We start from the raw sequence: 41,474 nt of genomic DNA, 5'->3' as shown, positions 1-41,474 counted from the left end.
GAAATAGTAATAAAACAGCAAAACACTGAGCTATAATTGCTCATTGATTACAGCTCAGTGTTTTGATAGTTAGACTTTATTGACTGGTTTTTGTAACCAATGAAAGAAAATAGCGCGCTGACTATTAGCTAATAACCACCATCCACTAGCTAATAAAAAGGCCCCGATCACATCGGAAGTAAAATGAGCTCGTAAATAAACTCGCGAATACATAATAATAATGATCCATAGAGCGCCGACGATTCCTAAGATTACCCTCTGCCACTTAACTTTACAATAGGGTAAAAGGAGGGCTAGGATCGTAAAAGTGAAAATAGCAGTTGAAAAGGTATGCCCACTTGGGAAACTATATCCACTAACATCAATTAACCGAAAGGAAGGACGGAGACGAGTAACACTATACTTGATGAGGATAACTAAACAGTAACCAATAAATTGTAACATGCCATACCAAACACTATCAGTTGCTCTTCCGCGACGCCATAACAGGAGCATTAAGCCGATTGTTATAATGCCGACTGTAACTGGGTCACCCATAAAGGTTAATTCGGTCAGGATAGTAGTCTTAAACTTAGACACTGGGGCAGTCAGATCAAAGCCACCTGCATCGATTAAACGAACAAATGGAGATTTAGTTAAAACATTAAAGAGTAATACTCCGAATAAAATCCAACAAAAAAGTCCGAATCCGATTTGTGCTTTTTTATGCATTATTTATAAGCCTCATTCATTTTCATTATCACAATTAATTATATCCCATTTATTCTTAAAAAGTTATTCCTTCTTCACGAAAACGTTTACATTCAAAATAAATGCGATACAATAAAAGTAAAAAAGAGGAAGGACGACATTAATGAACAACCAATTACGTGGATATGCAACTGTTAATCAAAAAGTTACGATTAATTATTAAAACAGTGCAATAGTTTTATCAGTTATTACGCCTGAAATTATTCGGGTATTTCAAGATCACGGTGAAAAAGGAGCATCATATGCTATTGAAGGCAACAAAACAACTAAAACTAACTTTACTGTCTTAGATCATGGTGACCATCTTGAATTAACTACGGCGGCGTTAATTGTAAAAATATACGACGATGAGAAAATAGATGTTTATGACAAAGATGGTCATCCATTAATTATTGATTATCAGGGCAAACGAACACCAATTGACCGTGGATTAGATGAGGCTCATGCAAAATTAGTTGCTGCAGAAGGTCACGATATTGCTGGTGGAAGTGACCAGGATAAGACATATTTTGAGGTAATTAAATCTTTAGCTACTGATGAACAGATATATGGTCTTGGTGATAAAACCGGGTACTTGAATAAACGAGGCTACGAATACGATAACTGGAACACTGATAATCCAGCACCCCAAGTAGAAAGTTTTACCCGGCTTTATAAGTCTATTCCTTTTATGTTAGGTTTAAAGAATGGTCATCCATACGGTCTCTTCTTTGATAATCCTTATCGTAGTCATCTTGATTTAGGAAAAGAAAATGTCAATTACTACTTTTATTCTGCAGTTGCCGGTAATCTTGATTATTACATTATCGGGGGCCCGCACTTGAGGGATATTGTTACAAATTATACTTACCTTACTGGGCGCGTTCCATTGCCACAAAAATGGGTACTAGGTTATCAGCAATCACGTTGGGGGTATAGTGTAAGTCCTGAAAAAGTTCAAGAGATTGCGACTAAATTGCGAGAAAATGATCTTCCCTGTGACGTGATCCACTTTGACATTGACTATATGGATGGTTACCGAGTATTTACTTGGAACAAAGAAAAGTTTACTGATCCTCAAGCATTTGTTTCAAAGTTAAGAGACCAAGGATTTAGAGTAATGCCGATTATTGACCCCGGTGTTAAGCAAGATAAAAAGTATAAAATTTATAAAGAAGGAATTAAGAAAGGATACTTTGTTAAGAATCCTGATGGGACCGTTTATGTTAATAAGGTTTGGCCTGGCGATGCTGTTTTCCCTGACTTTGGCCGAGAAGAGGTACAACAATGGTGGGCTGATAATTGTAAATACCTTGTTGATACCGGAACAGCTGGAATTTGGGACGATATGAACGAACCAGCATCGTTTGAAGGTGAAATCCCTGATAATATTGTCTTTAGTGACGGAAAGTACCCTTCTACCCATAAGAAATTGCATAATGTTTATGGACATAATATGGCAAAGGCTACTTACAATGGATTAAAGAAATACAGTCATAAACGACCTTATGTCATTACTCGGGCTGCTTATGCGGGAACGCAAAAGTATTCAACCGTCTGGACAGGTGATAACCAAAGTTTGTGGCCTCATCTACAAATGATGATTCCTCAATTATGTAATTTAGGGATGAGTGGCTTTACCTTTGTGGGAACTGATATTGGTGGATTTGGTGCAGATGCCACGGCCGAAATGCTAACACGGTGGATTGAGGCAGCCTTATTTAGTCCTCTCTATCGTAATCACGCTTCAATGGGAACCCGTGAACAAGAACCTTGGGTATTCGGTGAACCAACGCTCTCAATCTACCGGAAGTATTTAAAGTTAAGGTATCGTTTTATTCCATTCTTATACGATCTTTGTTACAAGGAGACAAAGAATGGGCTCGGAATAATGCGTCCGTTAGTATTAAACTACGATCAGGATCCTACTGTTCGGACAATGAACGATGAATATATGGTTGGCGATGAATTACTAGTTGCTCCAGTAGTTCAAGAAGGCCAAAATACGCGAGCAGTCTACTTGCCAGCAGGGGAGTGGATTGACTTTTGGAACGGTGTTGAATATGCAGGTAAGCGGTCAATTTTAGTAGAAGCGCCAATTGATAAGTTACCACTATTCGTTAAAAAGAATACGATTATTCCATGGGGCCCTGAAGTAAGTCATACTAGTGATGAACCTAATGAAACAATGACCTTCCGTTTATATGGACAACATGCCTCATATATTCATTACCAAGATAATGGCCTTGACTTTGCTTACCAAGGCGATGAATACAACCTTTATCAAATCAAGGCTTCTCAAAACGGAGCAACAATAGATATGCTTCATAATGGTTATGATAAAAATTATCGAAAGATCTTTGTAGAATTAAATGATCAAAAATTGACATTTGAATTTGATCCACAAACACAGACGTATGTCCAACAATAGTCTGAGATAGAAATACGACTGAGAAAGAAGTTTAGCGCTTATTCTTCGGTCGTATTTTAGTTTACATAATATCCAACATATTAAAAGATCCTAAATTTCAAGAATAAGTTAGCCACTGGACTCAAATAAATAATACTGACCAATTGATTATTGGTTGATGGAGCTGTGATATCTCTTGGTAGAAGGCCTTACGATAGATATCCATTGACGAATGTCCATTAAACATAGCTCGTGGATAGTGATTCATCCAATCATTAGTCGCTATGATCTGAGCACTACTATAGTTATTTATAGCTTCACCTTTGGTAATCTCCTTGCGGAGAAACCGGTTATTGATCTCATTGGATCCACGTTCCCAAGGGGAATACGGATCAGCATAGAAAACATGATCGTGAACTTGTGTTAACTCACTAAATTCTGAACCGTTGTCAGAGGTTATTGTCTTAAAGATGCGATAGTAAGCATCTGTGCCCATTTTCTGGCGTAAATTTATAAAGAACTGATTTACTGCATGCGCAGTTTTACCAGCAATTTTACTCGTGATATTAACTCGTGAAAGGCGATCAGTCATTACTAGTACAACACTGTCATTACCGTTTTTCTGTCCCTGAACTGTATCTAGTTCCCAATGGCCAATTTCGGACCGTTGGTCCGCAGTTTGAGGTCGTTGAGCAATATTAGGCCCTAAGCACCTTTTAGCTTGCGGATGAGTTCGATGATGCTTACGTTTAGGTTTTTCAAAGAGGTCTAAATTGGACGTACGAAGCACACCCTCATTAATCCATTGATATAAAGTTACAACCGACTTTGGGATCAGGGTGCCATCATTCATTAAATCTCGAGCCTTATAAATAACCGCTTGTGGGGAGTAATGGTGGTCGTCAAACTCACCAAGCATTAGCTGATCAGCTAATCGTAAAAATTGCTTTGAAGAATAATATAAGCGATGACGACCAGAATGGCGGTGATGTTCAAGATATGTGGCCTGACCAGCTTCATAACTATAGATGTAGTAAGAATATTCGTAAATCTTACCATTAGATTTTTGACGATGAAGTTGGCGGACCGTACCACGGTTGAGCTCGTTATTAATTGTTTGATGATTAACTCCTAATTGGCGACCAATTGCGCGATTGGAAAGTCCTTGCGACTTTAAAGTCGCAATCATCACACGTTCTTCTTTAGTAAGATGAGCATTCTTTTTATGAGTAGTCAATAAACTAGTAGACATGGTATCATTTAAGTGCGTCATTTGACGGACATCCTTTCATATAGGTTTGGTTCACTTAATATGATACCTGATGTCACGCCGAATGGCGTTTTTTATTTACCACCAACTGGGTGGCTAACTTCATTCTATAATCCACCACATATTAAAAGATTGCTGTTATCTTTTTACATTCATCCGTGATAAACTGGAAGGTGATTTATTTTTATAGGAGACGAAAAGATGAAAGAAACGCAAGAGAACATTTCATTAGCTATTGCAACGGTTGTTCTTGGAATAGTCGTTGGGTTTAGCTCATTGATCCTTAGCGCTATTCTAGATTTAACAGAGCATTATTTTTTAAATTTTAACGAGACAAATAAGATTCCGGTTAATATTAATATTTTTCCTATTCATCGATTTGTCTCGGTGCTAATAGGGGGGATAATCGCTACCATTATTTGGTACTTCCTTCAGCGCCATTATCATCCAGTTAGCATTAAAAATGCCCTAAATGGTAAAGAAATGCCGTTAAGAAAAACATTTATTCACGTAGTTACCCAGATCTTTTTCGTAGGGACTGGGAATTTCATCGGTCGTGAATTAGCCCCACGAGAAGCAGGGGCTGCTATCGCTCAGAAATGGTCCCGAGTGCTTGATTCTTATCGATGGTTGCACCTTAATGATGAAGATAAACGTTTATTGATCGCCGCTGCTGCTGGAGCCGGATTCGCGGGGGTCTATATTGCACCTATTACAGGAACTGTTTTCTGTTTAGAAATTTTATACCGGCGCATTAATGCCCGTTCAGTTTCCGTTAGCTTAATCATGTCAGTAATTGCGACGATGATTGGTTCGATTTTAAAAGGATTCGAACCATATTATATTGTCGGAAGTCGTGACTTCTCTTTGCTATCCGTTCCATTAGCAATTGTGTTAGGCTTAATCCTTGGAGTAACCGGAACCTGGTTTAAACAAGGAGTTAAAGCAGCTTCTAGTAAACAGGCAACGGGTAAAAACATTTTCTGGCAGTTACCGCTTTTATCATTCTCAGCAGGAGCAATTGCAGCTTTTTATCCGCAAATTATGGGTAATGGACGGGGACTTGCTCAATTAGCCATGAATACGACCACTATCAATTCTCAAGTCCTAGGAGCGCTCTTGTTTGGCCTCGTTGCTAAAGTAGTGGTTACCTTATTTACAATCAAATGTGGGGGCTATGGAGGAACACTGACACCATCGATTGCCGCTGGAGCAGTTATTGGAGTATTTCTCGGTATTCCTTATATGCACTTCTTCCCGGTTGTGACTTTAACTCAGTGTGCAGTTATCGGTGCCTCATTATTTTTAGCAGCGTCACAGCAGGCACCGTTAATGGCATTATTTATGTTATTTGAAGTTTGTCACCTTAACTTTACAGCTTTTCTTCCCCTGGGGATTGGAGTCGCAATTTCAATTGGAATTTCAAAATGGATGCAGGAAGCAAAAGCAAGTACAAAATAATCTTTAGTAAAAAATATTACCTAATAAAATGGCAAGGCTGAAAGAGAAATCCCTTCAACTTTCAACCTTGCTATTTTATTTATACAAATTCTTCATTTTCTTTACAGTTGCTACAAGATCCTTGCTATCAAAGACTAAGGAAATAACAGCTAGACCTGCAACTCCAGTGTCGTGAACAACTTTCATATTTTCTTCATCGATACCCCCAATTGCAACTACAGGACGCTCACTGATCATGTTTAAACGTTCAAGACGATTGATCCCAATAGCAGTATCGGCGTCAGGCTTTGATTTTGTAGGGAAAACAGGGCCACAACCGATATAATCAACAAAGTCCATTGTATTAGCGCGTTCAACTTGTTCTGGTGTATTACAGGAGTAGCCAATGAACATCTGATGACCTACAGCGACAGATACTTGTTCAATCTTAGTATCATTTTGCCCAACGTGAACTCCATCAGCGTTAATTTGCTGGGCCAATTCATAGTCGTCATCAACAATCAATGGAATCGCATAGTGCGTACATAAGGTCCGTAATTCTAGTCCTAAGTCTACTCGTTCATTAGGCCGTAACTTCGAGTTTCCTTTTTCTCGATATTGGAAGGCGGTGATACCACTCTTCATTGCTAGCTCCACTTTTTCGAGAAATTTAACAACGTCATTATGAACATCTTGTGTTCCACCAACTAAGTATACTTGTAACATTTTTGGATCAAATATCATTTTAGATCGTCTCCTTCAATTTTAACCCAGTGATTAAGTGGCCCATGCCCATGACCAACATTAATACCCTTACTAATCGTCTTTTCGACATATGTCTTCCCAATCATAATTGCCTGTTCCATGGAGTGACCCTTAGCAATTTCCGCAGTAATACATGCAGAAATTGTATCACCAGTCCCATGAGTATTTTTAGTATTAACACGAGGCGCAGTTAACCACATATCATTACCATCTTCAAATAAAATATAATCATCAGCCTTGTCTGAAGATTCTGCATGGCCACCTTTTATGAGAATATTTTTTGCTCCGCGCTCTTGTAATTCGCGGGCAGCCTTTTTAATATCATTTTTATCCCTTATTGCAATTCCCGTCAACTCACAAGCTTCTGGAATGTTTGGCGTAACCAGAGAGGCGAGGGGGATAAGTTCATCCCTTACAATTGAAATTGCATCATCACTAAGTAACTTTGCGCCTCCTTTTGCTACCATGACCGGATCGACAATAAGCGGTCCCAAATCATATTTCTTTAAATTTCGTAAAACAGTTCTTACACGGATAGGGTCAGCCAGCATCCCCGTTTTACAAGCCCTAATTTTCAAATCACCAGCAATTGAAGCGAATTGCTCATTAATTAATTTTTCAGGCATTGGCAGGGCATCTTGCACTCCTAATGTATTTTGGGCTGTGACCGCTACGACTACCATCGCTGAGTATACGCCGCGCATTTGCATCGTCTTTACATCTGCTGGAATACCAGCACCACCACCACTATCAGTTCCAGCAATTGTTAGAGCCTGGGGATAATCATTAATCAAGGTAATCTTCCTCACTTTCATCAAAGAATTCTAGTAATGCTTTCGTATCCATAATCGAAAGCTGGTCAAAAAATTGTACTTGCCACGAACCGAGTCCGACTGAATAACGGTTAGCTAATACTCCAGCAGCAGATACCAAAACCGTTGCAACAATACATGCATCCCAAGTATTAGTAGTAGTCCCTAAAAATGCAGCGATGATACTAGAAAGCATGTCGCCACTACCCACATTCATCGTTAACATCTCGGCAGAAAAGGGATTTTCATAGACAACTTGCCCATCAGTTATTATGTCAGTTTCACCAGTCAAGACTACAATTGAATGGTAACGTCGAGCACACGTTTCGGCAATTTGAACCTGATTAGGAACTTTACCAGCGTCGATTCCATGACTAGTATTGTCAGCTTCTACTAAAGCAGCAATTTCACTGGCGTTACCACGAATAACATCAAAATGAAAATCATTTAGCAATGAGTGGGCAAACTTTAAGCGGGATGGAACCGCACTTACCGCTACTGGATCTAAAACGAGGGGCTTTAGTGGCGTGGCAGCTCGCAGAACCGTTCTAATTTGTGTTGCCTGATGTTCATTAATCGTTCCGAGATTGATAGAAAGGGCATTTGCTAGCATCACCATTTCATCCGCTTCAGCAGGTTCAACAGACATGATTGGCGACGCTCCGACAGCACTAACGGCATCGGCAACTTTATCAATTGTTACTAAATTGGCCAGGTTAAGGACAATCGGATTTTTAGCACGAACCCGATCGATTAGTGACCAGTTAATTTGACGTTGTACCATAAAATTAGCTCCTTAAATAAAAAATACTCAAGGTAGGAAATACACCTACTTTGAGTATTAAAGTTCAGTGCATTTTCCTACGCAAGCGTTAACTTACAGGTTCTAGAGTCCATGCGTCTCTGCACATCTCAGCCCAGCACTATGGGCACCCCTAATGCAATAAATTGTCTATTAATAGTATGCCGCAAATTATTCTTTATGAATATCAATAAAGATAATTGGCAAAATGGGAATGATAATTGTAAAATGTAATAAATAAAAAGGTAGGAGAATTTAGAAATGGAAGAAGAAATACGTCAGACTACTGATAAAGCTGAAGTTATCATTATTAATGATGACACTAGTCAAAAGTTGACATTTAGCAATGGGGGAGTAGACGGCGAATTTGAAATTATCGTCACAGATAAAAAGCCGGTACCAGAGCTCTTCCAACCTGTTGGCACCTTACCAGATGGAAAGTATACGATTAAAGGAAACTATGCCGGTCAAGACTATCGGGAAATTAAGCTCAATGGTGCTTATGAAGTCTATGGAAATCCAGAAGATGGAAATGTAATGATTACGAAAAGAGATGGGGGAAACTAAGTGTTTATTAACGTCGAAAAGAAAGCACAGAAACTATTTAATACTTATCAACAAGCAATGAGCGAAGAGACTGTGGCAGGAGCATTAGCTAATCCGCTTTTTTCATGGCATGCTACTTACTATACCGCTAAACGCAAAAAGAACATGATTTTCTTAAATGATGCTACTACCATGGCAATTGTCTTATTTGATGTAAATGCTAAAAATAAACAGACGATTAAAGAGCGGTTTGAGAAGCAACTAGCAATAATTTGGCAAGAGCTAGGACTGTCTGCTGAGTCATTGACAGATTACTTAGCAACCGGTGGGGATTGGCAAATCAATAAAACGATTCACCCTCTACAAGTAAAAACTATAACCGATTTTTATCAGAATGTCATAAAGCCACAAAAAACTAGCACTAATGAAATAGACTTAGCAAAAGCATTGCTTAAAAAGGTACAGCAAAAAGGTAGAATTTATGTTGGTGAAGGCGAGACGGTTAAGGTAATCGAAATGGCTCAACCGTTTAGCATTAAACACGTAAATTTGGAAGAACTGTACTTAAAAGAAATTACTAATAAGTTAAAGAAATTAAGTCAGGTAGATGGAGAAAAACTTACTGCCGATGGAGTTGATAATGCAATCTAACAAATCCAAGACGCAAATAATCAACTCTTAGACCTCTTTCTTGCTGATGCTAAACATAATTATAGTACTAAAACTATTCGCCGCTATCGAGATAACTTGCAATTTTATCTTAATGAATGGGTCGCCTATCGTTTGAGCACTATTTTTAATCTTGATATTCAAACTAGTGTTGATGAACTGGAATTTCACGGAGTAGGCAAAACAGAACGAACGAATATTAAGGCCTCGTTGAAAAAACTAGCAAAGTACTTAAAAGATAAAGACATTATTAGTGATAATGAATACGATGACATTCTCGTATACACGCAAAAAGATCCGGTCGACTTTGACGAAGATGAGGAGGAAGATCAAACGATAGAAGATTTTCTTGCTTCATTATTTAGTGAATCAGATAAACTTCCAGTAGTATTCGATCCACAAACTGATAAAATGATTGACGAATATCTCAAATCATTTGTTGCTTTGTATGGCCTTATTTCTGCACAACAGGCTTACCAAATTATTCATGGCCAAAATCCATCAATTGATAAAGAACGATTCGATCAATACATCCAAAATAAATTCAATGAAATGACGATGGAATACTTTATTATTGACTTTAGAGAAGAATTTAGGGATGTTGATATTGCTCCTGAAATTTTTATCTTTAGTCCACTTCTTATTAAAGATGGAGATAGACTTCCTTCGTTTTATAAACATCAACAGGGCCTTCCATACTATATTCCAGAAAAAGAAGTCTTAATTGACAATAAATTTAATCCATTTGCCAATATCAGTAACTATCAACAAGATTTGGAAGAGTTGCTTGCTAACCAATATGGATTATCTGGGGACGATGTTAAAGGCGCTGCTTTCCTATCCCTTTATCAATTGAAAATGAGCGCTTATGGACTTGAATTATCAAGTGTAAATGAGGCTATCAATAAGGTTGTTGCATTTTTAAACGAGGAGCACGGCCTTAGTGTTAAACAGGATAAAACTAATGAACCATTGATTAAACTGTTAGTATTAATTGCGACAAATATCCGGCGCCCGTGGAACCGGGGATGGTCTAATTATGAATTGTTAATGACCAAAGATATTACTAAATTGGTTGCTGAAATGGAAATTAATTTGGAAGATCCTAAACTGTCAAATGAGATTATAAGTGGAATTCAAGCAGGAATAATTAACCGTGATGAGTTGCTTAACTTCCTTGAAAATAGTAATTTACCGCCAAAAGTAATCTCGAAGCTGTATAAACAAGCCGAAGAATTATAAAAAAGATGGAGACACGAGAAAAGCTTTTTCTCAACGTCGCCATCTTTTTGCTTATGAAGAGCTTAAATCAATTGAATGATAAGACTTCTTCAATTCAATGTTAAATTTAGTTAATATCAACAGTTAGGATATAAATAGCTATTAAAATTATGTTATTTGCATAAGGCCTACTTAAATTCCTCCCAAAAAGCCGGCTTTCTAACTTAAATTGACATTTCGGGACTTTAATTCTAATGAATTATTTTCCTAAGTCTATTAGGGAAATGACTAAATATTTTAGTTTACATAATATTTGGAATAATAACTATTCAAATTTAAAGTTTTGAACAACTTTATCGAGGTCTTCTTGTTCAATCCCTAGGTAGTGACGTGTATTTCGTTCAGAGGAGTGGTTAAACAACTGGGAAATAATTTCAACGTTAACACCTTTCTTATAGAGTTGTCGACCAAAAGTCTTTCTAAAAGAGTGCGTTCCAATCTTAGCAACGATTTTATTGTTTTCCGTTTTTCTAGCCATTCGTTGAAGCATCTCATAAAAGCCGTGTACAGAAAAATGGCCTTCTTGTTTTCCAGGGAAAAGGTAATCATTTTCATCTTTATAATCTAAATCATTAAGGTAATCAATAATCTCGGCAAGGCAATTATTCCAAAAGAGCGTTTTAGCTTTACCAGTTTTTTGTTCAATAACACGGGTTTTAGTTTTATTTAGAACATGACCAACTCTTAACGTTACAACGTCTGATGCTCGTAATCCATTATTGAGGGCAATTGCAATTAGTAATAGGTTACGATTAACCAATTCAGGACGAGAATGCAATTTAATTGTCTCACGTAACTGATCATATTCTTCAAGGGTCAAAAACTTAACATTTTCTACCCATATTTTCCGTTTACCCTTAATTTGACCATTCGTCTTATTTTTGGGAATATAAACGCGTTTCTTAGTTGACATAATATTTCTTCCTTTGTTAATTTGCGAGGTAATCAACTAAAGCAGGGACGATTTCCTCTCCTTCTTTCCGCCCAGTTTCATAAAGTGCTCGAATCTTCTTAATATTTCCTTCAATCCGCTTAATTTTAATTGGTTTAGAGGGAGCAATATTAAAGATCTTTCCTTCACGAGATAAACGATTGATTTCAGCAATCTGTTGGTTGTAGAGAAGGAGACGATTAATCCCCGCTTTAGCAAATTCGGGATAATCTTTATATACCATGTCGTATAACTTCTTTACAGCAGAACTGGACGGCTTCTTTCGGTAGTTAACATCCCTGGTTCGAACAACAACAATCTTGTCATAACCTTGTTGTTGTGCAATATCAAATGGAATTGAATCTGTGATCCCACCATCAAGGCAAGGACCTTGGGAAGTTTCCTGTGGATCTGAAAGAAATGGCATTGATGAGGAAGCTTTGAGGGCATTGGTTAGCTCCTCACCAACAGGATCCGTAAATAAAACTGTTTTTCCTGTTTTTACTGAAGTAGCGACGGCTGTGAAATGAGAGGCTGACCGACGATAGGCTGCTTCATTAAAATTCTGCCAAGAATATCCGTGATCCTCAAAAAGGTAATCAAGATTAATTATTTGCTTTTTAAATACGCGAGCCATCGAGATATATTGGCGATCGTGCCGATGATTAATATTAATATTGGCCGCGCGTCCGTATTGCTTAGAGACGAAATTAACTCCACAAAGCGAACCAGCAGAAACGCCAATTACACTTTGAAATTCAATATGGTGAGCGAGAAATGTATCGACAATTCCGGCAGTGTATTGGCCACGGAATGCGCCACCTTCTAAAACTAATGCTGCATTATATAACATAAAATGAAATAACTCCTTTTTGTCCACTAAAAATAGCAAAAATGACCTAATTTTTAGCGAGACACTTTTTCAATAAAATTATACAACAGTCTTACACGAAAATATAGGATTTTAAAAGCTTGTTATATCAACGTTTATTCTCGGTTAATGTAAGACTCTTTTATCAAAAGAGTCTTACTAATTTTAAAATAATACAAAAATAGGAGTAAAAACAGCTTTTGCCTCTCAGACGAACTGAAATTCATTTTGATAAGTAGTAGGTCGTTACACTTCGTCTCAGAAGAAAAACGCATATTGCTATCAAAAAAATGAGTAAATATTTAAATATGAACTTTTTATGAAGAAACTATTGATAATTTAAGATAATCATAATAAAACAATGCACAGTTAATTGTTAAACGTTTAGCAAAAAAGTAAAGAAACGGGGTTATTTCTATGCTAGAACGCAAGGAACATAAGAAAATGTATAAAAGCGGTAAAAATTGGGCAGTCGTTACACTCTCTACTGCTGCGTTGGTGTTTGGTGCAACAACTGTAAACGCATCCGCGGACACGAATACTAAAAATAATGATTCTTCTACTATACAAGTTACAACAGGCGATAATGATATTGCTGTTAAAAGTGTGACACTTGGTAGTGGTCAAGTTAGTGCAGCTAGTGATGCGACTATTAAAAATTCTGCTAATGCAAATAGTGCTTCTTCTGCCGCTAATACACAAAATTCTAACAGTCAAGTAGCAAGTTCTGCTGCAACAACATCATCTACAAGTTCCACAGCTTCATTAAATAACACAGATAGTAAAGTGGCTCAAGAAAATGCTAATACAGCCAAAAATGATGACACGCAAAAAACTGCACCCGCTAACGAATCTTCTGAAGCCAAAAGCGAACTAGCTGTAAACACTAATGATTCTTCAGTTGCCAAAAACGATGATCAACAATCCAGTAAAAAAATACTGCCGATAAGTTAAACAAGGATGCTGAAAACGTTGTAAAAAAGGCGGGAATTGATCCTAACAGTTTAACTGATGACCAGATTAAAGCATTAAATAAGATGAACTTCTCGAAAACTGCAAAGTCTGGTACACAAATGACTTATAATGACTTCCAAAAGATTGCCGATACGTTAATCAAACAAGATGGTCGGTATACAGTTCCATTCTTTAAGGCAAGTGAAATCAAAAATATGCCTGCCGCTACAACTAAAGATGCACAAACTAATACTATTGAGCCTTTAGATGTATGGGATTCATGGCCAGTTCAAGATGTTCGGACAGGACAAGTTGCTAATTGGAATGGCTATCAACTTGTCATCGCGATGATGGGGATTCCAAACCAAAATGATAATCACATCTATCTCTTATATAATAAGTATGGTGATAATGAATTAAGTCATTGGAAGAATGCAGGTCCAATTTTTGGCTATAATGCTACCGCGCTTTCACAAGAATGGTCAGGATCAGCTGTTTTGAACAGTGATAACTCTATCCAATTATTTTATACAAGGGTAGACACATCTGATAACAATACCAATCATCAAAAAATTGCTAGCGCTACTCTTTATTTAACTGATAATAATGGAAATGTGTCAATCGCTCAGGTAGCAAATGATCATATTGTATTCGAAGGTGATGGCTATTACTACCAAACTTATGATCAATGGAAAGCTACTAACAAGGGTGCTGATAATATTGCAATGCATGATGCTCATGTAATTGAAGATGATAATGGTGATCGGTATCTTGTTTTTGAAGCAAGTACTGGTTCAGAAAATTATCAAGGCGAGGACCAAATTTATAACTGGTTAAATTATGGCGGAGATGACGCATTTAATATCAAGAGCTTATTTAGAATTCTTTCCAATGATGATATTAAGAGTCGGGCAACTTGGGCTAATGCAGCTATCGGTATCCTCAAACTAAACAAGGACGAAAAGAATCCTAAAGTGGCAGAATTATACTCACCATTAATTTCTGCACCAATGGTAAGTGATGAAATTGAGCGACCAAATGTTGTTAAGTTAGGTAATAAGTATTACTTGTTTGCCGCTACCCGTTTAAATCGAGAAAGTAATGTCGATGCTTGGATGAATGCCAATTATACCGTTGGTGATAATGTTGCAATGGTCGGATATGTTGCTGATAGTCTAACTGGATCTTATAAGCCATTAAATGATTCTGGAGTGGTCTTGACTGCTTCTGTTCCCGCAAACTGACGAACAGCAACTTATTCATATTACGCTGTCCCTGTTGCCGGAAAAGATGACCAAGTATTAGTTACTTCATATATGACTAATAGAAATGGAGTAGCTGGAGAGGGCATGGACTCGACCTGGGCACCAAGCTTCTTGTTACAAATTAATCCTGATAATACAACTACTGTTTTAGCTAAAATGACTAACCAAGGAGATTGGATTTGGGATGATTCAAGCGAAAATCTTGATATGATTGGTGATTTAGACTCCGCTGCTTTACCTTGGGAACGTGATAAACCTGTTGATTGGGACTTAATTGGTTATGGATTAAAACCGTATGATCCTGAAACGCCAACTACACCAAAAACCCCTGAGACACCTAATACTCCGGAAGTTCCTTTAACTCCAGAAACGCCTAAGCAACCTGAAACTCAAACTAATAATCGTTTGCCACAAACTGGAAATAACGCCAATAAAGCCATGATTGGCCTAGGTATGGGAACATTGCTTAGTATGTTTGGTCTTGCAGGAATTAACAAACGTTGATTTAACTAAATACTTTAAAAAATAAAACCGCTAGGCCTTAAATTCAGCTTAACGGTTTTTTATTTTGAAAGTTTTTATTGTAAAAAAGCGAATTATCATTAATACTAATGCAATTGTTGTAAGACCTTACGACAGTAGTAACAATGAATTTGCCCATCTTTGTCGGCTATCTTGCGTGCATGCATCGCAGAAAAAGTATAGTGCTCATGACAAAATGGACAAACATATTGCTTCTTTCCAAATAGTGAGGTAATAAAGCCCAAAATTTTCTCCTCCATAAAAAATTTATACACCGCTTAACATTATAGCGAAGATTATCTTTATAGAAAAGCCTTTTATTCATTTGTCTTTTTATATGAAGTTTCACTAATTTCTTTAAGAGCATCACGTTGCTGTTTCTGGTCAACGTGGGTATATAGATCAGTAGCAGATGTTCCTTTTTGTCCCAACTGTTGGGCTACTAATACCTGATCTTTCGTTACCTCATACATTTCAGAAGCAAGGGTATGACGTAATTTATGGGGAGTAAGAGGATGTCCAAATGCAGTTGAATACTTTTTGACCATTTTTTCAATTGCATTAGCTGTCATCCGTCGAGTTTGCTTGTGATAAACGGTTAGGAAGAAAGCAGTATCTTTTTTTAAAGCGTGGTATCGCTGTGCACGAATCGCTTGATAAGCTTTGATATAAGTAATAGCCCAAGGTGCAATTGGCACTGAATCTCTCTGGCCACCTTTTCTTGTTACGTCCAGCAGTGATTGCTTCAAGTTTAAATCCCCAAGGTTTACGTTAGCTGCCTCGGATACCCGGACACCTGTTCCTAAAATAAGAGCAATAATTGCAATATCTCGTTCCTTATTGACTTTATAAGAGGGGAGAGCTCTTTTATCACATTTATTAGGGTATTCTTCTTCAATGAAAGTGATAAAATCAAATTTCATTTGTCCCCGGTACATGTGTGAAGCCAGCGTATGAGCCCGATAATTTAATGTTTTTGTATCATTAAGTGAGTCGATTTTCAGCATTACATTACGGTCAAAATAAGACTCGCCATTATTGTTATCTGCGGTGACTGTTAAAAATTTATACAATGACCTTAATGCATTAATAGAGCGATTAATTGAAGTGGGAGAATTTAACCGTCCTTGCGCATTGGTAGTATGCTGTAAATAATCGATATACAGCATTACATCGCTACGCCGTAAATTAGCCAGCGTATCAATTGGTAAGTCCTTATTAGAGTTAATAGAGATAAGTCCACTTGACCGTAACCAATCAAAGAATCGGCGGATTTCAGTTAAGTACTGATAGGTTGTTGTGACTGCATGGTTGGTCCCCAAATAATACTCATTAACATAATCAGGAAGGTTCTGAAGCTCCTCTTGAATTAGCTTTAAATATTTATCTGCTTCCATTTTTATATCCTCCTTGATACTAAAAAGAGCCGCTTGAAAGAAAACTTTCAACGACTCTCTAAACCTATCGGGAAAACAGGATTCGAACCTGCGACCCCCTGGTCCCAAACCAGGTGCTCTACCAAGCTGAGCTATTTCCCGTTAATAACGAACAAATATTATTTTACCAATTCTCAATTAAATAGTAAAGAAATATTTTAATTTGCAAGCATTAAGAATTAAATGACGTCGTTTGTAAAATTAAGTTAGAAAAAATAAAAAGCCATTTGTGATAGACTTTTGAATATCCCTAATCAAAAGAAAGGCAATCACAAATGACCTATAAACATCTTACCACACGTGAATTAACTCTCATAGCTGATTTTTGGTATCAAGGTACTAAAGCTTATCGGACTGCTAAATTACTTCAGCGTAGTCAAGAAACCATCTATCGTGTTTATCGTTTCCTCAACGACGGTAAAACCATCGACCAATATCTTCAGACTTATCAGCGACATAAGCGTCGTTGTGGTCGGAAGCAGACCCAACTGCCAACTATCGAAGTTAACTATATCCATGCGCAAATCAAGGCAGGTTGGACTCCTGATACTATTATTGGTCGTCATGAACACCCAATTAGCTGCAGTATGCGCACCCTTTATCGCATGTTTGCCCGCAATCAGTATGGCTTTTCCGTTAAACAGCTACCGATGAAAGGAAAACGCCATCCCAATGGCTATGTGGAACATCGTGGTAAAGCTGGCCAATTAGGACGCAGTATCTATCAACGATATCGTGATTTTCCGCATTACCAACATGAATTTGGGCACTTTGAAGCTGATACAGTTCAAGGTAAAGCTCACCGCGGAGCGGTAATGACGCTAGTAGAGCGACAATCCAAAGTAATGATTGTCCTTAATATTCATCATAAAACAGACGAAGCAGTGAATTGTCAGCTTGATCAATGGCTCGCTAAACTGCCACGTCACTTTGTTAAATCAATTACTTTTGATAACGGGAAAGAATTTGCTGGATGGCGAGAAATAGCCAATAAGTATGATCTTCACACCTATTTTGCGGAAGTCGGTGCTCCCAATCAACGAGGGTTAAACGAAAATAATAACGGCCTCTTGCGTCGTGATGGTCTTAGTAAAAAGCTAGATTTTCGCGATTTACCAGACGAACTAGTCACTCAGCTAATGCATCGTTGCAACAATATCCCACGAAAATCTCTTAATTATCGTACACCATTAGAAGTATTCTTGAGTCATGTCACAGAAGAACAACTTTCACCTTTTTTCTAATTTAAATTGACATTTCAGGTGATATAAAAATAATTTGACATTCAAAATATTTTTGAATATAATTTGATCATCGAATATTTTGATACTCGAAATATTTTTTGAAGGCAGGTGAATCTTTTTGGCAATAATGAATACGCAGGAGATTATGGAATTAATTCCTAATCGATATCCGATTTGCTACATCGATTATGTAGACGAATTAGTTCCTGAAGAAAAGATTACCGCAACAAAAAATGTCACAATTAACGAATCATTTTTTCGCGGTCATTTTCCTAATAATCCTGTTATGCCTGGAGTTTTAATTATCGAAACATTGGCCCAAGCTGCTTCAATTTTGATATTAAAATCACCGCATTTTTATAAGAAAACAGCTTATCTTGGCGCAATTCATAAAGCGAGGTTTCGACAAATGGTCCGTCCTGGTGATGTATTAAAACTAAATGTTGTTATGAAAAAAGTTCGATCATCAATGGGAATTGTGGAAACACAAGCGCTTGTGAACGACAAAATAGCTTGTAATGCAGAACTTGTCTTTATCGTTGCTGAACGAGAAGAAAAGATTTAGCATGGTGAATCATTATCATTTATAATATATTTTGATAATCAAATTATTCGGGGCTATAGAATAAAATTGAAGGGAAGAAATATATTATGAGTAAAGATAATGATTACGAAAAAATCAATAAAGGATTAATCAAAGTCTATTCCGGAATTCTATGGATTGAAGAAAATGAGTTACGGAAAAGTACATTCAATGATTTAACAATTAAAGAGATGCATGCAATTGATGCAATTACGATGTATAACCATCAAACAATTTCTCAAGTAGCAGAAAAGCTTCATCTAACTCCAGGAACAATGACTTCAATGGCTGACCGTTTAATTCGAAAAGAATATGTTGAAAGAATTCGTGATAAAGATGATCGCCGCATTGTTCGGTTACGTTTAACCAAAAGAGGACGGGTACTATATCGTGCGCACCGGGCCTTTCATAACATGATGGTTGAACGTTTTCTCAAAGGAATGAATGATGAAGAAATGAAGGTTGTTAAAAAAGCCTTGCAAAACTTAGAAGATTTTGTGGATGAGCATGCTTAGAGATAAGGATTGACAAACATTGCAAAATTTAAGAATTACTAGTACTGCGAGTTATCATCCACCACTTAATATTACTAACCAACAATTATCAACTATTGTGGATACTTCAGATGAGTGGATTAAAACGCGGACTGGAATTCATCAACGTTATATCAGCAACACTGAAAATACTTCAGACTTGGCTTTTAATGTTGGTAACCAGTTATTGACTAATGCCAATTTGAAAGCAACTGAACTTGATTTAATTATTATTGCAACGATGTCTCCTGATGCCTATACGCCGTCAACTGCTGCCATTGTTCAAGGAAGATTAGGAGCGAAAAATGCAATTGCGTTTGATATTTCAGCAGCTTGTACTGGTTTTATCTATGCCATTAATACAGCTGAATTAATGTTGAAAAGCTCTAATTGGCAAAATGCAATGGTAATTGGTGCAGAAGTATTATCAAAACTGATTGACTGGAAAGATCGACGTACTGCCGTATTGTTCGGCGATGGGGCTGGCGGAGTGTTACTTCAAAAGACAACTACGGCAACTCCTTTAATTCTCGGCCGTGATCTTCATACATTTGGTGAGTTGGGAGATAAAATTATTGCCGGAAAAACAACGCCTAAAGCTGGCTTCCCTAAGCAACTAACATCCCTTTCACCTTTTGTGATGGCCGGTCGTGACGTATATCGTTTTGCTACTCATGAAGTACCGCGCTCAATTGCTTCTGCCGTTCAACAAGCTAATTTAAAATTAGACGATATCGATTATTTTTTATTACATCAGGCAAATGAACGGATAATTACTCAAATTGCAAAGAGACTGGCGCAACCAATTACAAAGTTTCCAATGAATATTAGTGAATATGGAAATACGGGCGCCGCTAGTGAACCAATTTTATTGACTCAAGTTGTTGCTCATGAATTGGTTAAACCAGGTAACATTATTGCAATGAGTGGTTTTGGCGGCGGTTTAAGTACAGGAACAATAATTTTAAATTATTAATAGAGAAAGAAGAATGAATATGACTAGAGAAGAAATTTTTGATACTGTAAAAACTATTACTGTTGATGAATTAAATGTTGACGAAGATCGTGTAACAATGAACGCGCGAATTAAAGATGATCTAGATGCTGACAGTCTTGATGTTTTCGAAATTATGAATGAACTTGAAGATAAGTTTGAGATTGAATTAGATGCCGATGAAGGAATTGAGACTATTAGTGACGTTGTTGATTTCGTAAAGAAACAATTGGATGAAAAATAATGTACTACGGAATATTATTTAGCGGTCAAGGTGCACAGCGATCGGGAATGGGAGTCGAGCTTATGGCCGACTCCCTTTTTTCAAGGATTGTTAGTCGGGCAAGTGATATTTGTGAGCTTGATTTACTCAAAATTATGAAAAACGAGCATAACGAGTTGAATAAAACAGCATATGTTCAACCAGCAATTGTAACAGTTAGTTATGGAATCTACCGAATGTTAAAACGGGATTTACCGCAACTACCAATTAAGGGGATGATCGGCCTATCCTTAGGCGAGTACGCTGCCTTAATTGCTAGTAATTCACTTTCGTTTGAAGAAGGAATCAAACTAGTTGCGGATCGTGCTCGCTTTATGCAACAAGACGCGGATAGGGAAATAAGTACGTTAGTAGCTGTCCTTGACCCTCAACTTCAAGAAATAAAAGAACTAATCACCGCTCAACAAGAAAACGGTCAGCGGGTTTATATTGCCAACTATAATTCACCACGACAAATCGTAGTGGGCGGGGCATTAACCGACTTAAAGGCTACCCTTAAAAAGATGGAAGAAGACAAGCTTGCTAAAAGAATGATTCTGCTCAAAGTTAATGGTGCATTTCATACTCCTTTCTTTAACGGTGCTCGTCAACAGATGCATAACCGGTTACAAACGGTTGACTTCCATGAACCACAGATTGAAGTTATTAGCAATACTACTAACAGCTTGTTTCATTGGGAGGATCTTCCAGGAATTCTTGAAAAACAATTAGCTGTTCCAACACACTTTGGAGCTAATGTTAAGAATTTAGTCAAGCACGCGAAAATTGACACAACATTAGAAATTGGTCCTGGAAAGACGTTATCTCGCTTTGCTCACCAAGTTGACCGGCACTTAAATACCCAACACATTGAAAGTCTTGTTGATTATGAAAATTTTATAAAGGAGCAAAAAGATGGAACTGACAGATAAAGTCGTTTTTATAAGCGGAAGCACACGCGGGATTGGGGCAGCTACTGCATTAGAGTTTGCTAAGGCTGGTAGTCGGCTAATTCTCAATGGGCGTCAAGATGACTTACCAAAAGCGCTTAAAGAAAAACTAGATCTACTAGGGACGGAATATCACTACCTTAAGGGCGATATTGCAAACGAAGAATCAGTTAGTGAATTAGCAGCAGCGGCTTGGCAAATATACGAGAAGATCGACATTCTTATCAATAATGCGGGAATCACGAATGATAAGTTAATGATGGGAATGAAATTGAGCGATTTTGACCAGGTCATCAATGTTAATTTACGCGGAACATTTATGTTAACGCAACCTATTTTTAAGAAGATGCTCAAAAAAAGAGCCGGTTGCATTATTAACCTTGCTAGTATTGTGGGTCTCCATGGTAATACGGGACAAGCTAATTATGCGGCAAGCAAGGCAGGTATCATCGGCCTTACTAAATCTATTGCCCAAGAAGGAGCACACCGTGGAATTCGTTGCAATGCGATTGCTCCCGGAATGATTACTAGTGATATGACTGAAAAATTATCTGAGCGAGTAAAAGAACAAATTCTCAGTCTCATCCCCCTCAACCGCTTAGGACAGCCAGAAGAAATTGCTAAGACCGCAAAATTTTTAGCAGAAAACGATTATTTGACCGGTCAAACCATTGTAGTTGACGGTGGAATGACAATTTAGGAGGAACTAAATGACAAGAGTTGTAATAACAGGAATGGGTGCTGTTGCTCCTAATGGTAATGGTATTCAAGAATTTATAAGTAATAGCTTTGCAGGCAAAGTTGGAATTAAAGCGATCAAGAAATTTGATGCCAAGCCGACAGGAATTACCGTAGCGGGTGAAATTGACGATTTTGACCCTAATGATGTCATCGGGAGAAAAGCTGCGCGCCGAATGGATCTTTATTCTCAGTACGCCTTACAAAGCGCTATTGAAGCAATGGAAATGGCGGAGATTAACGAAACAAATACCAAGCCAGTCGACATGGGTGTTATCTATGGATCTGGAATTGGCGGTTTGACAACTATTCAAGAGCAAATTATCAAAATGCATGATAAGGGTCCTAGACGGGTATCGCCAATGTTTGTTCCAATGTCAATTGCTAACATGGCAGCCGGTAATATTTCCATTCACTTTAATGCGCAAAATATTTGTACATCGATTGTGACTGCTTGCGCCACTGGAACTAATGCAATTGGAGAAGCCTTTCGTCAAGTTAAAGAAGGACGCGCCAAAGTAATGATTGCCGGTGGATCAGAGGCTTCGGTAAATGAGATCGGAATTGCTGGCTTTGCGGCATTAACAGCCCTATCACAAGCAACTGATCCACTTAAAGCTTCCTTGCCATTTGATAAAGCACGTCAAGGATTTGTTTTGGGCGAAGGCGGTGCAACACTTGTTTTAGAGGAGCTTGAGCATGCGCAAAAACGCGGTGCTAACATTCTTGGTGAGATTGTCGGTTATGGTGCTACCTCGGACGCTTACCATATTACATCCCCTGATCCAACTGGTGCAGGGGCGGCAAGAGCAATGGAACTTGCAATTAAAGAAGCTGGAATTAGTCCTAGCGAAATTTCCTATATTAATGCCCACGGAACTGCTACTCATGCTAATGATGAAGGCGAATCTAAAGCAATCAATCAGGTATTTGGTCCTGATAGCAATGTTCGTGTCAGTTCAACGAAGGGAATGACTGGCCATTTGCTTGGGGCTGCAGGAGCAATTGAGGCAGTCTTAACAGTAGCCGCTTTACAAAAGGGACAATTACCGTTGAATATAGGTTGTTTTAACCAAGATCCGAAGTGCTCAGTTAACCTTGTGACGGCAGAAAATAGTGACGCATCAAATGCCCGTTACGCAATAAGCAATTCTTTTGGTTTCGGTGGTCATAATGCTGTTTTAGCCTTTAAGAAATGGGAGTGATCTATCTTGGAATTTAAAGAAATTCAAACATTAATGCAAAATTTTGAAGATTCTGATATTCGTGAATTAGAAATAAATCAAGATTCCTTTCAGCTCTATTTAAGCAAAAATAAGCAAACCCACAAGCATGAAAATCTTATAACAACCGAAAAAACAGAGCAAACGACTTCAGTTAAGAAAAAAACAAACGAACAACCAACTTTACCTTCGCAAAATATAACTGCGCCCCTAGTCGGAACTGTCTATCTCCAGCCAACCCCCGATGCAGATCCCTATGTTAGAAGTGGCGACCATGTAAAAAAAGGGGATGTTGTTTGTGTGATTGAAGCAATGAAAATGATGACAGAGATAAAAAGCCCTTTTAACGGAATCATTACTTCAATTTGTGTAAGCAATGAAGAATTAGTTGAAGTAGAACAACCGCTTTTCTCAGTTCAGGAGGATAAAGATAATGACTAATAAAACTTTAGATATAACTGAAATTCAAAAAATCCTTCCGCATCGTTACCCAATGTTACTAATTGACCAAGTTGATGAATTAATTCCTGGTAAGAAGGCCATTGCACGGCGTAATGTCACGATTAATGAAGAGGTTTTTAATGGTCATTTCCCCAAAAATCCAGTTTTACCAGGAGCATTGATTGTTGAATCATTGGCGCAAACAGGTGCTGTCGCTCTCTTATCTCAAGAAGAGTTCCAAGGGAAAACAGCCTATTTTGGTGGGATTAGGTCAGCAGAATTTCGTAAAGTAGTCCGCCCTGGTGATACGTTAAGATTAGAAGTCAACCTAGAAAAAGTTCATAAAAACATTGGAATTGGTAAAGGCATTGCAACGGTTGATGGTAAAAAAGCCTGTACAGCCGAATTAACTTTTATGATTGGGTAGGTGGTTTGATGTTTTCCAAAGTACTAGTCGCCAATCGTGGTGAAATTGCTGTCAGGATAATACGGTCATTACGGGAACTAGGAATTAAGACAGTAGCTATTTATTCAACTGCAGACCGCGAAAGTCTTCATGTTCAACTAGCGGATGAAGCTGTATGCGTTGGAACCGCCCGGGCCCAAGATTCATATTTGAATGCAAAAAATATTTTGGAAGCTGCTCTTGGTACAGGTGCCCAGGCGATCCATCCGGGTTTTGGCTTTCTATCAGAAAATGCGGACTTCGCGACAATGTGTGAAGAATGCGGAATTACGTTCATCGGTCCCCAAGCCTCAGTTATTGACTTAATGGGAAACAAGGAGCACGCACGAGAGCAAATGAAAAAATCAGGGGTGCCTGTAATTCCTGGAAGTGATGACTATATTACCAATGTTAATGACGCTGTTGAGGTTGCAAATAAGATTGGGTATCCAATTTTGTTAAAAGCAGCTGCTGGTGGTGGCGGTAAAGGGATCCGACGAATTAACGATCATAACCAGATGCGGCAAATATTTAGTGAGGCCCAAAACGAAGCCCGTCTTTCGTTTAATGATGACCGAATGTACCTTGAAAAGATTATGGAGAATGTTAAACACATTGAGGTCCAAGTATTTCGTGATAATTTTGGCAATGCCGTTTTCTTTCCTGAACGAGACTGCTCGATTCAACGGAATAAACAAAAATTGATTGAAGAAAGTCCTTGTGTCCTAGTAAATGAACAAGAGCGAAAAACGCTAGGACAGATTACCATGCGAGCCATTAATGCGATTAACTATCATAATACGGGGACAATAGAATTTCTAATGGATAAGGACCATCACTTTTACTTTATGGAAATGAACACTCGTATTCAGGTTGAACATACAGTGACGGAGATGGTAACTGGGATCGATTTAGTGAAGGCACAGGTTATTGTCGCTGCGAATGAACCACTTCCCTTTACCCAACAGGATATTCAGGTTCATGGACATGCAATTGAGTGTCGGATAAATGCTGAAAATCCTAAGCAAAACTTTACGCCAGTGACTGGAACGATTAATTACCTGTATCTCCCAGTCGGTAATTTGGGGATGCGAATTGACACTGCTATTTATCCTGGCAGCAAGATCACTCCTTATTATGATTCAATGATCGCGAAGGTAATTGCCCTTGGTCAAGATCGCCAAGAAGCTATTGAAAAAATCAAACGACTTTTAAATGAAATGGTAATTATGGGCATAACAACCAACCAAAATTTCCATTTAGCAATCCTAAACAATCCTAAATTTTTGGCAGGAACGGCTTCAACAACGTTTCTTGAAGACTCTTTCTTGCCGCAATGGAAGAAGGGGCTGACAGCGTGAAATTATATGATCAAAATAATACTTTAAGTGAACGGCACATCAAAGCAGATAAAAATGCTGATGAAAGGGTCCCAGATCAAATGTGGTTAAGGTGTCCACATTGTCATCAATTACTATTTGCCAAGCAGTTAACTCAATATGCTGTTTGTCCTAACTGTGAATATGGATTACGAATACCTGCCCGTCATCGACTCTCATGGTTAGCGGATTCGTTTAAAGAATTTGATAAGGATCTCCAAACAAAGAATCCGTTACATTTTCCTGGATATCAAGAAAAAATCAGCAAACTCCAAAGCCAAACTAAGCTGAATGATTCAGTCCTAACTGGTGAAGCTTCAATTAATGATCAGCTATTTTCACTAGGCATTATGGATCCAACATTTATTATGGGATCACTCGGAACTGTTACAGGTGAAAAGATAACGCGCTTATTTGAATATGCAACTACCCATCGACAAGCAGTAGTATTATTCACCGCTTCAGGTGGGGCACGGATGCAAGAAGGAATTATGTCGTTAATGCAAATGGCGAAGGTTTCACAAGCAATAAATGAGCATGCTGCTGCCGGCCTTTTATACATCGTGGTATTAACTGATCCAACAACTGGTGGAGTAACTGCTAGTTTCGCGATGGACGGAGATATTATTCTCGCTGAGCCTCATGCACTTATTGGCTTTGCTGGCCGTCGCGTTATTGAGCAGACGATCCACCAGCAAATTCCTGTCGACCTCCAATCAGCTGAAAACATCCTGCATCATGGGTTTATTGATCGAATTGTAAAACGTCAAGATGAAAAAAAGCTGCTTGAATGGCTATTAAAAACAGGGAGCGTTGCTAATGAATGAACAATTATCAGCAAGCGAGATTGTTAAACGTGCTCGCAGCGACAATAAAATTACGGGGATGGAGATTATTCAAAATATTTTCCCAGATTTTGTTGAGTTGCATGGCGACCGGGCAGGCGGGGATGATCCTGCAATCGTTGGTGGAATTGCTACTTTCCATCAGCAAGCAGTCACCGTCATTACCACCGATCGAGGAAAAACAACAGACGAGAAAATTATAAAGCATTTTGGCTCACCAATGCCTAGTGGTTATCGCAAGGCACTCCGTTTAATTAAGCAAGCAGCTAAATTTAAGCGACCTATATTCTGTTTTGTTAATACCGCAGGAGCATTTCCTAGCAAGGAAGCCGAAGAAAACGGGCAAGGTAGTGCGATTGCCCAAAATATTTTACAAATAAGTCAGCTTGCTATTCCAATTATCACGATTATTTATGGTGAAGGAGGTAGTGGGGGAGCCTTAGCGTTGGCATGTGGAGATGAAGTATGGATGTTAGAAAATAGTACTTATTCTATTTTATCTCCTGAGGGGTTTGCCTCCGTTATGTGGAGAGATAGTACGAAGGCAGATAAAGCGGCAGAATTAATGCAAATGGTGCCGCAAGCTTTATTAAAACAAGGGATTATTGAAGGAATTATTCCAGAAAGCGAAAAGCACCAACAAACTTGCAAAAATATCGAGCAGGTTTTACTAAAGCGATTAAACAAACTGCAAGAATTATCGCCAAATCAACTTCTAGCAAATAGAAAAAAACGTTATCGAAAGTTTTAAGGAGGATAATATGGGAAATATATTAACAGGAAAAAAGATCGTTGTTATGGGAGTAGCTAATAAGCGTTCTATTGCATGGGGATGTGCACAAATGATGGCTGAACAAGGTGCCCATATTATCTATACTTATCAGAATTCCAAAATGAAAAAAAGCCTACAACGGTTAGTAGATGATGAAAATCGATTAATTGAATGTGATGTAGCGAATGATGAAAGTATTGAACAAGCCTTTACAAATATTAAAGAACGTTTTACAAAAGTAGATGGGATTGTACACGCAATTGCTTTTGCCCAAAAAGAAGAATTAGCTGGCTCAATTCTTGGTGCTAGTCGCAAAGGTTATGCAATCGCGCAAGATATTTCTTCTTATTCCCTTATTGCTGTCACTAAACTTGCTAATCAGCTAAACCTATTAAATACTCCTGCAAGTATTGTTACCTTAACCTATTTTGGCTCTGAACGTGCTATTCCTAACTATAATGTAATGGGAATTGCTAAAGCTGCCCTTGAAGCTAGTGTTCGCTATTTAGCACGGGATTTAGGACAAAAACGAATCCGTGTTAATGCAATCTCTGCTGGAGCGGTTAAGACATTAGCAGTTACAGGTATTAAAGGTCATGATGAACTTTTAAGGATGTCCCAAGCAAGAACTGTTGATGGAGAAGATGTAACTATTAGCGAAATTGGGAACGTGTGTGCATTCTTAATGAGCGATTTATCAACTGGAGTTACTGGCGACACCATTTATGTTGATAAGGGGGTACATTTAATTTAAGAATATAAATTTTAAAGACTGAGAAATGAGATTTTTCAGTCTTTTTGCTGTCTTTTAGAAGGAAAATAGGCTCTACAATATCTGGTGTTGATATAGAAATATCACTTTCTATACCAATACTAGATTTTTTGTTTTTAAACTAAAAAAGAGGCATGCCCTCTGATACAATGAAATCGCCAAATCACATAGTAAAGAAGGTAACCTCCATGGATAATGATACAAGGACTCTCCTCAATTTAACAGACCCTCATTTAAATTTTCCTCATCATTGGCTTAAATATAAATCAATTAAAAACGTTCGGGTGGCACAAATATCCTGTACCCTTTCTTATATCCCGCGTGCTTGTCCAAATTGTGGCGTTATTAATCGTGGACAAATCTTAAAATATGGTTTTTATCAAGCTAAATACAAATATGGACAATTTAGGGCTCAACCATTAATGTTGCTTGTTAATACTCAACGTTTTCAATGTCCTGACTGCCATACAACATTTAATGCGACTAGTTATCTTTTTGAAAAGCAACGAACAATTAGTCGTGATTTAAGGCGTGAAATTATTCTTCGGTTAACGCGAATTCAAACAATTAAAGATATTGCCCATGATTTGTTTATCAGTGAAGCTTCGGTCCAGCGGGTCCTTTTGGACCTCGCTGATCAATACAAGCCGAATTTAAACTATCTACCGGAAACACTATGTATTGATGAATTTAAATCAATGCGGAGCGCTAAAGGTAAGATGAGTTTCATCGCTGTTGATGGTGATCGGAGTTGCTTATTTGAACTCCTTGAAGATCGGCGATTACGTAGTTTATTTAAGCATTATCAACAGTTTACACGTGCTGCCCGTTGCCGGGTAAAATATCTGGTAATGGATATGAACGCTGCTTATGATCAACTAGTTAAAACCGTTTTTCCTTGTGCTCAAATCATCTATGATCGCTTTCATATTGCCAAACACCTTAATGATACGATGAATCATGTGCGAATTCATGTCTTCAATCGTTTGCGAAAAGGTGATTCTGCGGAGCAGAAACAAGCTCGGCGCCTTAAACGTTATTGGCGGCTATTTCTTCAAGATCGGGAAAATTTAAGTACAAAAGTTTATTACGAAGGACGTTATTTTAATCGCGTTGTTAATTCCATTATGATCTTAGACTTAATGTTAGCGTATGACCAAGAGTTAAGAGCCACCTATAATTTTATTCAATCCTTGAAGCGTGCTTACAATCAACGTGATTTTACAACTTTCTTTCAATTACTTAAACTCCGGCCAGACAGTGTCAGCCATTATACAATCCACCGTTGTCAAGTTTTAGCGCGCTATAAAGAGGGAATTAAGCGTGGCTTTGAGACGAAGTTCTCAAATGGTCGAACCGAAGGGATTAATAATCGAATTAAAACTATCAAACGAGTTGCCTGTGGTTATCGTTACTTTACGGCATTTAAAACGCGGATTTATTTAATTATTGGCCACCAAATTCAAACTAACTAAAAAGAACCGCCACGAATGACGATTCTAACTAGACCAATTTAATTGGCGAAAATTCATATTTGCGTATCAACACTACTTGACGTAGAGCCGGAAAATATAACAATAGCAAGAACTTTTTAGAAAAAATAAAAAAAGTTCTTGCTATTTTATAGATCAGTTGTTATTATTAATAACGTTGTGAAAGACGAGTTAACAATTTTGAGAAAAGTTGTTTAATATATTTAAAAAATGGCCCGTTAGTCAAGTGGTTAAGACACCAGCCTTTCACGCTGGTATCGTGGGTTCAAATCCCGCACGGGTCACTTTTGCGGAAGTAGTTCAGTGGTAGAACATCACCTTGCCATGGTGGGGGTCGCGGGTTCGAATCCCGTCTTCCGCTTAGTCAGTTCTATTATGCCGGGGTGGCGGAATTGGCAGACGCACAGGACTTAAAATCCTGCGGTTAGTGATAACCGTACCGGTTCGATCCCGGTCCTCGGCACTATTTCGGGAAATAGCTCAGCTTGGTAGAGCACCTGGTTTGGGACCAGGGGGTCGCAGGTTCGAATCCTGTTTTCCCGATCTGGCTAAACAGCTAAGAGGCAATCTTCTTAGCTGTTTTTTTGTAGTCAAAATTTGATTTTTACTTTGTAACAAGCGGTACTAAAGCAGCCATTAATTAGTTTTTTGAAATAAAACAAACTTTTTTTGAAAAAAGTATTGCTTTTTATAGGATAACTTGATAATATAATATTCATTGCTGATATGCGGGTATAGTTCAGTGGTAAAACCACAGCCTTCCAAGCTGTTGTCGCGAGTTCGATTCTCGTTACCCGCTTTTAATTAATTTAATATGGCCCGTTAGTCAAGTGGTTAAGACACCAGCCTTTCACGCTGGTATCGTGGGTTCAAATCCCGCACGGGTCACTTTTGGAGGATTAGCTCAGTTGGGAGAGCATCTGCCTTACAAGCAGGGGGTCACAGGTTCGAGCCCTGTATCCTCCATTGAACAATTTAATAGTTGTTCTGAACAATTTAATAGTTGTTCAACATTTTAATATAATTGGGCTATAGCCAAGCGGTAAGGCAACGGTTTTTGGTACCGTCATGCGCTGGTTCGAATCCAGCTAGCCCAATTAGTCTAAAACAGTGAGTAAAATTACTCGCTGTTTTTTTATTTAGAAAAAATAGGCAATCTAATAACGTAGGCTAAAAGCGAACATCATTGGATTGCCCAATAATTAGCATAATTTATTCATGTCGTAACATAGTATGCCAGACAAAGAAGCCGACTCCGATAATTAAAGCCAACCATGCCCATAGTTGCAATGGAAGATAGATAGTACACGTTAACAAACCTAAAACCCAACTGATTAGCATCATCGATAATCCAGCAATATCGCCACCTAAACTATCAATACCACAAGTAGCGATATAGACGATTCCTGATGCCAGATATAATAGCGAAACAATTAATTCGGCTGTTCCGGCATAAATATGGATTGCAGGATTAGGATTCCCAAAACCTCTTACAATCGATTGAACAAATATAATAATGGCTAACACAATCATAATAATTCCTACAATAAGTTTTGTTGCCTTCATTCTAAAGACCTCCTCAAGTCTTATTCTACCCGGATGATTAGAATTTATAAAGAATTACAGTTTTTCTATTTACAAATAGAGCAGGGGGAATAAAAAAGCAAACCAGAAAATTAGCTTCTGATTTGCTTGAATCCTATTTAGTTGTATTTTTTACTTTTTTCAAGGCTTCTAAAAATACTTCGTAAGGTTGCGCACCAGTGATTGAATACTTATTATTAATCACAAATAACGGTGCACTTGGCATTCCAATCATAAATGCGCGCCGTTCGTTTTTTCGAACCTCATCTTCATACTGATTAGATTCAAGAACTTTTTTAACATCAGCAACAGGTAATCCAATTTCATTCATTGCACCAGTTAGAGCTTCATAGTCCGCGATTGATTCATTATCATTAAAATAAAGTTGATAAAGGCGTTTAACAGCTTTATTAAGTAATGCTTGGTCATTTAAACTTTCAATGTATTTTATTAAGCGATGAGCAGCTAATGTATTAACAGGAACCGCATTTTCCATTTTAATTGGTAAATCAATATCGGCAGCAAGTTGATCAATTTTTTGTATTTGTGTAGCAGCTTCTTGCTTAGTTAGTTGATGAGCTTTTGCATAATATTCTGTCATTGATAAATCAGTTGTTGTTGGCAACGTTGGATCTAGTTGAAATGATATAAATTTTAATGGTGTCTGATCGGCAATCTTTAATTCTTTAAGTGCTCGTTGTATCAGCCCAGTATTGAATTTCCATAGATGATCGCTCCTTATAAATATATATTAATTTAATCTAACCATAAAATAAGCGAAGTTGCTAGTAAATACGTAAAGAGGGAACGATTTATTTTAAAATTAACCTGTCATTAAAATTATAGTTTTAATGCGACTGAATTTAAAATTTTTTCCCCCCCAGAATATCAATTTTTAGCTTTCTCAAAAGAATTTATTTAATGCTTATTTTTAACTTTCGTCGTTTGTAAAATTAAGTTAGAAAAAATAAAAAGCCATTTGTGATAGACTTTTGAATATCCCTAATCAAAAGAAAGGCAATCACAAATGACCTATAAACATCTTACCACACGTGAATTAACTCTCATAGCTGATTTTTGGTATCAAGGTACTAAAGCTTATCGGGCTGCTAAATTACTTCAGCGTAGTCAAGAAACCATCTATCGTGTTTATCGTTTCCTCAACGACGGTAAAACCATCGACCAATATCTTCAGACTTATCAGCGTCATAAGCGTCGTTGTGGTCGGAAGCAGACCCAACTGCCAACTATCGAAGTTAACTATATCCATGCGCAAATCAAGGCAGGTTGGACTCCTGATACTATTATTGGTCGTCATGAACACCCAATTAGCTGCAGTATGCGCACCCTTTATCGCATGTTTGCCCGCAATCAGTATGGCTTTTCCGTTAAACAGCTACCGATGAAAGGAAAACGCCATCCCAATGGCTATGTGGAACATCGTGGTAAAGCTGGCCAATTAGGACGCAGTATCTATCAACGATATCGTGATTTTCCGCATTACCAACATGAATTTGGGCACTTTGAAGCTGATACAGTTCAAGGTAAAGCTCACCGCGGAGCGGTAATGACGCTAGTAGAGCGACAATCCAAAGTAATGATTGTCCTTAATATTCATCATAAAACAGACGAAGCAGTGAATTGTCAGCTTGATCAATGGCTCGCTAAACTGCCACGTCACTTTGTTAAATCAATTACTTTTGATAACGGGAAAGAATTGGTGGATTATAGAATGAAGTTAGCCACCCAGTTGGTGGTAAATAAAAAACGCCATTCGGCGTGACATCAGGTATCATATTAAGTGAACCAAACCTATATGAAAGGATGTCCGTCAAATGACGCACTTAAATGATACCATGTCTACTAGTTTATTGACTACTCATAAAAAGAATGCTCATCTTACTAAAGAAGAACGTGTGATGATTGCGACTTTAAAGTCGCAAGGACTTTCCAATCGCGCAATTGGTCGCCAATTAGGAGTTAATCATCAAACAATTAATAACGAGCTCAACCGTGGTACGGTCCGCCAACTTCGTCGTCAAAAATCTAATGGTAAGATTTACGAATATTCTTACTACATCTATAGTTATGAAGCTGGTCAGGCCACATATCTTGAACATCACCGCCATTCTGGTCGTCGTCGCTTATATTATTCTTCAAAGCAATTTTTACGATTAGCTGATCAGCTAATGCTTGGTGAGTTTGACGACCACCATTACTCCCCACAAGCGGTTATTTATAAGGCTCGAGATTTAATGAATGATGGCACCCTGATCCCAAAGTCGGTTGTAACTTTATATCAATGGATTAATGAGGGTGTGCTTCGTACGTCCAATTTAGACCTCTTTGAAAAACCTAAACGTAAGCATCATCGAACTCATCCGCAAGCTAAAAGGTGCTTAGGGCCTAATATTGCTCAACGACCTCAAACTGCGGACCAACGGTCCGAAATTGGCCATTGGGAACTAGATACAGTTCAGGGACAGAAAAACGGTAATGACAGTGTTGTACTAGTAATGACTGATCGCCTTTCACGAGTTAATATCACGAGTAAAATTGCTGGTAAAACTGCGCATGCAGTAAATCAGTTCTTTATAAATTTACGCCAGAAAATGGGCACAGATGCTTACTATCGCATCTTTAAGACAATAACCTCTGACAACGGTTCAGAATTTAGTGAGTTAACACAAGTTCACGATCATGTTTTCTATGCTGATCCGTATTCCCCTTGGGAACGTGGATCCAATGAGATCAATAACCGGTTTCTCCGCAAGGAGATTACCAAAGGTGAAGCTATAAATAACTATAGTAGTGCTCAGATCATAGCGACTAATGATTGGATGAATCACTATCCACGAGCTATGTTTAATGGACATTCGTCAATGGATATCTATCGTAAGGCCTTCTACCAAGAGATATCACAGCTCCATCAACCAATAATCAATTGGTCAGTATTATTTATTTGAGTCCAGTGGCTAACTTATTCTTGAAATTTAGGAACGGGAAAGAATTTGCTGGATGGCGAGAAATAGCCAATAAGTATGATCTTCACACCTATTTTGCGGAAGTCGGTGCTCCCAATCAACGAGGGTTAAACGAAAATAATAACGGCCTCTTGCGTCGTGATGGTCTTAGTAAAAAGCTAGATTTTCGCGATTTACCAGACGAACTAGTCACTCAGCTAATGCATCGTCGCAACAATATCCCACGAAAATCTCTTAATTATCGTACACCATTAGAAGTATTCTTGAGTCATGTCACAGAAGAACAACTTTCACCTTTTTTCTAATTTAAATTGACATTTCAGGTTTAATAAAACTTTTTCTAAACAAAACTAATACTTTTGATTTATGTTTTAAAAGATTTATGTAATACTATTGCTGAAGTCTATGTCAAAAGTATTTTAAAAGGAGTTTTTATCATGAAACATACGCTTAAAGTTGATCAAGTACGTGACGGTTTATGGCTAGATTCAGATATTACGTATACGCAAGTTCCTGGATGGCTTGGTAATACAACGCGAGATTTGAAGCTTTCAGTCATTCGGCATTTTCAAACTAATGATGATACACGTTATCCAGTAATTTTTTGGTTTGCTGGTGGTGGCTGGATGGATACTGATCACAATGTTCATCTGCCGAATTTGGTTGATTTTGCTCGGCATGGTTATATTATTGTTGGTGTCGAATATCGTGATAGCAATAAAGTTCAGTTTCCTGGGCAATTGGAAGATGCTAAGGCTGCCATTCGTTATATAAGAGCTAATGCCAAGCGCTTTCAAGCTGATCCTAATCGGTTTATTGCGATGGGAGAATCAGCTGGTGGTCATATGGCAAGTATGCTAGGTGTTACTAACGGTCTTAACCAATTCGACAAGGATGCTAATTTAGATTACTCTAGTGATGTTCAAGTAGCAGTTCCTTTTTATGGTGTGGTTGATCCCTTAACCGCTAAAACAGGAAGTGCATCAAACGATTTTGATTTTGTTTACCGTAACTTGCTTGGCGCTGAGCCTGAAAACGCTCCTGAGCTTGATTCTGCCGCAAATCCCCTCACCTATGTAAATTCTAATTCTACGCCCTTTCTTATCTTTCATGGGACAGAAGATGTCGTTGTTCCAATCAAAGATAGTGAAAAGCTTTATGATGCATTAGTTGAAAACAACGTTCCTGCTGAATTATACGAAATTGAAGGTGCAAGTCACATGGATGTAAGATTCCTTCAACCACAGATATTTAAAATTGTAATGGATTTTTTAGATAAGTATTTAACTCGGCCATAGATCACTTCTTGCCTTTCTTTTTCTCTAAATCAATAGATAGTTGTTGTTCCTTTGCTTAGCTTCCAATTATTGCAGCATATTTATTTAATGTAGGCAGCGTTGGAATTGAATCTAAATTCTCGATTTTAGCCAATTGAGGTTGTGTCATATCGATTTTTTGGCAAATTCTGTTTGCGAAATGCCCTGTTTAATTCTTTGTGCTTCTAAAAAAGACAAGGTATCAATAATCGATAATTCCTCTTTTGTTGCAACCGTTTGATGCCTATCTATATCTTCCCATTTTCTCATTATTTGCCCTTCCTTCCGTACCAATCGTCAAGTAGCGACAAGGCTCTTCCTATCTGACGAGGATCTGTTTCATCCTTTTCCTTAGTATAATGATTTAATAATACAAAATTATTTTTCTTCCACACTCCATAAAATACTCTTTCCGGCATAGGTCGTAACTCCTATAGTTGATACCTATAACCCTTTAATTTTTTTGCTTGTGGGGTATGTAACACAGGACCAAGAGCTTGTAGCATCTTGATTTGATGGCGCATTTTTAAATAAATTGCTTTATCCTGCTTTTGTTTACTTTGTGAAATTTTCTCGAAATAATCACCAATAAATTTACGGCAATGATTATTTTTAGTGCACAAAAATTGCCGATGTTCCCCAAATGTTCCCCAACTTTACAAACTTTCACCATTTCATACCATTTTAACTAAACAAAAGCTCCGATGAAATGCCGCTATATCAGCGCTTTATCGGAGCTTCTTTTTTATACAATCTTACAAAAATGCGTCCCCCGAGAGTCGAACTCGGATCATGAGGACCGAAATCTCATGTGCTATCCATTACACTAAGGACGCCTTATATTTCTATTTTAGCGCATTTATTAAAAAAATAAAGATAATTTGTCAATTTTATTTAAAAAGTACAAATACCGATGACGCTTATTTATTCCCCCTTCTCCTTTACCAGCACTTCTTAAGTTAATATAATAGATATGTCACTAAAAATATGAGGGGGAATTTTCCATGAAAAAGCAATCCACAACCATTGTTTCAATCGTTATTCTAATTATAATTGCAATCTTTGCACTATTAAATACAGCATCCGTAGTAGTCAATCTTTTTGGAGCCCAAGTAAAAACGCCCCTGGTGCTGCTAATTTTTATCTGTTTACTTATTGGGGCTATTATTATTTACTTACTATCATTTTCCAATCACCTCAAAACTAATAAGCAATTAAAAGAATTACAATCATCGCGTGTTAGTAAGGACGAATTAAAAAAGTATCAGAAAAAGATTGATCAACTGCAAAAAGAAAATGCACAGTTAAAGCAACGACTTAAAAGTCAAACTTCCGTAGAAAAGCCATAAGATTCTTCTACAAATTAGTGTTTCAGAGAGGTAATTAAATGGGAAAATATCGTTTTATTGCGATCGATGTTGATGGTACCTTACTAGATGATAATGATAAATTTGACGTTAACCGTTTAAATAAAGATATTGAACTATTACAACAACAAAACTACCACTTTATTATTGCGAGTGGGAATAGTTACGATGCATTGTCTACGATCTTTCAGCCTTGTCCACTTGTAAAAGAATTTGTAGCAGAAAATGGCGGACGGCTGATAATAAACGGCAAATCTGTCTACGGCAAGACTCATTCAATTACGACACTGCAACAGCTTCATACTTTTATTAAGCATACGTTTCCTAACCCTGATATCTTATCTTTATCTGGCGAAACACAAACAATCCTGGCTGAGCAGTATCGAGATGTTCCAGTCCCTTTTTATCCCCACCACACATATTTTTCTGATCTTCAAAAAATCACTGAACCAATCTACAACTTAAACATTGGCTGGGCCAAACGCAAATTACCCCAAACTATTATCCAAGGATATGTAAATCAATTAAATGAACAGTTTTCAGGCTTAATTCAAGCAACTTATAGTGGGGCTTATGGTATTGATATCCTACCAGCAGGTGTAAATAAGGCCTTGGGATTAAAAAGACTAGTTGAAAACTACTTAAACGGAACCCTAGATCAAGTAGTTGCTTTCGGGGATACTTCAAATGATATTGAGATGCTATCAAAAGCTGGTTATGGATATGCAATGAAAAACGCCACTGCTGATCTGCTGAAAGTTGCTGATAAAGTGACAAAATACGATAACAATCATGCTGGTCTATTGTCAGAGATTGAGCATCAATTTATTAACCGTTAGAGATATTATGTAAACTAGCATTCAAAAAAAGATGCGCGAGTTGAAATCGCACATCTTTTTTCTTAATATACTCCACCATCGTAGAAATTGTAAGATGGTTTATTAAAATCGTAATTAGGAAGTTCTGACATTTTAATGAAATTATCTGCAATTCCCCAACTCATTAAATTAATTGGTTTACCAAAGTCCTCATCAGGAATCACTACCATAATATATTTGCCTAGTGCGCGTGCCATTCCTAATTCAACACCCATTCCTACATCCTCTTCTTCAGGAATGTAGACTGCTAACAGCATATCAGAAGTTGAAACTCCGACACGATCACCGTTGTAAGTTGCTGTACTCCATTCGCGATCTTGCAAAAGCTCTGGATGTTCATCAACCCGCAATCCTTTATATTGGTGTTGTAATGGTACATAAGAATTTTCTACATCTACTGTAGGATTAGCTTTAATCGCATTCATCGCGTCTGCGTAAGCTTTATTTTGCTTGTCAGTAAACCATCCTGCACAGAAATATACTGTCTTACTTTTTTGATTTGTCATTAAGTGAACTCCCCTTTAATTTTTGTTCAATTAAAATTCTATCATGGAATTATGCTCTTCACCAATTAGGATTTTTTAATCTTTATTGAGAGCGGTAATAATTAACTGCTTAGCTGCCTTTGAAACTGAGATACCTTTTTTATCTGCATATTCTTTTAATCGTTGGTATAGGGCTAAATCATCAGGTCCACGCCATATAATTCCTGTTACTTGACCGTGTTCTTTATTCATTTTAATTCCTTCCCCATAAAATGTTAGCGATACTGTTTAAAATTTTTGTTCGATGATGTAATTGATAGTGAGTGGTTTGGGGATACACTTTTTGATGATACTCAATTGATGGATGGGCTTTAATTAATGATTTTAACATTTCTGATTGGATATGCGGAACAGCACCATCAGTTGTTTTACTGTCTTCTTCACTACCCATTAAATTATAAATCTCAACAGGATAATTCAGCTGCCAATTTTTCATCTCCAAAAATAATTGGTGAAAATTCTTGTCCGTCGATTTATCAACCAAATGATAGCGGTATTTTAACTGATCGCTAAGGCTTTCTTCAACTGGTACCCCTAAAAAGACTACTTTATTTAACCGCATATGGTCTTGAAGATATTTTGAGCCCATATAAGCGTGAATAAATTCTGTTCCCCCATATGAATGGGCAACAACATTAATTTTCTGCATATGATAGTGTTTCTGCAAATAATTTAGAACACCCGTTAATTGCTTGATCTGTGGATGGTAGGTACCATTATAGTTCCAAGTAAATAAAACTTGAATTAAGGCATTCTTTTGCCCGTGAAAGTCCCCCTCAGTCCAGATACGTCCATTAGGGGCAACCCAGATCGTTAAAACTTTTTGCGCAATATTTTTTTGCTGATAGTACTTAATCATCTTATTATAAGTAATTGTGCTTCCACCCCAACCAGGAATAAGCAAGGTGGGAATAGAAGAATACTCCAGGTTACTTTGATAATTTTGTGGTGAAAGGTGCTGACCAGGAGTTCCGCGTAATAAGAAACCTTGAATACCAAAAGCAAAAAGAATTAGGCTACCAATACTAATTCCGGCAATTTTGAACGATTTTTTCATCAAATCATCTTCTTATCATTTCATTTTGTATTTTACTCTTATTATACGCTTGAAAATTATAAAGAGGATGATCTTTTAAGCTTTTGGATATGGTATTAAAGTTAATTTGCCATTAATATATTCTCCAAGATAGATGTCATCAACACTGTCATAACCTGCTTTATGAATTTGTTCAAATACCCACTGTTCATCATGATGAATCAATTCCATTACATCAATATTAATCTGGCCATCATTAATTAATGGGAAGCGAACATTTGCTTCATCATTTTCGATGATTACAAGCTGACCATTTTGTTCTAAAATTCCGCTTTTAACCTTAGCAACTTCATAGATTCCATGACCACGAAGACGAAACATAAGGTCATTAGCACTGATCCCTGCCCGCATACAATTCTCAACCAATACTTTGCCGTTTTGGATTAATATTTGTGGCCGTCCATCAATGATTCTTCTTACCCAAATATTATGATCCTTTGCAAACTTTACAATAAATACAATTAATGTCCAAATCAAAAGTACCATTATAAACTCAAGAACGGAAATCTCACCGTTGTAAATGATTCCGCCAATGATCCCACCTAAAACATAATTTTGAACTTGATCAATAGCAGAAGTTGGTGCGAGATTCCCCTTTCCCAGTAAATTAATCTGAAGAATCAAACATAACATTCCAAGAACAAATTTTATAATGATCAATGAATAATTATCCATGTCTCTCTCCTACTTCATTAAATTAACTTGATGATTAACAACATGTGCTCGTGTAAGGGTATAGTTATCTCCCGTTTGACTTAAATTGACGCGATAATCGCGATCTTCAATCCGGACAAGAATCCCATCCGTTAGAATCGTGGAGTTAACAACTACTTTTTGTGGAGAAACATCATGATCCCGAGCAACTGCCTTAATAAAAGGAATCATTTGAGTTGTTTGAGATTGCTGGGTCGTACTTTTTTCCATATCGGTAACTTGAAAGCCAATAAAGAGTAATAATAGCAAAAAGAAAATTATCCCTAAATCACGATAACGGGTAATAAGGCGATGCCGTAAATATAAAAATGCCATTACTGCAATCAGAAGGACAAAGATGATAATAGCAATATAATTAAACAGTTGATTCATATGTTGGTGGTTTGATAAATAGCTAATTGTATAAAATGTCAATTTATTTGGTGGATTATAGAATGAAGTTAGCCACCCAGTTGGTGGTAAATAAAAAACGCCATTCGGCGTGACATCAGGTATCATATTAAGTGAACCAAACCTATATGAAAGGATGTCCGTCAAATGACGCACTTAAATGATACCATGTCTACTAGTTTATTGACTACTCATAAAAAGAATGCTCATCTTACTAAAGAAGAACGTGTGATGATTGCGACTTTAAAGTCGCAAGGACTTTCCAATCGCGCAATTGGTCGCCAATTAGGAGTTAATCATCAAACAATTAATAACGAGCTCAACCGTGGTACGGTCCGCCAACTTCGTCGTCAAAAATCTAATGGTAAGATTTACGAATATTCTTACTACATCTATAGTTATGAAGCTGGTCAGGCCACATATCTTGAACATCACCGCCATTCTGGTCGTCGTCGCTTATATTATTCTTCAAAGCAATTTTTACGATTAGCTGATCAGCTAATGCTTGGTGAGTTTGACGACCACCATTACTCCCCACAAGCGGTTATTTATAAGGCTCGAGATTTAATGAATGATGGCACCCTGATCCCAAAGTCGGTTGTAACTTTATATCAATGGATTAATGAGGGTGTGCTTCGTACGTCCAATTTAGACCTCTTTGAAAAACCTAAACGTAAGCATCATCGAACTCATCCGCAAGCTAAAAGGTGCTTAGGGCCTAATATTGCTCAACGACCTCAAACTGCGGACCAACGGTCCGAAATTGGCCATTGGGAACTAGATACAGTTCAGGGACAGAAAAACGGTAATGACAGTGTTGTACTAGTAATGACTGATCGCCTTTCACGAGTTAATATCACGAGTAAAATTGCTGGTAAAACTGCGCATGCAGTAAATCAGTTCTTTATAAATTTACGCCAGAAAATGGGCACAGATGCTTACTATCGCATCTTTAAGACAATAACCTCTGACAACGGTTCAGAATTTAGTGAGTTAACACAAGTTCACGATCATGTTTTCTATGCTGATCCGTATTCCCCTTGGGAACGTGGATCCAATGAGATCAATAACCGGTTTCTCCGCAAGGAGATTACCAAAGGTGAAGCTATAAATAACTATAGTAGTGCTCAGATCATAGCGACTAATGATTGGATGAATCACTATCCACAAGCTATGTTTAATGGACATTCGTCAATGGATATCTATCGTAAGGCCTTCTACCA

General features: G+C 37.6%; 40 protein-coding genes, 10 tRNA genes, 5 pseudogenes and 1 riboswitch (1 of these 56 running past the window's edge). Of the genes and pseudogenes, 36 read left to right on the top strand and 19 right to left on the bottom strand.

Going from position 1 to position 41,474, the window contains the following annotated elements; translation table 11 throughout:
• Positions 1-69: 69 nt before the first annotated feature.
• On the bottom strand, positions 70-711 hold the full coding sequence (locus SH603_RS06360) for a phosphatase PAP2 family protein (RefSeq protein ID WP_003672703.1): 642 nt from the start codon (positions 709-711) through the stop codon (positions 70-72).
• 142 nt (positions 712-853) lie between these two features.
• On the opposite strand from SH603_RS06360, the pseudogene SH603_RS06355 reads away from it, so the two are divergent.
• Positions 854-3,160: pseudogene (locus tag SH603_RS06355) on the top strand (glycoside hydrolase family 31 protein).
• A gap of 121 nt (positions 3,161-3,281) precedes the next feature.
• On the opposite strand, the gene SH603_RS06350 reads toward SH603_RS06355, so the two are convergent.
• Positions 3,282-4,412: an IS30 family transposase gene (locus SH603_RS06350; RefSeq protein WP_321533670.1), complete on the bottom strand. Its 1,131-nt coding sequence runs from the start codon at positions 4,410-4,412 to the stop codon at positions 3,282-3,284.
• A gap of 198 nt (positions 4,413-4,610) precedes the next feature.
• On the opposite strand from SH603_RS06350, the gene SH603_RS06345 reads away from it, so the two are divergent.
• Entirely contained in the window at positions 4,611-5,870 is a 1,260-nt protein-coding gene (locus SH603_RS06345) for a chloride channel protein (RefSeq protein WP_321533669.1), read from the top strand.
• 75 nt (positions 5,871-5,945) lie between these two features.
• Here the strand turns inward: SH603_RS06345 and thiE are convergent, their stop codons facing one another.
• Genes thiE through thiM form a run of 3 tightly spaced genes read right to left on the bottom strand, consistent with a single transcriptional unit; the run spans position 5,946 to position 8,210 of the window.
• Positions 5,946-6,593 (bottom strand): thiamine phosphate synthase, encoded by a 648-nt coding sequence (gene thiE, locus SH603_RS06340; protein ID WP_321533668.1) that lies wholly within the window; start codon positions 6,591-6,593, stop codon positions 5,946-5,948.
• Complete coding sequence (gene thiD, locus SH603_RS06335; RefSeq protein ID WP_321533667.1) at positions 6,590-7,408, bottom strand: bifunctional hydroxymethylpyrimidine kinase/phosphomethylpyrimidine kinase; 819 nt, start codon at positions 7,406-7,408, stop codon at positions 6,590-6,592. The genes thiE and thiD overlap by 4 nt, the downstream gene beginning before the upstream one ends.
• The gene (thiM, locus tag SH603_RS06330) at positions 7,401-8,210 is read right to left on the bottom strand and encodes a hydroxyethylthiazole kinase (RefSeq protein WP_321533666.1); all 810 of its coding nucleotides are present in this window, start codon (positions 8,208-8,210) and stop codon (positions 7,401-7,403) included. Before thiM ends, thiD begins: the two co-directional genes overlap by 8 nt.
• Positions 8,211-8,267: 57 nt before the next feature.
• Positions 8,268-8,373, bottom strand: a riboswitch (TPP riboswitch).
• Between the two features lie 116 nt (positions 8,374-8,489).
• Here thiM and SH603_RS06325 point away from each other — a divergent pair.
• The 3 genes from SH603_RS06325 (at position 8,490) to SH603_RS06315 (ending at position 10,685) form a co-directional block, all read left to right on the top strand.
• Entirely contained in the window at positions 8,490-8,795 is a 306-nt protein-coding gene (locus tag SH603_RS06325; RefSeq protein ID WP_169472796.1) for a hypothetical protein, read from the top strand.
• A complete protein-coding gene (locus SH603_RS06320) occupies positions 8,796-9,425 on the top strand; it encodes a DUF6933 domain-containing protein (RefSeq protein ID WP_321533665.1) in 630 nt (209 codons plus the stop codon).
• A gap of 132 nt (positions 9,426-9,557) precedes the next feature.
• A complete protein-coding gene (locus SH603_RS06315) occupies positions 9,558-10,685 on the top strand; it encodes a hypothetical protein (protein WP_321533664.1) in 1,128 nt (375 codons plus the stop codon).
• A gap of 304 nt (positions 10,686-10,989) precedes the next feature.
• On the opposite strand, the gene SH603_RS06310 is transcribed toward SH603_RS06315, so the two are convergent.
• Complete coding sequence (locus tag SH603_RS06310) at positions 10,990-11,637, bottom strand: site-specific integrase (protein ID WP_003663651.1); 648 nt, start codon at positions 11,635-11,637, stop codon at positions 10,990-10,992.
• A gap of 16 nt (positions 11,638-11,653) precedes the next feature.
• Positions 11,654-12,508: a patatin family protein gene (locus SH603_RS06305; RefSeq protein WP_169472794.1), complete on the bottom strand. Its 855-nt coding sequence runs from the start codon at positions 12,506-12,508 to the stop codon at positions 11,654-11,656.
• Between the two features lie 435 nt (positions 12,509-12,943).
• Here SH603_RS06305 and SH603_RS06300 point away from each other — a divergent pair.
• A pseudogene (locus SH603_RS06300) lies at positions 12,944-15,249 on the top strand (glycoside hydrolase family 68 protein).
• Positions 15,250-15,353: 104 nt separating this feature from the next.
• Here the strand turns inward: SH603_RS06300 and SH603_RS06295 are convergent.
• The 3 genes from SH603_RS06295 to SH603_RS06285 form a co-directional block, all read right to left on the bottom strand.
• A complete protein-coding gene (locus tag SH603_RS06295; protein WP_169472793.1) occupies positions 15,354-15,512 on the bottom strand; it encodes a hypothetical protein in 159 nt (52 codons plus the stop codon).
• A gap of 72 nt (positions 15,513-15,584) precedes the next feature.
• Positions 15,585-16,664 (bottom strand): tyrosine recombinase XerS, encoded by a 1,080-nt coding sequence (gene xerS / locus SH603_RS06290; RefSeq protein WP_321533663.1) that lies wholly within the window; start codon positions 16,662-16,664, stop codon positions 15,585-15,587.
• A gap of 67 nt (positions 16,665-16,731) precedes the next feature.
• Positions 16,732-16,805, bottom strand: a tRNA-Pro gene (locus SH603_RS06285).
• A 173-nt stretch (positions 16,806-16,978) separates the two neighbouring features.
• Between SH603_RS06285 and SH603_RS06280 the strand changes: the two genes are divergently transcribed.
• The 23 genes from SH603_RS06280 to SH603_RS06170 all read left to right on the top strand — a co-directional run bounded on the left by SH603_RS06280 (position 16,979) and on the right by SH603_RS06170 (position 30,474).
• The gene (locus SH603_RS06280; protein WP_321533662.1) at positions 16,979-17,947 is read left to right on the top strand and encodes an IS30 family transposase; all 969 of its coding nucleotides are present in this window, start codon (positions 16,979-16,981) and stop codon (positions 17,945-17,947) included.
• A gap of 118 nt (positions 17,948-18,065) precedes the next feature.
• Positions 18,066-18,512, top strand: coding sequence for a 3-hydroxyacyl-ACP dehydratase FabZ (gene fabZ, locus SH603_RS06275; RefSeq protein WP_169472791.1), 447 nt, complete (start codon positions 18,066-18,068; stop codon positions 18,510-18,512).
• An 86-nt stretch (positions 18,513-18,598) separates the two neighbouring features.
• Entirely contained in the window at positions 18,599-19,045 is a 447-nt protein-coding gene (locus SH603_RS06270) for a MarR family transcriptional regulator (protein WP_321533661.1), read from the top strand.
• A gap of 19 nt (positions 19,046-19,064) precedes the next feature.
• Complete coding sequence (locus SH603_RS06265; RefSeq protein WP_321533660.1) at positions 19,065-20,039, top strand: beta-ketoacyl-ACP synthase III; 975 nt, start codon at positions 19,065-19,067, stop codon at positions 20,037-20,039.
• 19 nt (positions 20,040-20,058) lie between these two features.
• The gene (locus SH603_RS06260) at positions 20,059-20,301 is read left to right on the top strand and encodes an acyl carrier protein (protein ID WP_321533659.1); all 243 of its coding nucleotides are present in this window, start codon (positions 20,059-20,061) and stop codon (positions 20,299-20,301) included.
• The gene (locus tag SH603_RS06255; RefSeq protein WP_321533658.1) at positions 20,301-21,251 is read left to right on the top strand and encodes an ACP S-malonyltransferase; all 951 of its coding nucleotides are present in this window, start codon (positions 20,301-20,303) and stop codon (positions 21,249-21,251) included. The genes SH603_RS06260 and SH603_RS06255 overlap by 1 nt, the downstream gene beginning before the upstream one ends.
• Positions 21,235-21,969 (top strand): 3-oxoacyl-[acyl-carrier-protein] reductase, encoded by a 735-nt coding sequence (gene fabG / locus SH603_RS06250; RefSeq protein WP_169472787.1) that lies wholly within the window; start codon positions 21,235-21,237, stop codon positions 21,967-21,969. Before SH603_RS06255 ends, fabG begins: the two co-directional genes overlap by 17 nt.
• 10 nt (positions 21,970-21,979) lie before the next feature.
• Positions 21,980-23,212, top strand: coding sequence for a beta-ketoacyl-ACP synthase II (fabF, locus tag SH603_RS06245; RefSeq protein ID WP_321533657.1), 1,233 nt, complete (start codon positions 21,980-21,982; stop codon positions 23,210-23,212).
• A gap of 6 nt (positions 23,213-23,218) precedes the next feature.
• Positions 23,219-23,671, top strand: a complete 453-nt coding sequence (locus SH603_RS06240) for an acetyl-CoA carboxylase biotin carboxyl carrier protein (protein ID WP_169472785.1) — start codon at positions 23,219-23,221, stop codon at positions 23,669-23,671.
• Complete coding sequence (gene fabZ / locus SH603_RS06235) at positions 23,664-24,098, top strand: 3-hydroxyacyl-ACP dehydratase FabZ (protein WP_035151122.1); 435 nt, start codon at positions 23,664-23,666, stop codon at positions 24,096-24,098. Before SH603_RS06240 ends, fabZ (SH603_RS06235) begins: the two co-directional genes overlap by 8 nt.
• 8 nt (positions 24,099-24,106) lie before the next feature.
• Positions 24,107-25,477, top strand: a complete 1,371-nt coding sequence (accC, locus tag SH603_RS06230; RefSeq protein ID WP_169477667.1) for an acetyl-CoA carboxylase biotin carboxylase subunit — start codon at positions 24,107-24,109, stop codon at positions 25,475-25,477.
• Positions 25,474-26,322: an acetyl-CoA carboxylase, carboxyltransferase subunit beta gene (accD, locus tag SH603_RS06225; protein WP_169472783.1), complete on the top strand. Its 849-nt coding sequence runs from the start codon at positions 25,474-25,476 to the stop codon at positions 26,320-26,322. The genes accC and accD overlap by 4 nt, the downstream gene beginning before the upstream one ends.
• A complete protein-coding gene (gene accA / locus SH603_RS06220) occupies positions 26,315-27,091 on the top strand; it encodes an acetyl-CoA carboxylase carboxyltransferase subunit alpha (RefSeq protein ID WP_169472782.1) in 777 nt (258 codons plus the stop codon). The genes accD and accA overlap by 8 nt, the downstream gene beginning before the upstream one ends.
• Positions 27,092-27,101: 10 nt before the next feature.
• The gene (fabI, locus tag SH603_RS06215; RefSeq protein ID WP_321533656.1) at positions 27,102-27,866 is read left to right on the top strand and encodes an enoyl-ACP reductase FabI; all 765 of its coding nucleotides are present in this window, start codon (positions 27,102-27,104) and stop codon (positions 27,864-27,866) included.
• Positions 27,867-28,072: 206 nt separating this feature from the next.
• A complete protein-coding gene (locus SH603_RS06210; protein WP_321533655.1) occupies positions 28,073-29,359 on the top strand; it encodes an ISL3 family transposase in 1,287 nt (428 codons plus the stop codon).
• A 230-nt stretch (positions 29,360-29,589) separates the two neighbouring features.
• Positions 29,590-29,661, top strand: a tRNA-Glu gene (locus SH603_RS06205).
• A gap of 5 nt (positions 29,662-29,666) precedes the next feature.
• Positions 29,667-29,738 (top strand) — tRNA-Gly (locus SH603_RS06200).
• A gap of 16 nt (positions 29,739-29,754) precedes the next feature.
• Positions 29,755-29,840 (top strand) — tRNA-Leu (locus tag SH603_RS06195).
• Positions 29,841-29,846: 6 nt separating this feature from the next.
• Positions 29,847-29,920, top strand: a tRNA-Pro gene (locus SH603_RS06190).
• 185 nt (positions 29,921-30,105) lie between these two features.
• Positions 30,106-30,176: transfer RNA gene (locus SH603_RS06185), tRNA-Gly, on the top strand.
• Positions 30,177-30,193: 17 nt separating this feature from the next.
• Positions 30,194-30,265 (top strand) — tRNA-Glu (locus SH603_RS06180).
• A gap of 5 nt (positions 30,266-30,270) precedes the next feature.
• Positions 30,271-30,343: transfer RNA gene (locus tag SH603_RS06175), tRNA-Val, on the top strand.
• A gap of 59 nt (positions 30,344-30,402) precedes the next feature.
• A tRNA-Gln gene (locus SH603_RS06170) sits at positions 30,403-30,474 on the top strand.
• A 115-nt stretch (positions 30,475-30,589) separates the two neighbouring features.
• Here the strand turns inward: SH603_RS06170 and SH603_RS06165 are convergent.
• Together SH603_RS06165 and SH603_RS06160 are read right to left on the bottom strand one after the other, a co-directional pair.
• Positions 30,590-30,943 (bottom strand): hypothetical protein, encoded by a 354-nt coding sequence (locus SH603_RS06165; RefSeq protein ID WP_169473821.1) that lies wholly within the window; start codon positions 30,941-30,943, stop codon positions 30,590-30,592.
• Positions 30,944-31,076: 133 nt separating this feature from the next.
• Entirely contained in the window at positions 31,077-31,610 is a 534-nt protein-coding gene (locus tag SH603_RS06160) for a DsbA family oxidoreductase (RefSeq protein ID WP_419182124.1), read from the bottom strand.
• A gap of 378 nt (positions 31,611-31,988) precedes the next feature.
• Between SH603_RS06160 and SH603_RS06155 the strand changes: the two are divergent.
• The 4 genes and pseudogenes from SH603_RS06155 to SH603_RS06140 all read left to right on the top strand — a co-directional run.
• Positions 31,989-32,693: pseudogene (locus tag SH603_RS06155) on the top strand (IS30 family transposase); the annotation flags it as partial.
• Positions 32,694-32,796: 103 nt separating this feature from the next.
• Positions 32,797-33,927, top strand: coding sequence for an IS30 family transposase (locus SH603_RS06150; RefSeq protein ID WP_013923736.1), 1,131 nt, complete (start codon positions 32,797-32,799; stop codon positions 33,925-33,927).
• Between the two features lie 20 nt (positions 33,928-33,947).
• Positions 33,948-34,250, top strand: a pseudogene (locus SH603_RS06145) (transposase); the annotation flags it as partial.
• 132 nt (positions 34,251-34,382) lie between these two features.
• Positions 34,383-35,243, top strand: coding sequence for an alpha/beta hydrolase (locus tag SH603_RS06140; protein WP_169477804.1), 861 nt, complete (start codon positions 34,383-34,385; stop codon positions 35,241-35,243).
• Positions 35,244-35,298: 55 nt separating this feature from the next.
• Here the strand turns inward: SH603_RS06140 and SH603_RS06135 are convergent.
• Both SH603_RS06135 and SH603_RS06130 read right to left on the bottom strand, forming a co-directional pair.
• Positions 35,299-35,531, bottom strand: a pseudogene (locus tag SH603_RS06135) (helix-turn-helix domain-containing protein).
• Positions 35,532-36,025: 494 nt separating this feature from the next.
• Positions 36,026-36,097 (bottom strand) — tRNA-Arg (locus SH603_RS06130).
• A 168-nt stretch (positions 36,098-36,265) separates the two neighbouring features.
• On the opposite strand from SH603_RS06130, the gene SH603_RS06125 reads away from it, so the two are divergent.
• Positions 36,266-36,610: a LapA family protein gene (locus tag SH603_RS06125; RefSeq protein WP_321533654.1), complete on the top strand. Its 345-nt coding sequence runs from the start codon at positions 36,266-36,268 to the stop codon at positions 36,608-36,610.
• Positions 36,611-36,648: 38 nt separating this feature from the next.
• Entirely contained in the window at positions 36,649-37,467 is an 819-nt protein-coding gene (locus SH603_RS06120; RefSeq protein ID WP_169472923.1) for an HAD-IIB family hydrolase, read from the top strand.
• Between the two features lie 62 nt (positions 37,468-37,529).
• On the opposite strand, the gene SH603_RS06115 is transcribed toward SH603_RS06120, so the two are convergent.
• The 5 genes from SH603_RS06115 to SH603_RS06095 all read right to left on the bottom strand — a co-directional run bounded on the left by SH603_RS06115 (position 37,530) and on the right by SH603_RS06095 (position 40,275).
• On the bottom strand, positions 37,530-38,012 hold the full coding sequence (locus SH603_RS06115) for a nucleoside 2-deoxyribosyltransferase (RefSeq protein ID WP_113896432.1): 483 nt from the start codon (positions 38,010-38,012) through the stop codon (positions 37,530-37,532).
• Positions 38,013-38,087: 75 nt separating this feature from the next.
• Complete coding sequence (locus tag SH603_RS06110; RefSeq protein ID WP_162859758.1) at positions 38,088-38,243, bottom strand: hypothetical protein; 156 nt, start codon at positions 38,241-38,243, stop codon at positions 38,088-38,090.
• Between the two features lies 1 nt (position 38,244).
• The gene (locus SH603_RS06105) at positions 38,245-39,108 is read right to left on the bottom strand and encodes an alpha/beta hydrolase (protein WP_169471670.1); all 864 of its coding nucleotides are present in this window, start codon (positions 39,106-39,108) and stop codon (positions 38,245-38,247) included.
• A 75-nt stretch (positions 39,109-39,183) separates the two neighbouring features.
• Positions 39,184-39,822 (bottom strand): DUF421 domain-containing protein, encoded by a 639-nt coding sequence (locus tag SH603_RS06100; RefSeq protein ID WP_113896434.1) that lies wholly within the window; start codon positions 39,820-39,822, stop codon positions 39,184-39,186.
• 9 nt (positions 39,823-39,831) lie between these two features.
• Positions 39,832-40,275, bottom strand: coding sequence for a DUF3290 family protein (locus SH603_RS06095; RefSeq protein WP_169471672.1), 444 nt, complete (start codon positions 40,273-40,275; stop codon positions 39,832-39,834).
• A gap of 123 nt (positions 40,276-40,398) precedes the next feature.
• On the opposite strand from SH603_RS06095, the gene SH603_RS06090 reads away from it, so the two are divergent.
• Positions 40,399-41,474 carry the 5' portion of an IS30 family transposase gene (locus tag SH603_RS06090; RefSeq protein WP_321533653.1) on the top strand. The gene runs 55 nt beyond the window's last position, so 1,076 of the gene's 1,131 nt are visible here — the first part of the coding sequence; it begins with the start codon at positions 40,399-40,401; the stop codon falls past the right edge of the window.

Source organism: Limosilactobacillus reuteri, assembly GCF_034259105.1.
GTDB lineage: Bacteria > Bacillota > Bacilli > Lactobacillales > Lactobacillaceae > Limosilactobacillus > Limosilactobacillus reuteri_G.
Note: the sequence above shows the minus strand (reverse complement) of the source record. Positions and strands in the feature narration are given on the sequence as shown.

What these genes read in the sequence shown, in the direction of transcription:
- SH603_RS06360 (WP_003672703.1), bottom strand. Translation starts at nt 711, where the DNA reads ATGCATAAAAAAGCACAAATCGGATTCGGACTTTTTTGTTGGATTTTA.
- SH603_RS06350 (WP_321533670.1), bottom strand. Translation starts at nt 4,412, where the DNA reads ATGACGCACTTAAATGATACCATGTCTACTAGTTTATTGACTACTCAT.
- SH603_RS06345 (WP_321533669.1), top strand. Translation starts at nt 4,611, where the DNA reads ATGAAAGAAACGCAAGAGAACATTTCATTAGCTATTGCAACGGTTGTT.
- thiE (WP_321533668.1), bottom strand. Translation starts at nt 6,593, where the DNA reads ATGATATTTGATCCAAAAATGTTACAAGTATACTTAGTTGGTGGAACA.
- thiM (WP_321533666.1), bottom strand. Translation starts at nt 8,210, where the DNA reads ATGGTACAACGTCAAATTAACTGGTCACTAATCGATCGGGTTCGTGCT.
- SH603_RS06325 (WP_169472796.1), top strand. Translation starts at nt 8,490, where the DNA reads ATGGAAGAAGAAATACGTCAGACTACTGATAAAGCTGAAGTTATCATT.
- SH603_RS06310 (WP_003663651.1), bottom strand. Translation starts at nt 11,637, where the DNA reads ATGTCAACTAAGAAACGCGTTTATATTCCCAAAAATAAGACGAATGGT.
- SH603_RS06305 (WP_169472794.1), bottom strand. Translation starts at nt 12,508, where the DNA reads ATGTTATATAATGCAGCATTAGTTTTAGAAGGTGGCGCATTCCGTGGC.
- xerS (WP_321533663.1), bottom strand. Translation starts at nt 16,664, where the DNA reads ATGGAAGCAGATAAATATTTAAAGCTAATTCAAGAGGAGCTTCAGAAC.
- SH603_RS06280 (WP_321533662.1), top strand. Translation starts at nt 16,979, where the DNA reads ATGACCTATAAACATCTTACCACACGTGAATTAACTCTCATAGCTGAT.
- SH603_RS06270 (WP_321533661.1), top strand. Translation starts at nt 18,599, where the DNA reads ATGAGTAAAGATAATGATTACGAAAAAATCAATAAAGGATTAATCAAA.
- SH603_RS06260 (WP_321533659.1), top strand. Translation starts at nt 20,059, where the DNA reads ATGACTAGAGAAGAAATTTTTGATACTGTAAAAACTATTACTGTTGAT.
- SH603_RS06255 (WP_321533658.1), top strand. Translation starts at nt 20,301, where the DNA reads ATGTACTACGGAATATTATTTAGCGGTCAAGGTGCACAGCGATCGGGA.
- fabG (WP_169472787.1), top strand. Translation starts at nt 21,235, where the DNA reads ATGGAACTGACAGATAAAGTCGTTTTTATAAGCGGAAGCACACGCGGG.
- fabF (WP_321533657.1), top strand. Translation starts at nt 21,980, where the DNA reads ATGACAAGAGTTGTAATAACAGGAATGGGTGCTGTTGCTCCTAATGGT.
- fabZ (WP_035151122.1), top strand. Translation starts at nt 23,664, where the DNA reads ATGACTAATAAAACTTTAGATATAACTGAAATTCAAAAAATCCTTCCG.
- accC (WP_169477667.1), top strand. Translation starts at nt 24,107, where the DNA reads ATGTTTTCCAAAGTACTAGTCGCCAATCGTGGTGAAATTGCTGTCAGG.
- accA (WP_169472782.1), top strand. Translation starts at nt 26,315, where the DNA reads ATGAATGAACAATTATCAGCAAGCGAGATTGTTAAACGTGCTCGCAGC.
- fabI (WP_321533656.1), top strand. Translation starts at nt 27,102, where the DNA reads ATGGGAAATATATTAACAGGAAAAAAGATCGTTGTTATGGGAGTAGCT.
- SH603_RS06210 (WP_321533655.1), top strand. Translation starts at nt 28,073, where the DNA reads ATGGATAATGATACAAGGACTCTCCTCAATTTAACAGACCCTCATTTA.
- SH603_RS06165 (WP_169473821.1), bottom strand. Translation starts at nt 30,943, where the DNA reads ATGAAGGCAACAAAACTTATTGTAGGAATTATTATGATTGTGTTAGCC.
- SH603_RS06150 (WP_013923736.1), top strand. Translation starts at nt 32,797, where the DNA reads ATGACGCACTTAAATGATACCATGTCTACTAGTTTATTGACTACTCAT.
- SH603_RS06140 (WP_169477804.1), top strand. Translation starts at nt 34,383, where the DNA reads ATGAAACATACGCTTAAAGTTGATCAAGTACGTGACGGTTTATGGCTA.
- SH603_RS06125 (WP_321533654.1), top strand. Translation starts at nt 36,266, where the DNA reads ATGAAAAAGCAATCCACAACCATTGTTTCAATCGTTATTCTAATTATA.
- SH603_RS06120 (WP_169472923.1), top strand. Translation starts at nt 36,649, where the DNA reads ATGGGAAAATATCGTTTTATTGCGATCGATGTTGATGGTACCTTACTA.
- SH603_RS06115 (WP_113896432.1), bottom strand. Translation starts at nt 38,012, where the DNA reads ATGACAAATCAAAAAAGTAAGACAGTATATTTCTGTGCAGGATGGTTT.
- SH603_RS06110 (WP_162859758.1), bottom strand. Translation starts at nt 38,243, where the DNA reads ATGAATAAAGAACACGGTCAAGTAACAGGAATTATATGGCGTGGACCT.
- SH603_RS06105 (WP_169471670.1), bottom strand. Translation starts at nt 39,108, where the DNA reads ATGAAAAAATCGTTCAAAATTGCCGGAATTAGTATTGGTAGCCTAATT.
- SH603_RS06100 (WP_113896434.1), bottom strand. Translation starts at nt 39,822, where the DNA reads ATGGATAATTATTCATTGATCATTATAAAATTTGTTCTTGGAATGTTA.